This is a genomic window from Streptomyces griseoviridis, from assembly GCF_005222485.1.
GTDB classification, from domain to species: Bacteria; Actinomycetota; Actinomycetes; order Streptomycetales; family Streptomycetaceae; genus Streptomyces; species Streptomyces hintoniae.
Genome location: NZ_CP029078.1, coordinates 795147 through 852817 on the forward strand (window position 1 = coordinate 795147; position 57671 = coordinate 852817).

The 57671-nt window shown below is 74.3% G+C and carries 38 protein-coding genes (1 of these 38 only partly in view); 20 read left to right on the forward strand and 18 right to left on the reverse strand.

What is annotated here, in order from left to right; all coding sequences use genetic code 11:
• Nucleotides 1-272: 272 nt before the first annotated feature.
• Nucleotides 273-599 carry a hypothetical protein gene (locus DDJ31_RS03380; RefSeq protein ID WP_127181786.1) on the forward strand — a complete coding sequence of 109 codons (327 nt, stop codon included), beginning with the start codon at nucleotides 273-275 and terminating at the stop codon, nucleotides 597-599.
• 260 nt (nucleotides 600-859) lie between these two features.
• Nucleotides 860-1354, forward strand: a complete 495-nt coding sequence (locus tag DDJ31_RS03385) for an ATP-binding protein (RefSeq protein ID WP_127181785.1) — start codon at nucleotides 860-862, stop codon at nucleotides 1352-1354.
• 62 nt (nucleotides 1355-1416) lie between these two features.
• Here DDJ31_RS03385 and DDJ31_RS03390 read toward each other — a convergent pair whose 3' ends face one another.
• From DDJ31_RS03390 to DDJ31_RS03400, 3 genes are read right to left on the reverse strand one after another with little or no spacing between them, the layout of a single operon-like run.
• Nucleotides 1417-1872: an RpiB/LacA/LacB family sugar-phosphate isomerase gene (locus DDJ31_RS03390; RefSeq protein WP_127181784.1), complete on the reverse strand. Its 456-nt coding sequence runs from the start codon at nucleotides 1870-1872 to the stop codon at nucleotides 1417-1419.
• 20 nt (nucleotides 1873-1892) lie between these two features.
• Entirely contained in the window at nucleotides 1893-3131 is a 1239-nt protein-coding gene (locus tag DDJ31_RS03395; RefSeq protein ID WP_127181783.1) for an ROK family protein, read from the reverse strand.
• Nucleotides 3128-3829, reverse strand: a complete 702-nt coding sequence (locus tag DDJ31_RS03400; protein ID WP_127181782.1) for an alpha-ketoglutarate-dependent dioxygenase AlkB family protein — start codon at nucleotides 3827-3829, stop codon at nucleotides 3128-3130. The genes DDJ31_RS03395 and DDJ31_RS03400 overlap by 4 nt, the downstream gene beginning before the upstream one ends.
• A gap of 67 nt (nucleotides 3830-3896) precedes the next feature.
• Between DDJ31_RS03400 and DDJ31_RS03405 the strand changes: the two genes are divergently transcribed.
• The gene (locus DDJ31_RS03405) at nucleotides 3897-5033 is read left to right on the forward strand and encodes a methyltransferase (RefSeq protein ID WP_127181781.1); all 1137 of its coding nucleotides are present in this window, start codon (nucleotides 3897-3899) and stop codon (nucleotides 5031-5033) included.
• Nucleotides 5034-5051: 18 nt separating this feature from the next.
• Here the strand turns inward: DDJ31_RS03405 and DDJ31_RS03410 are convergent, their stop codons facing one another.
• Together DDJ31_RS03410 and DDJ31_RS03415 are read right to left on the reverse strand one after the other, a co-directional pair.
• A complete protein-coding gene (locus DDJ31_RS03410) occupies nucleotides 5052-5909 on the reverse strand; it encodes a class II fructose-bisphosphate aldolase (RefSeq protein WP_127181780.1) in 858 nt (285 codons plus the stop codon).
• A 27-nt stretch (nucleotides 5910-5936) separates the two neighbouring features.
• On the reverse strand, nucleotides 5937-6818 hold the full coding sequence (locus DDJ31_RS03415) for an SIS domain-containing protein (RefSeq protein WP_127181779.1): 882 nt from the start codon (nucleotides 6816-6818) through the stop codon (nucleotides 5937-5939).
• Nucleotides 6819-6943: 125 nt separating this feature from the next.
• Here DDJ31_RS03415 and DDJ31_RS03420 point away from each other — a divergent pair, with 125 nt between their 5' ends.
• The 4 genes from DDJ31_RS03420 (at nucleotide 6944) to DDJ31_RS03435 (ending at nucleotide 13352) form a co-directional block, all read left to right on the forward strand.
• Complete coding sequence (locus DDJ31_RS03420) at nucleotides 6944-7723, forward strand: DeoR/GlpR family DNA-binding transcription regulator (RefSeq protein WP_127182975.1); 780 nt, start codon at nucleotides 6944-6946, stop codon at nucleotides 7721-7723.
• A gap of 125 nt (nucleotides 7724-7848) precedes the next feature.
• The gene (locus DDJ31_RS03425) at nucleotides 7849-9687 is read left to right on the forward strand and encodes a glycoside hydrolase family 15 protein (RefSeq protein ID WP_127181778.1); all 1839 of its coding nucleotides are present in this window, start codon (nucleotides 7849-7851) and stop codon (nucleotides 9685-9687) included.
• Nucleotides 9688-9742: 55 nt separating this feature from the next.
• Entirely contained in the window at nucleotides 9743-11257 is a 1515-nt protein-coding gene (locus DDJ31_RS03430) for an amidohydrolase (RefSeq protein WP_127181777.1), read from the forward strand.
• Nucleotides 11258-11501: 244 nt separating this feature from the next.
• Nucleotides 11502-13352 (forward strand): isochorismatase family protein, encoded by a 1851-nt coding sequence (locus tag DDJ31_RS03435; RefSeq protein ID WP_127181776.1) that lies wholly within the window; start codon nucleotides 11502-11504, stop codon nucleotides 13350-13352.
• A 31-nt stretch (nucleotides 13353-13383) separates the two neighbouring features.
• Here the strand turns inward: DDJ31_RS03435 and DDJ31_RS03440 are convergent, their stop codons facing one another.
• Nucleotides 13384-14709 carry a lysine N(6)-hydroxylase/L-ornithine N(5)-oxygenase family protein gene (locus tag DDJ31_RS03440; protein ID WP_127181775.1) on the reverse strand — a complete coding sequence of 442 codons (1326 nt, stop codon included), beginning with the start codon at nucleotides 14707-14709 and terminating at the stop codon, nucleotides 13384-13386.
• An 83-nt stretch (nucleotides 14710-14792) separates the two neighbouring features.
• Between DDJ31_RS03440 and DDJ31_RS03445 the strand changes: the two genes are divergently transcribed.
• Together DDJ31_RS03445 and DDJ31_RS03450 are read left to right on the forward strand one after the other, a co-directional pair.
• Nucleotides 14793-15746 (forward strand): methionyl-tRNA formyltransferase, encoded by a 954-nt coding sequence (locus tag DDJ31_RS03445; protein ID WP_127181774.1) that lies wholly within the window; start codon nucleotides 14793-14795, stop codon nucleotides 15744-15746.
• Between the two features lie 184 nt (nucleotides 15747-15930).
• Nucleotides 15931-16947: an iron-siderophore ABC transporter substrate-binding protein gene (locus tag DDJ31_RS03450; protein ID WP_127181773.1), complete on the forward strand. Its 1017-nt coding sequence runs from the start codon at nucleotides 15931-15933 to the stop codon at nucleotides 16945-16947.
• 62 nt (nucleotides 16948-17009) lie between these two features.
• On the opposite strand, the gene DDJ31_RS03455 is transcribed toward DDJ31_RS03450, so the two are convergent.
• The 9 genes from DDJ31_RS03455 to DDJ31_RS03495 form a co-directional block, all read right to left on the reverse strand.
• Nucleotides 17010-20474 carry a non-ribosomal peptide synthetase gene (locus DDJ31_RS03455; RefSeq protein WP_206280739.1) on the reverse strand — a complete coding sequence of 1155 codons (3465 nt, stop codon included), beginning with the start codon at nucleotides 20472-20474 and terminating at the stop codon, nucleotides 17010-17012.
• Nucleotides 20475-20548: 74 nt separating this feature from the next.
• Nucleotides 20549-28441, reverse strand: a complete 7893-nt coding sequence (locus DDJ31_RS03460) for a non-ribosomal peptide synthetase (protein WP_127181772.1) — start codon at nucleotides 28439-28441, stop codon at nucleotides 20549-20551.
• Nucleotides 28438-32949, reverse strand: a complete 4512-nt coding sequence (locus tag DDJ31_RS03465) for a non-ribosomal peptide synthetase (protein WP_127181771.1) — start codon at nucleotides 32947-32949, stop codon at nucleotides 28438-28440. Before DDJ31_RS03465 ends, DDJ31_RS03460 begins: the two co-directional genes overlap by 4 nt.
• Entirely contained in the window at nucleotides 32946-36107 is a 3162-nt protein-coding gene (locus tag DDJ31_RS03470; RefSeq protein WP_127181770.1) for a non-ribosomal peptide synthetase, read from the reverse strand. The genes DDJ31_RS03465 and DDJ31_RS03470 overlap by 4 nt, the downstream gene beginning before the upstream one ends.
• On the reverse strand, nucleotides 36107-36325 hold the full coding sequence (locus DDJ31_RS03475; RefSeq protein ID WP_127181769.1) for an MbtH family protein: 219 nt from the start codon (nucleotides 36323-36325) through the stop codon (nucleotides 36107-36109). Before DDJ31_RS03475 ends, DDJ31_RS03470 begins: the two co-directional genes overlap by 1 nt.
• Before the next feature lie 3 nt (nucleotides 36326-36328).
• Nucleotides 36329-36781 carry an aspartate 1-decarboxylase gene (gene panD / locus DDJ31_RS03480; RefSeq protein ID WP_127182973.1) on the reverse strand — a complete coding sequence of 151 codons (453 nt, stop codon included), beginning with the start codon at nucleotides 36779-36781 and terminating at the stop codon, nucleotides 36329-36331.
• Nucleotides 36782-36822: 41 nt separating this feature from the next.
• The gene (locus tag DDJ31_RS03485; RefSeq protein ID WP_127181768.1) at nucleotides 36823-37635 is read right to left on the reverse strand and encodes an alpha/beta fold hydrolase; all 813 of its coding nucleotides are present in this window, start codon (nucleotides 37633-37635) and stop codon (nucleotides 36823-36825) included.
• 28 nt (nucleotides 37636-37663) lie between these two features.
• Nucleotides 37664-38956, reverse strand: a complete 1293-nt coding sequence (gene entS / locus DDJ31_RS03490) for an enterobactin transporter EntS (protein WP_127181767.1) — start codon at nucleotides 38954-38956, stop codon at nucleotides 37664-37666.
• A gap of 9 nt (nucleotides 38957-38965) precedes the next feature.
• A complete protein-coding gene (locus DDJ31_RS03495; RefSeq protein ID WP_240678297.1) occupies nucleotides 38966-40261 on the reverse strand; it encodes a salicylate synthase in 1296 nt (431 codons plus the stop codon).
• 300 nt (nucleotides 40262-40561) lie between these two features.
• Between DDJ31_RS03495 and DDJ31_RS03500 the strand changes: the two genes are divergently transcribed.
• From DDJ31_RS03500 to DDJ31_RS03510, 3 genes are read left to right on the forward strand one after another with little or no spacing between them, the layout of a single operon-like run.
• Complete coding sequence (locus tag DDJ31_RS03500) at nucleotides 40562-42193, forward strand: (2,3-dihydroxybenzoyl)adenylate synthase (RefSeq protein WP_127181765.1); 1632 nt, start codon at nucleotides 40562-40564, stop codon at nucleotides 42191-42193.
• Nucleotides 42183-43241 carry a FecCD family ABC transporter permease gene (locus tag DDJ31_RS03505; RefSeq protein WP_127181764.1) on the forward strand — a complete coding sequence of 353 codons (1059 nt, stop codon included), beginning with the start codon at nucleotides 42183-42185 and terminating at the stop codon, nucleotides 43239-43241. Before DDJ31_RS03500 ends, DDJ31_RS03505 begins: the two co-directional genes overlap by 11 nt.
• On the forward strand, nucleotides 43238-44299 hold the full coding sequence (locus DDJ31_RS03510; protein ID WP_127181763.1) for a FecCD family ABC transporter permease: 1062 nt from the start codon (nucleotides 43238-43240) through the stop codon (nucleotides 44297-44299). The genes DDJ31_RS03505 and DDJ31_RS03510 overlap by 4 nt, the downstream gene beginning before the upstream one ends.
• Nucleotides 44300-44326: 27 nt before the next feature.
• Here the strand turns inward: DDJ31_RS03510 and DDJ31_RS03515 are convergent, their stop codons facing one another.
• Together DDJ31_RS03515 and DDJ31_RS03520 are read right to left on the reverse strand one after the other, a co-directional pair.
• The gene (locus tag DDJ31_RS03515; RefSeq protein ID WP_127181762.1) at nucleotides 44327-45310 is read right to left on the reverse strand and encodes an alpha/beta fold hydrolase; all 984 of its coding nucleotides are present in this window, start codon (nucleotides 45308-45310) and stop codon (nucleotides 44327-44329) included.
• Nucleotides 45311-45644: 334 nt separating this feature from the next.
• Complete coding sequence (locus DDJ31_RS03520) at nucleotides 45645-46760, reverse strand: GNAT family N-acetyltransferase (protein WP_127181761.1); 1116 nt, start codon at nucleotides 46758-46760, stop codon at nucleotides 45645-45647.
• Nucleotides 46761-47316: 556 nt separating this feature from the next.
• On the opposite strand from DDJ31_RS03520, the gene DDJ31_RS03525 reads away from it, so the two are divergent.
• On the forward strand, nucleotides 47317-48309 hold the full coding sequence (locus tag DDJ31_RS03525) for a cytochrome c oxidase assembly protein (RefSeq protein ID WP_127181760.1): 993 nt from the start codon (nucleotides 47317-47319) through the stop codon (nucleotides 48307-48309).
• Here the strand turns inward: DDJ31_RS03525 and DDJ31_RS03530 are convergent.
• Entirely contained in the window at nucleotides 48306-49661 is a 1356-nt protein-coding gene (locus DDJ31_RS03530; protein ID WP_240678296.1) for a diacylglycerol/lipid kinase family protein, read from the reverse strand. The genes DDJ31_RS03525 and DDJ31_RS03530 overlap by 4 nt on opposite strands.
• 182 nt (nucleotides 49662-49843) lie before the next feature.
• Here DDJ31_RS03530 and DDJ31_RS03535 point away from each other — a divergent pair, with 182 nt between their 5' ends.
• The 7 genes from DDJ31_RS03535 to DDJ31_RS03565 all read left to right on the forward strand — a co-directional run.
• Entirely contained in the window at nucleotides 49844-51013 is a 1170-nt protein-coding gene (locus DDJ31_RS03535) for an NAD(P)/FAD-dependent oxidoreductase (RefSeq protein WP_127181759.1), read from the forward strand.
• Nucleotides 51010-51312 (forward strand): (2Fe-2S)-binding protein, encoded by a 303-nt coding sequence (locus DDJ31_RS03540; protein WP_127181758.1) that lies wholly within the window; start codon nucleotides 51010-51012, stop codon nucleotides 51310-51312. Before DDJ31_RS03535 ends, DDJ31_RS03540 begins: the two co-directional genes overlap by 4 nt.
• Nucleotides 51305-52957: an NAD(P)/FAD-dependent oxidoreductase gene (locus tag DDJ31_RS03545; RefSeq protein ID WP_127181757.1), complete on the forward strand. Its 1653-nt coding sequence runs from the start codon at nucleotides 51305-51307 to the stop codon at nucleotides 52955-52957. Before DDJ31_RS03540 ends, DDJ31_RS03545 begins: the two co-directional genes overlap by 8 nt.
• A 30-nt stretch (nucleotides 52958-52987) precedes the next feature.
• Nucleotides 52988-53893, forward strand: a complete 906-nt coding sequence (locus DDJ31_RS03550; protein ID WP_431028841.1) for a dihydrodipicolinate synthase family protein — start codon at nucleotides 52988-52990, stop codon at nucleotides 53891-53893.
• A gap of 281 nt (nucleotides 53894-54174) precedes the next feature.
• The gene (locus DDJ31_RS03555) at nucleotides 54175-55176 is read left to right on the forward strand and encodes a proline racemase family protein (RefSeq protein ID WP_127181756.1); all 1002 of its coding nucleotides are present in this window, start codon (nucleotides 54175-54177) and stop codon (nucleotides 55174-55176) included.
• 218 nt (nucleotides 55177-55394) lie between these two features.
• Complete coding sequence (locus DDJ31_RS03560; RefSeq protein ID WP_127181755.1) at nucleotides 55395-56090, forward strand: GntR family transcriptional regulator; 696 nt, start codon at nucleotides 55395-55397, stop codon at nucleotides 56088-56090.
• 372 nt (nucleotides 56091-56462) lie between these two features.
• A protein-coding gene (locus tag DDJ31_RS03565; RefSeq protein ID WP_127181754.1) for a chitinase crosses the window boundary here: on the forward strand, nucleotides 56463-57671 show its 5' portion. The gene runs 195 nt beyond the window's last position; 1209 of the gene's 1404 nt are visible here — the first part of the coding sequence; it begins with the start codon at nucleotides 56463-56465; its stop codon lies beyond the right edge, outside the window.

The following is a 57671-nucleotide window of genomic DNA, read 5'->3' on the forward strand; positions in this document are numbered from 1 at the left end:
CACCTTCTTCACGCTTCTCACCTGCATAAACACACCTTTGGGGGCTCAAAGGGGCGCCTGGGCGCAGGGTCGCGCCGGGTCCGGCGGGCGTCGTCGCGCGTGCGCTCCCGGGCGACCGGTGTGCGCGTGCGGTGCCCACTGGTGCCGACGGGCGGTCAGGGGGCAGACTGCACATCGGACGTTGACGCACACTGGACCATGTAGGGAGCCGGACCAGGGCCCGCAGGGATCGGGCCCGAGGCGGCGGCGAGGCGCGCGAGGGGGCGGACAGAATGGCGGAGCCTGAGTTCACGGCGAACGGGGTGCGCATAGAGCAGCGGCTGCGGTCGCTGACCCGGGCGGGACAGGTCCGGATCAACGACGGCAGGCTGGAGCTGCTCACCAGCTACGGCAGCGAGATCGACAGCGCGCCGGTGCAGGCGGTGCGGGCGTCCAAGCCCTGGTTCGCGCCCGACGGCCGGGCCCTGGCCGACCTCAACGGCAAGCGGTACCTACTGACCCTGGGCGACCACGATCCGGCGCCCGGCCAGCCGGGTCCGCCCGCCGCCGGGCGGTTCATCGAGGCCGTGCGCAGGGCGGCGGGGCGCAGGCGGGGCTGACCGGCGTCCACCGCACCGACGGAGTGACCACGGGGGCGCGAGTTGCGGAAGCTCGCGCCCTGCGTCACGCTGGTCTCACGTAACTCTGGGTTTACCGGCGATCACGCTGCGAACCAGCCCGCCGGACATGACAAGCGGGCGGCCATGGCCTGAGCCTCCCCGCATCCGTACTCCGTGTACCTCCGGATCTCTGAGGTCGTTCTCCCACCGCATCAAGTCGGGGAGTCGCAGCCGTGAGTCACTCAAGCAGACACTGCGCGGTGCAGCTTCAAGCACTGCCGCCGCGGATCGGCCAGGTCCGCAGAATCGTATCGGCGCAGTTGCGCTACTGGCATCTGGATCCGCTCATCGACCGCGCCGCGCTCGGCGTCACCGAGCTGCTGACCAACGTCCACCGGCACGCGGCGCCCGACAAGACCTGCACCGTGGAGATCGAGCTGGTGCTGAACCGGCTCACCGTCTCCGTGCGCGACCACGATCCCCGGCTCCCCGAGATGCGGGACGTCGACGCGTCGTCCACCAGCGGGCGCGGGCTCGCCATGGTGGCGGCCGTCAGCGAGAGCTGGGGGGTGCGCCCGGACGGCGTGTCGGGCAAGGTCGTCTGGTTCACGCTGCCGACCGCGCCCCTGACGGCTCCGCCCGCCCGCGCGCTGCGGCTCGCCGAGACACCGGCGCACCGGTTCACGGACCTCGACCACGCGCTCGACGGCCCCAGGTCGGGACACGCCCCCGCCCGGTCGGCCGTTGCCGGCTGACCGGGCGGTGACGTCCGCGTCCTCGACGCGGGCCTCGCCGGGCGGCGCAGAGGTCTTCGGGGTCAGCCCGTGGCGCGTGCCGCATCCGCGCGGCGCACCCGTGCCACGTTCGCCACGGTGGACTCCTTCTGGCTGGGCTCGCCCTCGAACCAGGCGTCGAGGATCTCCTTCAGCAGCGGCTCGGACGTCAGCCGCAGGCTGAGCGCCAGCACGTTCGCGTCGTTCCAGCGGCGCGCGCCGCCCGCCGTGTACGCGTCAGCGCACAGGGCCGCCCGGACGCCGGGCACCTTGTTGGCGGCGATGGAGGCGCCGGTGCCGGTCCAGCAGCACACCACCGCCTGGTCGGCGCGGCCTTCGGCGACGTCACGGGCGGCCGTCTCCGAGCAGACGGCCCACGCCGGGTCGTCGCCGGGCAGCAGCGCGCCGTGCGTGGTCACCTCGTGGCCCCGCTCGCGCAGTTCGTCGACGAGCGCGCGGGCCACGGTTTTGTCCATGTCGGAAGAGACGGAGATCCGCATGGCGGTGAGCCTACCCGGGCTCAGGCCAACGCCTCCAGCGGGTCGTCGAGCACCGGCTGCCAGGCCAACTCGGCAGCGCCGACAAGGCTGTTGTGGTCGAGGGAGCAGGCGAGGATGGGCACGCCGCCGCTCTGGCCCCACAGGCTGCGCTCCGCGACGACGGCGCGCAGCCGCTCGGGGTCGGCCTCCAGCAGGGTGCGGTGCAGGCCGCCGAGGATGATGCGGTCGGGGTTGAGGATGTTGACGAGTCCGGCGAGGCCGAGGCCGAGGCGGTCGATGAGGGTCTCGGCGGCGGTGCGGACGCCGAGGTCGTCGTAGCTGTCGCGGATCAGCTCGGCCGCGTGCCGGAGCAGGGAGATCTCGGGTCCCGGTGCCCGGCCCGCCGCGGTGAGCAGGGCCAGCGGGTCCGTCTCGACGTCGAGGCAGCCGCGGCCGCCGCAGTGGCAGGGGCGGCCCTCGGGGTTGACGGCGAGGTGCCCGACCTCCAGGGCGAGTCCCGAACTGCCGGTGTGCAGACGGCCGTCGAGGACCAGGGCGCCGCCCACGCCGCGGTGTCCCGTGGCCACGCAGAGCAGGTCGCGGGCGCCCCGTCCGGCGCCGTGCCGGTGTTCGGCGAGCGCCATCAGGTTGATGTCGTTGGCGGCGAAGGCGGGTCCGGTGATCCCGGCCGCGCGGACGCACTCGGCGAAGATCCGCCGCACCGGCACGCCCGGCTCCCAGGCGAGGTGGAGCGGGTTGAGGGCGAGCCCGTCGGGTTCGGCGACCGCGGACGGCACGGCGAGTCCGGCGCCGACGCAGCGCAGGCCGGTGGAGCGCAGCAGTTCGGCGCCCGCCTCCACGACCGAGCCGAGGACCTTCGCCGGGTCGGCGTCGCCGGTCTCGCAGCCGGGGGCGGTGGCGACGATCCGGCCGCCGAGGCCGACCAGCGCGGCCCGGAAGCCGTCGGCGTGCACCTGCGCGGCGAGGGCGACGGGGCCGTCGTCGGCGACCGAGAGCCGGTGCGAGGGCCGGCCCTGGGAGCCGGCCGGGGCGCCGGGGCGGGCGTCGACCCTGATCAGGCCGAGCGCCTCCAGTTCGGCGGCGACCGCGCCCGCCGTCGCCCGGGTCACCCCCAGTTCGGCGGTGAGCACGGCCCGGGTGGGCGCGCGGCCGGTGTGCACGAGCTCCAGCGCGGGCCCGAGCGCGCCGCGCCCCCGGTCCAACCGCGTTCTGGAAGTGGTCCCGTCCCCCGCCGTCCGGGGATGCGCGTTGCCGGTCATGAGGGCGAGTCTCCCATGATCCGTGCGGCGGGCGGCCCCTGCTCGGGCCCGAGGCCGCTGACCCGCAGGGTGACGTTGAGGCGTCCGGTCAGGCCGAGTTGCGGGGGCGCGGTGCCCTGGTGCACCCGGGGCACGCCGTGGAAGGCGAGGCGGGCGGGGCCGCCGAAGACGAACAGGTCGCCGCTGCGGAGTTCGACGTCGGTGTACGGCTTGCCGCGGCTCTCGGTGTTGCCGAAGCGGAAGACGCAGGTGTCGCCGAGGCTCAGGGAGACCACCGGCGCGAGCGAGCGTTCGTCGGCGTCGCGGTGCATGCCCATCCGGGCGTCGCCGTCGTAGAAGTTGATCAGCGCGATGTCGTAGCCGGGGTGCGCGGCGGCGGGCGGGCCGAGGGCGTCGGCCGCGGCCCGCCGGGCGAGCGTGTCGAGCCACGGCGGGAACGGTTTGACGGGGCCGCGGTCGCCGTCGGTGACGGTGCGGGCGTAGCCGTAGGGGTACCAGTGCCAGCCGAGGCAGACCTGGCGTGCGGTCATCGTGCCGCCGCCCGGGGTGCGCACGGTGCGCAGTCCCGCCGGTGGGCGTGCCCACTCCCGGCAGGCCGCGAGCAGCTCCCGCTGCTGCCCGGGGTCCAGCCAGTCCGGCACATGGACCGCGCCCGGCGTGACCTGGGCTCGGTCGCGTGGAAACAGCTCGGCGTCCATCACTCCATCCTGCCCGACCGGGCCTGAGCTGCGGCTCCGCTAGCCTTGACGCACGATGAACGACCGTATGACGACGCCATGGGGTGAGGAGCCGGGTCTGACCCGCTTCCCCGAGGACCCGCGTGACCAGTTGCGCGCCTGGGACGCCTCCGACGAGTACCTGCTCGGGCACCTCGCGGACGACAAGGTCCCGCTGACCGGGACGGTCGTGGTGGTCGGGGACCGCTGGGGCGCCCTGGTCACCGCGCTGGCCGCGCACGAGCCGGTGCAGATCACCGACTCCTATCTCACACAGGAGGCGACCCGGGCGAACCTGGCGCGGGCCGGGGTCCCGACCGGCACGGTCCGGCTGCTGACCACGCAGGACGAGCCGCCGGGCCGGGTGGACGTGCTGCTGGTGCGGGTGCCCAAGAGCCTGGCGCTCCTGGAGGACCAGTTGCGGCGGCTGGCGCCCGCGGTGCACGCGGACACGGTGGTCGTGGGCGCCGGCATGGTGAAGGAGATCCACACCTCGACGCTGCGGCTGTTCGAGCGGATCATCGGGCCGACCCGCACCTCGCTCGCGGTGAAGAAGGCCCGGCTGATCTTCAGCACGCCTGATCCGGCGCTGAAGCGGGCGGCGAATCCGTGGCCGTACCGCTACGCGCTGCCCGACGGGGTCGGGCCGGTCTCCGGGCACACGGTCGTCAACCACGCGGGGGTGTTCTGCGCGGACCGTCTCGACGTCGGCACCCGCTTCTTCCTCCAGCATCTGCCGACCGGGCCGGCGGGCCGCCGGGTCGTGGACCTGGGCTGCGGCAACGGCGTGGTGGGTACGGCGGTGGCGCTGGCCGATCCGACGGCCGAGGTGCTGTTCGTCGACGAGTCGTTCCAGGCGGTGGCGTCGGCGGAGGCCACGTACAAGGCGAACGGGGTGCCCGGCCACGCGGAGTTCCGGGTCGGCGACGGGCTGACCGGGGTGGCTGACGGCAGTGCCGACGTGGTGCTGAACAACCCGCCGTTCCACTCCCACCAGACCACCACCGACGCGACGGCGTGGCGGATGTTCACCGGGGCGCGGCGGGTGCTGCGGCCCGGCGGTGAGCTGTGGGTGGTCGGCAACCGGCACCTGGGCTACCACCTGAAGCTGCGCAAACTGTTCGGCCGGTGCGAACTCGTCGCCGGGGACCGGAAGTTCGTGGTGCTGAAGGCTGTCAGGCGGTAGCCGCTCGCCGCGGGCGGGTCAGGCGCGGGCGCGGAGCAGGGCGGTGATCCGCTCCGCCGTCCGCGCCATCGCCTCCCTGCCGACGCCGAGGTAGGCACGGGGGTCGACGGCGTCCGGCCGGTCGGCGAGCAGGTCGCGGACGGCGCCGGTCATCGCGACGTTGAGGGCGGTGCCGACGTTGACCTTGGTGATGCCGCCGGTGACGGCCGCGGTGAGTTCGTCGTCGGGCACGCCCGAGGAGCCGTGCAGGACGAGCGGTACGTCCAGAGCGGCGGCGAGGCGCTCGATCAGGCCGTGGTCGAGGACGGCGGTGCGGGTGATCATGGCGTGGCTGCTGCCGACGGCGACGGCGAGGGCGTCCACCCCGGAGTCCGCGACGAAGGCGCGTGCCTCGGCGGGGTCGGTGCGGGCGCCGGGGGCGTGGGCGTCCAGGGCGGGCTGTCCGGGCTTGCCGCCCACCTGGCCCAACTCGGCCTCGATCCACAGCCCTTCGGCGTGCGCCCAGTCGGCGGCGGCGCGGGTCGCGGCGAGGTTGTCGGCGTAGGGCAGATGGGCCGCGTCGTACATGACGGAGCTGAATCCGGCGTCCGGTGCCTGGCGCAGCAGGTCGTCGCTCTGGACGTGGTCCAGGTGCAACGCGACCGGTACGGCGGCCTGTTCGGCGACGGCGGCGGCAGCCCGGGCGAGCGGCAGCAGCCGTCCGTGGTGGAACTTGACCGCGTTCTCGCTGACTTGCAGGACGACGGGGGCTCCGGCGGCCTCGGCGCCCGCGACGACGGCCTCGGCGTGTTCCAGGGTGATGATGTTGAACGCGGGAACCGCGGCGCGGTCGGTGGCGGCGCGGGCGACCAGCTCGCCGGTGGTGACGAGGGGCACGGCTGTCTCCTTTTCGGGAAGGGCCGGTCAGGGGGCGAGGATCACCGAGCGGGTGAGGTGGCGGGGGCGGTCGGGGTCGAGTCCCTTGGCGGCGGCGACGGCGACCGCGAGGCGCTGGGCGCGGACGAGTTCGGCGAGCGGGTCGAGCCCTGAGGGCACCCAGAGGGCGCCGGTGGCGCGGACCTGTTCGGCGAGTCCCTCGGGGGCGTCGCCGAACATCCAGGTCGCGGTGCCGGTGGTGGAGATGCTGATCGGGCCGTGCCGGTACTCCATCGCCGGGTAGGTCTCGGTCCAGGCGAGCGCCGCCTCGCGCATCTTGAGGCCGGCCTCGTTGGCGAGGCCCACGGTCCAGCCGGCGCCGAGGAAGGAGAACTGGGCGCACTCGACGAGGCCGTCGGGCAGCGGGGTGGCCAGGGCGGTGCGGGCGTCGGCGACGACGGCGTCCGTGTGCAGCCCGAGGTGGGCGCGGAGCAGGGTCAGCGCGGTGGTCGCGAACCGGGTCTGGACGACGGAGCGTTCGTCGGCGAACTCCATGACGACGAGGTCGTCGGCGGCGGTCATGACGGGCGTGTGCGGGTCGGCGGTGATCGCGGTGGTGCGGGTGCGGCCCTTCAACTCGGCCAGCAGGTCGAGGACTTCGGTGGTGGTGCCGGAGCGGGTGAGGGCCACCACGCGGTCGTAGGCGCGGCCGCGCGGGAACTCCGAGGCGGCGAAGGCGTCGGTCTCGCCCTGGCCCGCGCCCTCGCGCAGGGCGGCGGCCGACTGCGCCATGAAGTACGAGGTGCCGCAGCCGACGATCGCCACCCGCTCCCCCGGCGCCGGGAGCGCCGCGGTGTGGGCCGCGGCCAGCTCCGCGGCGCGGGTCCAGCACTCGGGCTGGCTGATGAGTTCGTCCTCGACATGGGTCATGGCGTGTCCCTCCCAGATGGATGCTTGTTCTTGCAAGATATAGCTTTCTTTCGAACAGAATCAAGCATTCGATGGCGGGGCGGGTGCGCTAGGGTCGCCGGGAGAGCGAGGATCGGAGGGTGCGGATGTCGCGTGACGCCCGCTGGAACACGCTGCTGGAGCTGCTCGTCGAGCGCGGCCGGCTCGACGTCGAGGACGCCGCCGCCGAGCTGGGGGTCTCCGCCGCGACGATCCGCCGCGACCTCGACCAGCTCGCCGAGCAGCAGATGCTGGTGCGCACCCGGGGCGGCGCGGTGGTGCACGGGGTGTCGTACGAGCTGCCGCTGCGCTACAAGACCGCCCGGCACGCCTCCGAGAAGCAGCGCATCGCCAAGGCCGTCGCGGATCTCGTGACGCCCGGTGAGACGGTCGGGCTGACCGGCGGCACGACCACCACGGAGGTGGCGCGGGCGCTGGCCACCCGCGGCGACCTCGGCTCGGGCACCCCGGCGCTCACCGTCGTGACGAACGCGCTCAACATCGCCAACGAGCTGGCCGTGCGCCCCCAGTTCAAGATCGTGGTGACCGGCGGGGTGGCCCGCGCGCAGTCCTACGAGCTGATCGGGCCGCTCGCCGACGGGGTGCTCGGACAGATCACCCTCGATGTCGCCGTGCTCGGCGTGGTCGCCTTCGACCTGCTGGACGGGGCGACCGCGCACGACGAGACGGAGGCCGCCATCAACCGGCTGCTGTGCGAGCGGGCCGAGCGCGTGATCGTCGCGGCGGACTCCAGCAAGCTGGGGCAGCGGGCGTTCGCCCGGATCTGCCCGGCCGAGACCGTCGGCACCCTCGTCACGGACACGGCGGCGCCGCCGGAGACGGTACGGCGCTTCGAGGAGGCGGGGATCACGGTCGTGGTGGTCTGACCCCGGCCGCGGGGCGGTCGCCGTCCGCCGCGGCCCGGTCCGGACGGGCCGTGGGCGATCCGCGCGCCGCGCGTCCCGTTTCGGCCTAGGCTGGAGCCTGACGCGGGTCGGGCAGGGAGGCTGCGATGGGCGTGGACGCCGGTGACCGGGACGTCTCCGGGGCGGGACCGCGCTATCTGCCCATCTCCGACCACGGGCTGATCGGCGATCTGCGCAGCGTGGCCCTGGTCGGCATGAACGGCACCATCGACTGGTACTGCTGCTCGGCCTTCGACGCGCCCAGCATCTTCGCGGCGATCCTGGACGCGGAGCGCGGCGGCGCCTTCGAGCTGGCGGCGGCGGTGCCCGCGCACACCAAGCAGTTCTACTTCCCCGACACCAACGTCCTGATCACCCGATTCTTCACCGAGGACGGGGTCGGCGAGGTCCAGGACTTCATGCCGGTCGGCGGCGAGGCGGCCGACGCCGAGCGGCACCGGCTGATCCGGCGGGTGGTGTGCGTGCGCGGCACCATCCCCTTCCGGGCCCGCGTCGCCCCCCGCTTCGACTACGGCACCCGGCCGCACACCCTGCGCATGACGGGCGACACCGCGGTCTTCGACGCGGACGGCCTGGCCCTCGCGCTCACCGCGACCGTCCCGCTGAGCGCCGAAGGACCCGACGTGCGGGCCGAGTTCAAGCTCGCGGGCGGCGAGTCGGCGGTGTTCGCGCTGGACCGGCTCGACGCGGGCGTGACACCGCGCGCCTGCCCGCGGGCCGAGGCGGAGGCCCAGTTCGCCACCACCGTCGCCTACTGGCGGAGCTGGCTCTCGGCGTCCACGTACCGGGGCCGCTGGCGGGAGATGGTGCACCGCTCCGCGCTCACCCTCAAGCTGCTCACCTACGCGCCCACCGGGGCGATCGTGGCCGCGCCGACCACCAGCCTGCCCGAGCAGGTCGGCGGCGAGCGCAACTGGGACTACCGGTACCTGTGGGTGCGCGACGCGGCGTTCTGCGTCTACGCGCTGCTGCGGCTCGGATTCAGCGGCGAGGCCGAGGCGTTCATGAAGTTCGTGACCCGGCACATCAGCCCGGGTGACGGCAAGCAGTCGGGCCCCTTGCAGATCATGTACGGCATCGACGGCCGCACCGAGCTGCCCGAGACCGAACTCGCCCATCTGGAGGGCCACCTGGGCTCGGCCCCGGTGCGGATCGGCAACGCCGCCGCCGACCAGCTCCAACTGGACATCTACGGCGCCCTGATCGACTCGATCTACCTCTACGACAAATGGGCCGAGCCGATCTCCAGCGGCCAGTGGGACGACGTCTGCGCGCTGGTCGACTGGGTGTGCGCGCACTGGGACCAGCCGGACGAGGGCATCTGGGAGACCCGGGGCGGGCGCAAGAACTTCCTGTACTCGCGGCTGATGTGCTGGGTGGCGATCGAGCGGGCCGTCAGGATGGCCAACCGGCGTGGCCTGCCCGCCGATCTGAACCGCTGGAGCGGCTGCCGTGACGCGGTCTACCGGCGGATCATGTCGCACGGCTGGTCGCCGACCAGGCAGGCGTTCGTGCAGTACGAGGGCGGCGACGTGCTCGACGCGTCGGTCCTGATGATGCCGATGACGAAGTTCATCGCGCCCACCGACCCCAAGTGGCTCTCCACGCTCGACGCCCTCACCGAGGAACTCGTCTCCGACTCGCTGGTCTACCGCTACGACCCGGTGGCGAGCCCCGACGGGCTGCGCGGCGCCGAAGGCACCTTCTCCATCTGCTCGTTCTGGTACGTCGAGGCGATGGTGCTCTCCGGCCGGGTCGACGAGGCGCGGCTCGCGTTCGAGAAGATGCTCACCTACGCCAACCATCTCGGCCTGTACGCCGAGGAGATCAGCCGCACCGGTGAGCAACAGGGCAACTTCCCGCAGGCGTTCACCCATCTCGCGCTGATCAGCGCGGCCTTCCATCTGGATCGGGCCCTGGGCTGAGCCGTCGGGCGCGTAGCCTCGCACGAGGACCACGACGCTCACGACTGGAGCCGCCATGACGGGCCTCGACGGCACGCCCTCCCCCGCGACGGACGCCCCGCACACCCCCTTCACCCTGGCCGGGGTGCGGCTCGGCCCCGCGGGCCCGCTGGGCGCCCTGCGGATCGCGGACGGCCGGATAGCCGCCGTCTCGGACACCGGCGACGGCGACCTCGGCGGGCCCGTGCTCGACCTGGCGGGGCGCACCGTGCTGCCGGGGCTCTGGGACGCGCATGTGCACATGGCGCAGTGGGCCGGGAACCGGCGGCGGGTGGACGTCTCGGGGCTGGGGTCCGCGCGGGCGGTGGCCGAGGCGCTGCGCCCGCACGCCGGGGAGCAGTCCTCGGGCGAGGTGCTGCTCGGGCAGGGGTTCAGGGACGGACTGTGGCCCGACGCGCCCGACAAGGCGCTGCTCGACGCGGTCTGCCCCGCCCGGCCGGTCGCGCTGATCAGCGCCGATCTGCACGCGGTCTGGCTGAACTCGGCCGGGCTCGCGCTGGTCGGCAGGTCAGGGCATCCGACGGGGCTGCTGCGCGAGCACGAGTGCTTCGAGGTGATGCGGACGCTGCCCGAGGTGCCCGCCGACGTCCTGGACGGCTGGGTGGCCGAGGCGGCGCGGGACGCCGCGGCACGCGGGGTCACCGGGATCATCGACTTCCACTTCTCCGACAACCTCGCCGACTGGAGCCGTCGCGCCGCGGCGGCGCCGCTGGACCTGCGAGTGCGGGCCGCCGTCTATCCGTCGCGCCTCGACGCGGCCGTGGCGCGCGGGCTGCGCACCGGCGACGTGCTGCCGGGGACCGGCGGTCTGGTCCGGATGGGCCCGCTGAAGCTGTTCACGGACGGGTCCCTCAACACCCGCACCGCCCTGTGCTGCGAGCCCTATCCCGGACTGGAGGACACCGCGCAGGCGTACGGCGTCGAGGAGACGTCCTTGGACGAATTGGTGCGGCTGATGCGGCGGGCCGCCGCGCACGGCATCGAGCCCGCGGTGCACGCGATCGGGGACCGCGCGAACACGCTCGCCCTGGACGCGTTCGCGGCGGTGGGCTGCCGTGGCCGGATCGAGCACGCCCAGTTGCTCACCGCCGGGGACGTGCCGCGGTTCGCGGAGCTGGGGGTGACGGCCGGGGTGCAGCCGGCCCACGCGATCGACGACCGCGATGTGGCGGACCGGCACTGGGCGGGGCGCACCGGGCGTGCCTTCGCGTACGGTGATCTGCTCGCCGCCGGTGCCACCCTGGAGTTCGGCTCGGACGCGCCCGTCGCGCCGCTCGACCCGTGGGTGGGGATCGCGGCGGCGGTGCACAGGACCGGCGACGACCGGCCCGCTTGGCACCCCGAGCAGCGGGTGCCGGTGCGCTCCGCGCTGGCCGCGTCGGCGTGCGGCCGGTCGCTGATCCGGGTGGGCGACCCGGCGGACCTGGTGGTCGTCGACGTCGATCCGTCGGCCGCCGACGCGGGCACGCTCCGCGCGATGCCGGTGCACGGCACGCTCCTGGCCGGCCGGTGGACCCACGGACCGGGCTGACGGGCGCACCGCGCGGCCGGGCGGGCGGGCGGGCGGGCGGGGGCGATCTCACGTGTGCTGTCCCGATCTCATGTTTGCCGTCCGGATCTTCCGTTTCCCTGGAGGCGATAAGCATGCTTAGGTGAGGCTAACCTAAGCAGCACGCCCGACCGGGAGGCCGTGCCGTGGACGAGTCGTGCCACTCGCCGCCCTCGCGCCACCGGCCCCCGTGCTCCCCGGGCCATGAACGCGAGGGGACCCCACTGTGAGCACCGACGCATCCCGGCACACCACGCTCGACGGCCTGTTCCGTGCGCGCGCCGAGTCGCACCCCGAACGGATCGCGCTCGTCGACGCCGCCGCCGAGCGGCGCGCCGTGAGCTGGGGCGAGCTGGCCGAGCGGGTCGAGGTCCGCGCGGCCGAACTGGCCGCCGAACGGGTAGGCGGCCACCGGGTGGTCGTCCGGCTCCCGGGCTCCGCCGCGCTGTTCGAGGAGGTCCTCGCGCTCGGGCGGAGCGGCGCGGTGCCGGTGGTGGTGCCGCCGGGGGTGCCCGAACCGGTGGCCCGCTCGGTGCGCCGCTTCACCCGCGCCACCGGACCGTGCGACGACGGCGGCCTCGCCCTGCTCCAGTACGCGGGCGACGGGGTGGGGGCGCCCCGCCTGGTACCGCTCGACCAGGCGGGACTGACCCGCGCGGTGCGGGACCGGGCCGATGTCCTCGGCGTCGACGAGGACACCGTCCATCTCGTCGTCAGACCCGAACTAACCGTCGGGGTACCGGGGTTGCTCGACTGGCTGGCGGTGCTGTGCGCGGGCGGCCGGCTGGTCCTGGGCGGCGGGGACGACCCGGACGACGCGTTCGGGATCGTCGCGGCCGAGCGGGTGACGCACACCGCGCTGACCGCGCCGCCCACCGCCCGGTGGACCGCGGCGGCGGCCGTCACCGCCCACGACCTCACCGCGCTGCGGACCCTGGTGGTGAGCGGCGGCGGCCTCCCCGAGCCGGTGGCGCGGCGGGTGCTGCCCGCGCTCGGCTGCGCGCTGCGGCAGGTCTTCGGCACCGCCGAGGGGCTGATCGCCCGCACCCGGCGGGAGGACGGCACGGAGGCGGCCCTGACCGGGCGGACCCGGGCCGTCTCCGCCGACCACGAGCTGCGGGTCGTCGACCACCGGGACCGGGACGTCCCACCGGGCGCCGAGGGGCAGTTGCTCAGCCGCGGCCCCGACACGGTCCCCCGCTACTGGCGCTCCCCCGAGCACGACACCCGGCACTTCACGACCGACGGCTTCCACCGCACCGGGGCGGTCGCGAGGACGACGGACACCGGCCACCTGGTCGTCGTCCGGGGTCCTGAGCCGGCGGGCGGCCCGGCCGAGGCCGCCCGGGTGGTCCGCCGGCTCCCCGCGCCGCGCGGCCGGGCCACCCGGCCGCACCGTCCAGAAGGGCAGACCGAGATGCCGCCTCCGATGTTCCCGTACGTCATGCCCGCCCCCGCGATGCTGCCCGCCGACCGGACGGGGTGGACCCTCGACGCCGGCCGGGCCGCGCTGGTGGTCCTCAATCTGCAGAACCGGTTCGTGCGCGCCCTCGCACAGGAGGCCGCGCCGGTCGACGAACTCCTCGCCAACGCCTGCCGGTTGATCGACCGCGCGCGGGCCGCCGGGGTGCCGGTCATCCACTCGGTGCCGGCCGGGGTGCGGCGGGCCGGCGGGCGCGGTCCGGTGCCGTACGCCCGGCTTCTGGCCCCCTCGGCGGGCGAGGACGCCGAGGCGTTCGTGGCGCGGGTGGAGCCGCTGGCCGGCGACACCGTGCTCACGGCCCGCAAGTACAGCGCCTTCGCGCGGACCCGACTGGACGGCCGGTTACGGGAGTTGGAGCGCGACCAGGTGGTCGTCGTCGGGCTGCACGCCCGCGCGGGCGTGCTGATGACGGCCGCCGACGCCTGGGTGCGGGACCTGGAGGCGTTCGTGGTCGCCGACGCGGTGGCCGACGTGACGGCCGGCCATCACGAGTTCACGCTGGAGTGGGTGGCGGACACCTGCGGCGCGGTGACCGCGACGGACCGGGTGGCGGCGGCGTTCGACGCCGACCGGGCGGCGGCCGAGGCGGTCTGACGGGCCGCCACCCGCTCCAGGCGGCGCGTGGTCAGACGGCGGCCACGCGCCGGGACACCAGCGACCGGTGGATCTCGCCGGCCCGGATCGCGGTCGTCGACAGCAGCGACGAGGTCAGCCCGTGGGTGTGCTCGGTGCTGCCCTGGAGGTAGATCCCCGCGGTCACGTCGGGAGCGGTCTCCACCCGGTGGTCGCGGCTGACCCGCAGCGCGTCCCCGTCGTCGCGCAGACACACCTTGGCGGCCTCGCCGAGCAGCGTGCCGAGGTCGCGCGGCCGGTATCCGGTCGCGTGCACCAGCACGTCGGCGTCGAGGACCTGCTGCTCGCCGGTGGGCAGGAACTCGACGGCGATGCCCAGCGATCCGTCCGGGCGCCCCGCGACGTCCCTGATCCGGGAGACGTTGAGGAACCGCAGCCGCTCCCGGCCCGCGACCTTCTCCTGGTAGGCGGTGGCGTACAGGGCCTCGATCAACTCCATGTCGACGACCGAGTAGTTGGTGGAGCGGTGGTAGTCGAAGAGGGACTGCTTCACCTCGGAGGGCGCCCCGAAGTAGACGTCCACCGCCTCCGGGTCGAAGATCCGGTTGGCGAACGGGCTGTCGTCGGCAGGGGTGTAGCCGTACTTGGCGAACACCGCGCAGACCTCCGCGTCCGGGAAGGAGCGGTGCAGATAGTCGACGGTCTCCGCGGCGCTCTGCCCGGCGCCCAGGACGACCGCCCGGCGCACCGGGGCGCCGGAGGCGGTGAGTTCGGCGACCTTCGGCAGTAACTGGCTGTTGTGCCAGACACGTTCGGTGAGGTCGACGCCGGGCGGCACATGGGGTTCGAGGCCGACGGCCACGCTGATGTCGCGGGCCCGGTAGGTCACCGTCCGTCCTGGGCGTCCCGGGTCGCGGCAGACGACGTCGAAGTGGGCGATGGCACCGGAGTCGTCGCGCACCGGGTCGACGGCGGTCACCACGTGGTCGTAGGCGGTGAGGTGGCCGACGCGTTCGGCGGCCCACTCGAAGTACTCGTGGAACTCGACACGCAGCGGGAACAGCGTCTTCTGGTTCAGGAAGTCGATCAGCCGCCCGCGTTCACGCAGGAAGCACAGGAAGCTGAAGTCGCTGGCCGGATCGCGCAGGGTCACCAGGTCCTTCAGGAACGACACCTGCATGGTGGCGTCGTCGATCAGCATGCCCCGGTGCCAGCCGAAGCTCGACTGGCGTTCGAGAAAGAGGGCATTGAGTCGTTCGTCCGGTGGAAGCCGCGCGTTGTGCTCGTCGATCGCGATGGCCAGCGCCAGATTTGACGGTCCGAAACCTATTCCGAGGACGTCGTAGGTGGTGTCAGTTCCCTTGAGCGGTGACTTCACCGTGGCATCGCCTCCCTCAGGCAGCCACATGTTAGATAAGGTTAGCCTTACCTTGCAATGGAGCAGCCGGAGGGGAGAACCGCATGCGCGTCGCCATGTTCGGCTATCAGACCTGGGGCCATCGCACACTCCAGGCCCTGCTGGACTCGGACCACGAGGTCGTCCTCGTCGTCACGCACCCGAGGAGCGACCACGCCTACGAGAAGATCTGGGACGACAGCGTCGCCGAACTCGCCGAGAAGAACGACGTTCCCGTCCTCCTGCGCAACCGCCCCGACGACCCCGAACTCCTGGCCGCGCTACGGGAGTCGGCGCCGGACCTCATCGTCGCCAACAACTGGCGCACCTGGCTGCCGCCCGAGCTGTTCGACCTGCCCCCGCACGGCACGCTCAACATCCATGACTCACTGCTGCCGTCGTACGCGGGCTTCTCGCCGATCATCTGGGCGCTCATCAACAACGAGCCGCGGGTCGGGGTGACCGCGCACCGGATGAACGCCGAACTCGACGCCGGGGACATCCTGACGCAGCGCTCGGTGGCGGTGGGCCCGGCCGACACCGCGACCGACCTCTTCCACCGCACGGTCGACCTCATCACGCCGATCGTGCGCGAGTCGCTCGACCTGATCGCCTCCGGCCGGGACGCCGGGCAGTGGCAGCCGCAGGACCGGAGCAGGGCCAGCTTCTTCCACAAGCGGTCCGCCGAGGACAGCCGGATCGACTGGAGCTGGCCGGCGGAGCGTCTCGAACGGCTGGTGCGGGCCCAGTCGGACCCGTATCCGAACGCGTACGCCTTCCACCGGGGCGAGCGCCTCAGGATCGTGGCAGCCGGGGTCTCCGAGGGGCTGTACGGCGGCACTCCGGGCCGGATCTTCATCCGCGAGGGCGACGGCGTGGTCGTGGTGGCGGGACCGGAGGCGCACAGCGGCACCGGCCGGGGGCTGCTGGTCAGGCGGGTGCGCACCGAGGACGGTACCGAGCTGGCCGCCGCGGACTACTTCAGGACGATGGGCGGCTATCTCACGTCCCGCCCCTGAGCGAGACCGTGCCGATGGGGCGCCCCTCTTCCGAGGGGCGCCCAACTCGCCTGCTCTGAGGGGTGGTTGATGTCTCATCAACCACGACGAGGGATCGGAACGCATTGCTAAGGCAAGCCTAACCTTGCTTTACTGTCGGCCACACGCTTCCTCCCCGTACCTGGCGAAAAAGGGATGCACTGCCATGTCGAGACCGCTCCGCACGACCCTTCTCACCGTGACCCTGCTGGCCGGGCTGGCGGCCTGCGGTTCCGTCAAGGACGACTCCGACACCGGCTCCGCTGCCGAGTCCGCGACCACGGGCGGCTCCTCCGCGTTCCCCGTCACCATCACGCACAAGTTCGGTGACACGAAGCTCACTTCGCCGCCGAAGCGGGTCGTGGTGGTCGGCAACGGCGGCACCGACGACGTCGACGCGCTCTACGCCCTCGGCGTCACCCCGATCGCCGTCACCAAGGACTCCCTCAGCTCCCACGGGATCTACCCGTGGCTGAAGGACCGGATCGACACCCGCGAGACGAAGCTGATCGACACCCTGGGCGGCATCGACTTCGAGCAGATCGCCTCCCTCCAGCCCGATCTGATCCTCGCCACCTCGGACTTCACCCTCGACAAGGACTACAAGAAGCTCTCCGCGGTCGCCCCGACCATCGGCTACGCCACCGCCTGGGGCCGGCAGTCCTGGCAGGAGCACGTGCAGGTGGTCGGCAAGGCGGTCGGCAAAAAGGCGCGGGCCGAGAAGCTCATCAAGGACACCGAGGCCGGCATCGCCGCCGTCAGGACCGAGCACGCCGGGCTGGACGGCAGGACCTACAGCCTCTCCATCGGCAACACCCCGGCGAAGATCTACACCATCGCCTCCGAGACGGACTTCGCGGCCAAGCTGATGAGCGAACTCGGCCTCGGCCTGACCCCGTCGGTCAAGAACATCAAGACCGTCAACGGCAGCCCGACCGGCGAACTCTCCTTCGAGCAGCTCGACCGGCTCGACGCGGACCTGGTGGTCATCGCCTTCACCACCAAGGACCTCCAGAAGGCCTTCGAGGCGAGCACGCTGGTGAAGAACATGGCCGCGGTGAAGAAGGGCGACTACGTCGTCACCGACGTGGAGACGATCAGCCAGCTGCGCAGCCCCTCGGTGCTCGGCATCCCCTGGGCGCTGGACAACCTGGAGGCCGGCTTCGCCAAGCTCGACAACTGATCCCCCCACGGGCGACCGGCGGGCGGCGGGGCGCGTGGTGCGCCCCGCCGCCCGCGTGCCGCTCAGCTCCCGCCGAGCGCCGAGTCGACCTCGTCGGCCGACATCGCCTCGATCTCCAGCTGGATGGCGGCGACCTGTTCCAGCCGCCCCGGAGTCTCCTCCTCGGCGGCCAGCCGCTTGGCCATGCCGCCCGCGGTGAGGGTCGCGAACAGCGCCCGCACCGACACCTCGGAGGTGTCGAGCGCCGCACGCAGCCGGCTGACGATCACCGTGGCCAGCACGGAGTCGCCGCCCAGCGCGAAGAACCCGTCGTCGAGCCCCACCCGGTCGACGCCGAGCACCCGCGCCCAGGTGGCGGCCACCACCGTCTCCAACGCCGACCCCGGAGGCCGCTGTTCGGCCTCCTCACAGGGCCGCGCCTCCAACAGCGCGGCGACCGCGCGCCGGTCCAGCTTGCCGTTGGAGGTCAGCGGCAGCTCACGGGCGACGACGACCCGGGAGGGCACCATGTGCGGGGGCAGCACGGTCCGCGCCCACTCACGCACACCGTCCTCGGTGACAGCCTCGGCGGCGACCGCGACGGCCAGTTGGACGCCCCGCGCCCGGGTGAGCCCGGCCACCGCGCGCCGCACCGCGGGGTGCCCGGCGAGAGCCGCCTCCACCTCACCCAACTCGATCCGGAAACCGCGCAGTTTGACCTGGTGGTCACGGCGGCCGAGGAACTCGAGGGTGCCGTCGGGCCAGTACCTGGCCAGGTCCCCGGTGCGGTACCAGCGCACGCCCGCCGCCTCGGTGAACCTCTCGGCGGTGCGCTCCGGATCGCCCCGGTAGCCGAGCGCGACCCCCGCACCGCCGATCCACAGCTCGCCCGGCACCCAGTCGGGGCGGTCCCGGCCGTGGCCGTCGACGACCCGGCAGCGGACCCCGCGCAGCGGGGTGCCGTAGGGCACCGCCCGCCAGTGCGCCGGCACCTGGGCGTCGCGCACCTCGCAGACGGTGGAGTGGATGGCGGTCTCGGTGGTGCCGCCGAGACCGACGAACCGGCAGCCGGGCGCCCGCCTCGCGAGCCGGCCGGGCAGGTCGGTGCCCACCCAGTCACCGCCGAGCAACACCAGGCGCAGCGGCGCGAGTTCGCCCTCTGCTGTGGCGAGGAGCAGCGTGTCGAGCAGCGGGGGCGCGCAGTTGAGGACCGTGACGCGGTGGGCGCGCACCAGGTCGGCCCACTGCCCGGCCTCCCGCCGGTCGGCCTCGTCGACCAGCACGACGGCGCCGCCCGCGCTCAGCAGCCCGAACACGTCGTACACGGAGAGGTCGAAGTCGAGGGCGGAGACGGCGAGGCAGCGGTCGTCCGCGCCCACTCCGTACCGTTCGTCGAGGTCGTCGACGGTGTTCATGGCCGCCCGGTGGGGCACCTCGACGCCCTTGGGCTCGCCGGTGGAGCCGGAGGTGAACAGCACGTAGGCGGGCTGCTCCGGGTCGACCCGCAGGGGTGCGGGCAGCGGTTCGGCGCGCACCGCGTCGGCGACGGCGAGGGCGTCGACGCCGTCGAGGGGGCGACCGTCGGTCAGCGCCAGCCGGAAGCCGGCCGTGCGGCGGATGCGGTCGCGGCGGGCGGCGGGCTGGTCGACGCCGAGCGGGACGTAGGCGGCGCCCGCCGCGAGCACGCCGAGTACGGCCACGATCTGGTCCCGGCCCTTGGGCAGGCTGACCGCGACGGTGTCGCCGGGGCGGGTGCCGCGGGCGACGAGCGCACCGGCCGTGCGCAGCGCCAGCGCCGCCAACTCGCCGTAGCTCAGCGCGCCTTCGTCGCCCCACAGCAGGGCGGGCACGTCCGGCCGCTGGGCCGCGTGGGTGAAGAAGCCCTCGTGCAGCAGCCGTTGAGGGTGCGGGGTGCCGGTGGCGTTGACCGTCGCGCGCCGTGCCGTCTGCGCCTCGGGCAGCAGCGCGGGGACGGGCTGTTCCCACACCGTGTCGTCGGTGCCGAGCCGGGTGACGAGGCCGTGGAAGGCGGCGAACATGGCGTCGACGAGTGTGTCGGGGAACGCGTCCTCGCGGACGTCCCAGTTGACGAGGAGACCGCCGTCGACCTCGGTCACCTGTGCGTCGAGCAGCACCTGCGGGCCCTGCGAGACGATCCAGGCGGGTCGGCCGAAGGACCGGGTGACGCCCGTGTCGAACAGCTCGCCCAGGTTGAGGGCGCTGGTGAACACGACGGGCGCCAGGACCTGTTCACCGTGGTGGCGGGTGAGGTCGCGCAGCACCTCGACGCCCGAGTAGTCGGCGTGCGCCGCGTCGGTGTGCATCCGGTCCTGGAGGCGCCTGGCGTGCTCGGTGAAGGTCGCGCGCTCGGTGAGGTCGACGTCGAGGAGCACGGAGCTGGTGAAGTCGCCCACCAGCAGGTCTACATCGGGGTGGGAGCCCCTGCGGTCGAACATCGGGACGTTCAGCAGGAAGCGCTGCTGTCCGCTCCAGGCCGCGAGCACTTCGGCGAAGGCGGTCGCGACGGCCATGGCGGGGGTGAGCCCGTGCCGGTGGGCGCGGTCCGCGAGCCGCCGCTTCTCCTCGGGCGGCAGCCAGTGGTGGCGCCGGGTGACCCGGGTGGGGTCGGCGCGCTCGGCCTCGGGGACGAGCGGGAGTTCGGGCGCGGTGGGCAGCTCGGGCACCCGCCTCGCCCACCAGTCACGCGACTGCTCCCGGCTCAGGCGCCGCACCTCGCGGCGTTCGGCGAGGTACTCCGGGTAGCTGGTGCGGATCGCGGGCAGCGGTGTCTCGGGGTGGAGGTAGAGCGCGGCGAGGTCGGAGAGGAGCACCCGGTAGCTGAGCGCGTCGGCGGCCAGCATGTCGACGTCGACGTGCAGCCGGGTGGCGCCGCCGGGCAGCAGGGACAGCCGCACCCGGGACACCTCGCCCGCGGCGACGTCGAGGCGGGCGTGCGAGGCGGTGTGCCTGATCTCCTCCAGGCGGGCCGCGGCCGTCGTCGCGTCGAGGTCCCGCAGATCGTGGACGACCGTGGCGGGGTGGCCGGACGCGGGCAGGATCTGCTGTCTGCCGTCGTCGGTGAAGCGGGCGCGGAGCATGCCGTGCCGGGCGACGAGGGCGCGGACTGCGGTGTCCAGACGGTCCGGGTCGACGTCGGCGCCGTCGAACTCGACGTACAGGTGGGCGGCGACGGAGCCGAGGGTGGTGTCGTCGCCGCGGCCGATCCAGTACGCGTGCTGCATGACGGCGAGCGGGAACGGTTCGCCGGGGTCGGCGGTCGGGGGCCGCGGGGCGGGCGGCGGCGGGGGCGCGGGGCTCGCGGCCTCCAGGAGCGCGCGCCAGGCGCGCAGGGTGGGGTCCTTGGCGAGTTCGGCGAAGCTGACGCGGACGCCCTGCTTGCGCCAGCCGCCGGCGATCCTCATCAGGGTGATCGAGTCGAGGCCCCAGGCGATGAGGCTGTCGTCGGCGCCCGGTGGTCCGTCGTCCGCGCGCAGCGCGTCGGTGACCGAGCGCATCAGGTCGTCCGGGGTCGGGGGGTGCTGCGTCACCGGTTCCTCCGCTGCCAGGGGTGGGGTCCTTCAGGGGGTGTCATCTCGGGTGTCCCTCGGACGTCTCGGGGGCCTCAGAGGCCGTCGTCGTCGAAGGCGTCGTTCTCGAAGTCGTCGATGTCCTCCTGGGTCAGCTCGACCAGGGGGAGGTCGGACGGGGTGAGTCCGGCGGCCGGGGTGGCGTCGGCGTGCCGGGCGAGTCCGCGCAGGGCGTGGTCCCAGAGGGCGAGCAGCCGGTCGGCCTCGGCGGGCGCGAGGAAGGTCTCGGGCCATCCGGCGGCGAGGTGCAGCCGGGCGGCGCCCGCCTCCTCGACGGCGACCGCGTTGATCTCCAGGCCGAGGGCGGCGGGCCTGCCGGGGTCCGGCGGCACGCGCAACACCGGTGCCTCGGGGGCGAGTTCCCACGGCTGGGCGGCGGACTCCGAGGCGGTGAACCGGCCCAGGTAGTTGAAGCCGATCTGGGGCTGGGGAAGTTTCTCCAGGGCGGGCGCGGTGTCGGGGTTGAGGTGGCGCAGCAGGCCGTAGCCGAGGCCGTGGTCGGGTGCGGCGCGCAGTTGCTCCTTGACGCGTTTGAGGGCGAGTCCCGCGGCGGGGCCGCCGGCCAGCGCCTCGTCGAGGTCGAGGGGGCCCGGGTCGATGCCGACCGGGTGGCCGACGGTGGTGGACAGATCGACGCCGTCGGCGCCGACGGCGTCCTCGACGCGCCCGTGTCCCTCCACGCCGACCAGCAGCGACCGGCCCGGTTCGGCCCGCTCCGCGCGCCAGCCGGCGACGGCGAGCGCGAGCGCGGTGAGCAGGACGTCGGGTGCGGTGGCGCGGTAGGCGGCGGGGAGGGTGGTGAGCAGGGCGGCGGTGGTGTCCTCGGGGAGGACGAGGGTGTGCTCCCGTACGGTGCGCGCCGGGCCGAGCGGGCGGTCGAGGAGCGGCGGCGCCGACAGCAACACCTCTGTCCACCAGGGGAGTTCGCGTACGCGTTCGGGCTTGGTGGCTTCCTCGGTGAGCAGTCGGCTCCAGGTGCGGAACGAGGTGCCCGACCGGTCGCGGGTGGGAGTCGAGCCGTCCTGGGCGGTGCGCCAGGTCTCGGCCAGGTCGGTGCCGATGATCCGCCAGGAGACGCCGTCGACGACGAGGTGGTGGGCGATCAGCAGGAGCCTGCCGGGACGGTCGCCCGCGGGGCGGAACCAGACGGCGCGCAGCATCCGTCCGGCGCGCGGGTCGAGCCGGGACGCGGCCTCGGCGAGCCCGGCCCGTACGTCGGTACCGGTCGCGACGGTGAGCAGGTCGTCGACGGGGACGCTGCCGCGCGGGGGCACGTCGAGGCGGCCGTCCCCGGTCAGCCGGGCGCGCAGCATGTCGTGGCGGTCGACGACGGCGGCGAGCACGGTGCGGAGCGTGTCGTGGGTGAGGCCGGGCGGGGTGACGAGCAGGGCGGCCTGGGCGAGGCCGCCCCAGGAGCCGTCGGGGCCCGCCGTCCAGCGCATCACCGGGGTGAGGTCGAGGGTGCCGGTGGGTTCGTCGGCGGGTCCTGGCGCGGCCTCGGCCGCGTCGGCGGCCGCCGCGGCGAGTCCCGCGGGGGTGGGGGTCTGGAAGATCTGCCGGGGGCTGAGCGCGAGGCCCTCCTTCCGCGCGAGGGTCACCAGCCGGATGGAGACGATGCTGTCGCCGCCGAGGGCGAAGAAGTTGTCGTCGACGTCGACGGAGGTGAGGCCGAGTACGGTGGCGAACAGCGCGGTCAGGCGGCGTTCGCGGTCGTCGGCGGGCTCCCTGGTCGCGGTGGCGGGGGCGGCGGCCCGGGGGGCGGGCAGGTTCTTGCGGTCGACCTTGCCCGACGGCATGAGCGGGAACGCGTCCAGCGGGGTGAGGGTGCGCGGGACCATGTGCTCGGGGACCCGTTCGGCGAGCCAGTCGCGCACCTCGGCCGGTGGCGGTGGATCGCCCGCGGCGACGAGGTAGCCCGCCAACTGCCGTACGCCGGGCGCCTCTTCCCTGATCACCACGACGGCCCTGCGCACGCCCGGGTGCTGTTCGAGGACGGCCTCGATCTCCTCCAGCTCGACGCGCATTCCGCGGATCTTCACCTGGTTGTCGGCGCGGCCGAGGAACTCCAGGGTGCCGTCGCGCTGCCAGCTCACCAGGTCGCCGGTGCGGTAGAGGCGCCCGCCCGGCGGCCCGAAGGGGTCGGCGATCCAGTGGTCGGCGGTGCGCCGCGGGTCGTTGACGTAGCCGCGGCCGAGGTAGACGCCGCCCGCGTACAGCTCGCCCGGTACCCCGACCGGGGTCGGCCGCAGCCGTTCGTCGAGGACGTAGAGGCGGGTGTTGGTGTTGGGGCGGCCGATGGAGACGGCGCTGCGGATCGCGCCGGTGCGGTAGACGACGTGGCTGACGCCGATGGTGGCCTCGGCGGGCCCGTAGCCGTGGTACATGATCGCCGGGCTGACGGCGCGGAAGCGGGCGAACAGCTCGGGGGTGAGGACCTCGCCGCCGCACCAGACGTGCCGCAGCGAGGCGGCCCGCTCGGCGAACCCGTCCTGTTCCAGGAGCAGATCGAGCATGGAGGAGACCAGGTAGGTGAAGGTCACCCGGTGCCGGGCGACGGTGTCGAGGAGGTAGTCGACGTCCCGTTCGCCGCCGGGTTCGGCGATCACCAGCCGGCCGCCGTGCACCAGCGGCAGGAAGATCTCGTTGATGGAGATGTCGAAGCCGAGCGGCGCCTTGAACAGCGCGGCGTCGTCGGTGCCGAAGCCGAGCAGGCCGCGCTGCCACAACAGGCGGTGGGCGATGGCCCGGTGGCGGATCATCGCGCCCTTGGGGACGCCGGTGGAGCCCGAGGTGTGGATGACGTAGGCGAGCCCTTCCGGGTCGACCTCGACGCCGGGGTTCCCGGCGCTCGGGACCGGGCCGTCGAGGTCGACGGCGACGACCGGCGGCGCGTCGTCGCCGGGTACCGCGTCGTCGCCCGCGCGGGTCAGGACGGCGGTGAGGCCGGCGTGGGCGCACACCTCGGCGATCCGGCGGGCGGGCCAGGACGGTTCGAGGGGGACGAAGGCGCCGCCCGCCTTGAGGACGGCGAGCAGGGCGACGACCATCTCCACGGACCGTTCGAGATGGATGCCGACCCTGGTCTCGGGTCCGACGCCGAGCGAAGTGAGCCTGTGGGACAGGGCGTTGGCGCGGGCGTTCAGCTCGGCGTAGGTGAGGGCGCGGCCGTCCTCGGTGCCGTACTCGACGGCGGTGAGCCCGGGGGTGAGGGCCGCCTGCTCCTCGAACAGGGCGGTGAGGGTGGTGACGGGCATGGGGTGCGCGGTGTCGTTCCACTCCCCCAGCAGGGTGCGGCGTTCGCCGGGGGTGAGGAGGTCGGCGTCGGCCACCGGGCGGTCGGGGTGGCGGGCCAGGTCGGTGACGAGGCGGACCCAGCGGTCGGCCATCTCCCGTGCGGTGTCCGGGTCGTAGAGGTCGAGACTGTGGACCAGGGCGCCGGTGACGCCGCCGGAGCCGGCGCGCTCGAACAGATGCAGGGCGAGGTCCGTCTTGGCGGTGTGGAAGGGCACCCGTCGCTCGCTGAGTTCAAGTCCGGCGAAGTCCCGGGTGTCGGGCGGGGCCTGCTGGTGGGCGATCATCACCTGGAACAGCGGGTGGCGTCCCGTCGAGCGGGTCGGGGCGAGCGCGTCGACCAACTGCTCGAAGGGCAGCTCCTGGTGGGCGTAGGCGTCCAGGTCGGCTTCCCTGACCCGGGTGAGCAGCTCGCGGAAGGTCGGGGCGCCGGACAGGTCGGTGCGCAGCACCAGGGTGTTGACGAACAGGCCGATCAGGTCGTCGAGTCGGGCGTCGTGGCGGCCCGCGACCGGGGTGCCGAGCGGAATGTCGTCGCCGCCGCCGAGCCGCCCGAGGAGGACGGCGAGGGCGGACTGGAGCGCCATGAAGACGGTGCCGCCCGTCTCGGCCGCCAGCCGGGCGAGCGCCGCGTGGACGTCCGCGTCGAGGGTGAGGTCGACGGCCCCGGCGCGGTGGCTCGCGACGGCCGGTCGCGGCCGGTCGACGGGCAGTTGCAGCTCCTCCGGCAGCCCTGCCAACGCGGCTTTCCAGTAAGCGAGTTGGTCGTCCAGGTCGTCGAGGGCGCGCTGCCGCCAGAGGGTGTGGTCGGCGTACTGCACGGGCAGCGGGGCCCAGTCGGGCGGGGTGCCGTCCCTGCGGGCCAGGTAGGCCCGCTCCAGGTCGGCGAGGAGCGGTTCGGCGGACCAGCCGTCGGTGGCGATGTGGTGGACGAGCAGCAGCAGGACGTGGTCGTCGGGGGCGAGGGCGTAGAGGGTGGCGCGTACCGGGATCTCGGTGTCCAGGGCGAACGGGCGGGCGGCGGCCTCGGCGAGGAGGGCGTCGAGGTTCCCGGGCCCGGTGGCCACCACGGTGAACGGCACGGCGGCGAGGGCGGCGGGCAGCACGGACTGGCGCGGGGTGCCGTCGTCGTCGGGGAAGAGGGTGCGCAGTGCCTCGTGCCTGGCCACCACGTCGTCGAGCGCCGCGTGCAGGGCCGTCCGGTCGAGCGGTCCGGTCAGCCGCAGGGCGGTGGGGAGGTTGTAGGTCGGGGCCGGGCCTTCGAGGCGGTACAGGAACCAGAGCCTGGCCTGCGCCGATGAGAGCGGCAGCGACTTGGGGCGGTCGGCGGGGACGAGGGCGGGGCGGCGGTCGGCCGGGGTGGCGAGGAGCGGGGCGAGGGCCGCGGCGGTCGGGGTGTCGAAGACAGCGCGCAGCGGGACGTCGGCGCCGAGTTCGGCGCGGATGCGGGCGACCAGGCGGGTGGCGAGGACGGAGTGGCCGCCGAGCGCGAAGAACTCGTCGTGGACGCCGACGGACGGCAGTCCGAGCAGGTCGGCGATGAGCGCGCAGAGGCGGGCCTCGGCGTCGGTGCGGGGCGCGGTCGGGGTGGTGAGGTCCGCGAGGTCGGGCGCGGGCAGGGCGGCCCGGTCGAGTTTGCCGCTGGGGGTGAGCGGCAGCGCGTCCAGGACGACCACGGCGGCCGGCAGGAGCGGGTCGGGGAGGATGGCCTTGAGGTCGCGCCGCACCTGGAGCGGTGCCAGTGCGGCGCCGGGCAGCGGGACGACATACGTCACCAACCGCCGCTCCCCCGGCTCATCCTGACGTACTGTCACCGCCGCCTGCGAGACGCCGGGCAGGGACGCGGCGGCGGCCTCGGTCTCGGCGGGTTCGACGCGGACGCCGCGGATCTTGACCTGGTCGTCGGTGCGGCCGAGGAACTCCAGCGCGCCGCCCGGCCGCCGGCGCACCAGGTCGCCGGTGCGGTAGAGGCGGCTGCCCGCAGGGCCGTAGGGGTCGGCGACGAAGCGGGTGGCGGTCAGGGCGGGGCGGGAGAGGTAGCCGCGGGCGAGTTGGGCGCCGGCCAGGTACAGCTCTCCCGGGGTGCCCGGCGGGACGGGGCGCAGCGACGCGTCGAGGACGAGGGTGCGGGTGTTCCACACCGGGCGGCCGATGGGGACGGAGCCGCCGGCAGAGCTGGTGCCTTCGGCGCAGGACCAGGCGGTGACGTCCACCGCGGCCTCGGTGGGTCCGTACAGGTTGTGCAGGGCGGTGCCGGGCAGCAGGGCGAGGCAGCGGTCGGCGAGGTCGGTGGGCAGGGCCTCGCCGCTGCACAGCACCCGGTCGAGGACGCCGCGGACCTGTTCGGCGGCCGGGTCGTCGAGGAAGGCGCGCAGCATCGACGGGACGAAGTGGGCGGTGGTGACGCGGTGTTCGCGGATGACTTCGGCGAGGTGGGCCGGGTCGCGGTGGCCGCCGGGGCGGGCGAGCACCAGGGCGGCGCCGGTGATCAGCGGCCAGAAGAACTCCCAGACCGAGACGTCGAATCCGGCGGGCGTCTTCTGCAACACCCGCTCGCCCGGCCCGAGTCCGTAGGTGTCCTGCATCCAGAGCAGCCGGTTGACGATCGCGGCGTGGTCGACGACGACGCCCTTGGGGCGGCCGGTGGAGCCCGAGGTGTGGATGACGTAGGCGGGGTGCGCGGGGCGCAGCGGCAGCGTCCGCTCCGCGTCGGTGAGTTCGGCGGCGGGCAGGGCGGCGAGCCGGTCGCGGGTGCGCGGGTCGTCGAGGAGCAGGGTCGGCGCCGGGTGCGCGGGCAGGGCGCCCGTGGTGGTGACGACGAGTGCGGGAGCGGCGTCCTCGATCAGGAACGCGAGGCGTTCGGCGGGGTACCCGGTGTCCAGGGGGACGTAGGCGGCGCCCGCCTTGAGGACCGCGAGGAGCGCCACCACCAGGTCGGGGCCGCGGTCGAGGGCTACGCCCACGAGGCTTTCGGGGCCCGCTCCGCGGGCGATCAGCAGGCGGGCGAGCCGGTTGGCGCGGGCGTGCAGGGCCGCGTGGTCGAGCCGGGTGCCGTCGGCGACGAGGGCAGGCGCGTCGGGGGTGCGGCGGGCCTGCTGGTCGAGGAGGGCGGTGAGGGTGGTGGCGGGGACCGGGTGCGCGGTGTCGTTCCAGTCCGCGAGGACCTGGCGCTCCTCCCTGCCGGTCATCAACGGGAGTTGGGAGAGCGGGAGTTCGGGGTCCGTGAGGGCGTTCGCGAGAAGGGTCTCCAGGTGGCCGAGCAGACGGTCGACGGTGTCCGCGGTGAAGAGTTCGCTGCGGTAGGTGGCCTCGACGCGCAGCCCGCCGCCGGTGAGGAACGCCTCGAGCGACAGGTCGAACTGGGTGGTGTCGTTGTGGACGGTCTCCCACCGTGCGCTCACCCCGGGCAGTCGCGGCCCTTCGAGTCCCTGGGTGAGGAAGAGGAGCATGACGTCGAACCAGACGGCGCGGCCCGGGTGGCGCCGCGGCCTCAGCCGCTCCACCAGCCGGTCGAACGGCATGTCCTGGTGGGCGTAGCCGTCGGTGCACAGCTGCCGTACCCGCTCGACGAGTTCGCCGAACCCGGGGTCGCCTTCGAGGTCGGCGCGGAGAGCGAGGGTGTTGCCGAAGTTCCCGATCAGCTGTTCCAGGCCGGGCAGGTCGCGGCTCATGACGGCCGAGCCGACCGGGATGTCGGTGGCGCCCGTGACCCGGTGCAGCAGGGCGGCGAGGCCCGCGAGGAGCACCATGAAGGGGGTGGCGCCGGTGCCCCGGGCGAAGGCGGTGAGCCGGTCGGTGACCTCGGGCGCGAAGGTGTGCGAGCGCCGGTCGCCGCGGGCGGTGGGGTGGGCCGTGCGGGGCGCGTCGAGGGGCAGGGCGAGCGGGGCGGGCGGCGGGACGAGGACCGTGCGCCAGTGGTCGAGGTGGTCGGCGAGCCGTTCGTCGGTCCAGGTGGCGCGCTGCCAGTGCGCGAAGTCGGCGTACTGGACGGGCAGCGGTTCGAGGTCGGCGGGGGTGCCGGTGACAGCGGCCCGGTAGAGGGCGCTCAGGTCGCCGGAGAGGGCGTTGAACGTGCCGCCGTCCCAAGCAATGTGATGGACCGTCAGTACGAGGGTGTGGTCGTCGTCGGCGCGGCGGATCAGCAGGGTGCGCAGCGGGTGGTCGGCGGCGAGGTCGAAGGGGGTCGCGGACGCGGTCCTGGCGAGCGCGTCGGCGCGGCTGTCCTGCGCGTCCGCCGCCAGGGTGCCGAGGTCGGCCGTGGTGAACTCCAGCTCCGCGGTGGCGTCGACGACCTGCTCGGGGGTGCCGTCGGGGGCGACGGGGAAGCGGGTGCGGAGCACCTCGTGCCGGTCGAGCAGGCCCCGCAGTGCGGTGCGCAGTGCGGCCGGGTCCAGCGGGCCGCGGAGCCGGACGGCGAGGCACACGTTGTAGGCGGGGCTGTCCGGGTCGAGTTGCTGGAGCAGCCACATCCGGGACTGGGCGAAGGACAGCGGCAGCCGGCCGGCGTCGGCGGGCCTGCGCGGGATCCGCTCCGCGTGGGCCCCGGGGTCGGCCAGGCCCGCCGACCGGAGCCTGCGGCGCAGCAGTTCGCGCTTGCGGGCGGCGAGGTCGCCGGGAGCGGCGTGGGTCTCCGTCACAGGGCTCCGCCTTTCAGCAGCGGTTCGAGTGCGGCCGTCCAGAGTCCGGCCAGGTGCTGGATCTCCGCCTCGGTGAAGAGGCGGTCGGGCCACTGCCAGCAGAGGCTGAGTCCGCCGTCGGTGAGCACGGCGTCGACGACGAGCGGGTAGGGGACCGGCGTCCCGGGGTCGGCGCCGCTGCCCATGGCGCCGGTCTCGGGGGCGCTGGTGAAGACGGCACTGTCCCGGCGTTCGCCCGCGGTCATCCGGCCGAGGTAGTTGAACTCGATCTGCGGCTCTGGGAGTCGGGCCAGGACGGCGGCCGTCCGGGGGTTGAGGTGGCGCAGCAGGCCGTGGCCGATGCCCTTGTCGGGGAGGGCGGCGAGCTGGTCGGCGACGCGGCGGACCTGGTCGGTCGCGGGTCCTCGGCCGGGGTCGAGGCGGACGGGGAAGACGCTGGTGAACCAGCCGAGGGTGGTGGACAGGTCGGCGCCCGGCAGGAGTCCTTCCTCCCGGCCGTGTCCTTCGAGGGCGATGAGGACCGTGCCGTCGGTGCCGGGTCCCGGCCGGCCGAGGGCGCGCCGCCACTCGGGGACGGCGAGGGCGAGGGCGGTGAGCAGGGTCTCCTGGACGGGTCCCGCGAGGTCGGCGGTGAGGGTCGTCCAGTGTCTGCGGAGGGTCTGGCGGGTGTCGACGGCGGGGTCGAGCCGGTCGGCGCCGAGGGTCGGCTCGGGGCGGTCCGACACCCCTTGCCAGAAGGCGAGTTCGGCGGTGCGCCGGGGTTTGGTCGCCTCCGCTCGCAGCGCCTGGGCCCACTCCTTGAAGGAGGTGCCCGGCGGGGAGAGGGGGTTCTGCTCCCAGGCGGCGGCGAGGTCGGCGACCAGGACGCCCCAGGACGCGGCGTCGGTGATGAGGTGGTGCAGGACCACCAGCAGCCGTCCCTCGCGTCCCGCGCCGCAGTCGAACCACAGGAACCTGGCGAGGTCCCCGGTCGCGGGGTCCAGTTCGGCCACCAGCTCGTCGAACGCCTCGGGCACCAGGGCGCCCACGGCCGGGTGGTCGAGCCGTCCGGCGTCGACGCGGCGGACCTGGTCGGCGGCGCGCGCGGTGCCGGCGGGTGCGGCGCGCAGCCGCCAACTCCCGTCGCTGTCCTGGCCGAAGGTGGCGCGCAGCAGGTCGTGCCGGTCGATGACGGACTGGACGGTGCGGTGCAGCCCTTCGAGGTCGAGGCCCTCGGGGGTGCGCAGGAACCGCGCCTGGCTGAGCCCGCGGAAGGGGCCGCCGCGCCCGGTGAGCCAGGCGAGCATCGGGGTGAGCGGGATGTCGCCGGTCCCGGCGTCCGGGTCGGCGGTGCGGCGGGGCGCGGCGCGGCCCGCGACGGCGGCGAGCGCGGCCACCGTCGGATGTTCGAAGACGTCTCTCGGGGAGAGGGCGAGACCGGCCGCGCGGGCGCGCCCGACCAGCCGCATGGAGACGATGCTGTCGCCGCCGAGGGCGAAGAAGCTGTCGTGGACGCCGACCGTCTCCAGGCCGAGCACCTGCGCGAAGAGGGCGGCGAGCCGCTCCTCGGCGGGGCCGCGCGGTGGCTGGGCGGCGGGGCCCGCGGTGCGCGGGGGCGGCGGGAGGGCGGCGGTGTCGAGCTTGCCGTTGAGGGTGAGCGGGAAGGCGTCGACGGTGACGAACGCCGACGGCACCATGTAGTCGGGCAGGACGGCGGCGACGTCGCGGCGCAGCAGGTCGGCCGTCTCCTCGGCGTCCGGCGCGGCCGGTGCCTTCACCAGGTAGGCGACCAGCCGCCGGACGCCTGGCGTGTCCTCGCGGACGACGACGGCGGCCCGTTCGACCAGGGCGTGGTCCAGCAGGACGGTCTCGATCTCGCCGGGTTCGACGCGGTAGCCGCGGATCTTCACCTGGTCGTCGACGCGGCCGAGGCACTCCACGAGGCCGTCCTCGGTCCAGCGGGCGATGTCGCCTGTGCGGTACATGCGGGCGCCGGGGTGCCGGGCGAACGGGTCGGCGACGAACCGGCCGGCGGTGGCGCCCGGCCTGCCGAGGTAGCCGCGGGCGAGGCCGGCGCCGGCGATGTACAGCTCGCCGTCGACGCCGGTCGGTACCGGGTTGAGGTGGCTGTCGAGGATGTAGAGGGTGGCGCCGCCGACCGGCCGGCCGATCGCGGGGCGGTCGCTGAGCGCGAGGTCGCAGTCGGCGGAGTCGACGGTGCACTCGGTGGGCCCGTACAGATTGTGCGCGCTGAGCCCCTCGGTGGCGCGCAGGGTGCGCCACAGGTCGGGCGGCACGGCCTCGCCGCCGACCCCGATGACCTTCAACTCGGCCTGCCAGTCGCCGCCTTGGGCGACGAGTTCGGCGAGCAGGGACGGCGAGAGTTCGATGAACTCGATGGCGTGCTCGGCGAGGAAGGCGCGCAGGGCGGCGGGGTCGCGGCGTACGTCGTCGGGCACCAGGTGCAGTTCGTGGCCGGCGAACATCCACAGCATCGGCTGCCAGGACGCGTCGAACGCGGTCGGCCAGGCGTGCCCGATCCGCAGCGGCCGTCCGCCGACGGCGGCGGACGCGGGGGTGTGCAGGGCCGCGTGGTGGGCGGCGAAGAGGTTGGTGATGGCGCGCTGCGGGACGAGGACCGCCTTGGGGCGTCCGGTGGAGCCGGACGTGTAGATGACGTGGGCGGGGTGCTCGGGGTGCGCGGGGGCGAGCCGGTCGGCGTCGGTGAGGTCGTGGCCGTCGGCCCGCGCGGCGCGCTCGCGGACGGCGGGGTCGTCGAGCCGTACCAGCGGGACACCGGCCAGGGTGGCGGCGCCCGGCGCGGTCTCCTCGACGGCGAGCAGGGCCACCGGGCGGGCGTCCGCGAGCATCCCGGCGGTCCGCTCGGCGGGCCAGGCGGGGTCGAGGGGGAGGTAGGCGGCGCCCGCCTTCTGCACGGCGAGCAGCGCGGTGAGGGTCTGCGGGGCGGGCGGCAGCGACAGCGCGACGATCCGCTCGGGTCCCGCGCCGAGGGCGACCAGGAGGCGGGCGAGCCGGTTGGCCCGAAAGTTCAGCTCGGCGAAGGTGAGCCGCTCCCCCGCCCCGACCACCGCGACGGCGTCCGGGGTGGCGGCGGCCTGCGCCTGGAGGATCTCGGGCAGGGTGCCGGGCCCGGCGGGCGGCTGCGGCCCGGCGCCGCGTGCGAGCAGCCGGGCCCGTTCGGCGGGGGCGAGCACGTCCAGTGCGGCGAGCGGCAGTCCCGGGTCGGCGACGACGGCGCGCAGCAGCCGCTCGAAGCGTTCGGCGAGCCGGGCCACGGCGGGGCGGTCGTAGCAGTCGGGCCGGAACTCGAGGACGACGCCGAGCCGCCTCTCGGCGAGCACCGCGAGGGTCAGCGGGTAGTGGGTGGCGCCCGACCCCTCGACGCCGGTGATCCGCAGCCCGGCGCGGGCCTCGGCCTCGGCGACGGACGCCTCGTCGATCGGGTAGTTCTCGAAGACCAGCAGGGTGTCGAAGAGGTCGCCCGCGCCCGCCAGCCGCTGGATCTCGGTCAGCCCCAGATGCTGATGGTCCATCAGGTCGGCTTGTTCGTGCTGGAGTCGGCGCAGATAGGCGCCGGCCGGTTCGGCGGGCGGTACCGCGACGCGGACCGGCACGGTGTTGATGAACAGACCGATCATGGCCTCGGCACCGGCGAGTTCGGCGGGCCGTCCGGCGACGGTGGCGCCGAAGACGACGTCGTCGCGGCCGGTGAGGCGGGCGAGCAGCAGCGCCCACAGCCCCTGCACGACGGTGTTCACGGTGACACCGAGGCCCCGGCCCAACTCCTGCACCCGCGCCGTGAGTTCTTCGGAGAGGCGCAGGGTGTGCAGCTCGGGTCGGACCGGCAGGAGTCCGCGGCCGGTCGGTGCGAGCAGGGTGGGCGCCACCCCGGCGAGGGCCGCGCGCCAGGCCCGTCCCGAGGCGTCCCGGTCGCGGGAGGCCAGCCAGGCGAGGAAGTCGCGGTAGGGGCGGACGGCGGGCAGCGGCCGGGCCGTGGCGGGGTCGAGCAGGCCCGCGTAGAGCTGGAGGAGTTCGCGGATCAGCAGCGGCACCGACCAGCCGTCCAGCAGGAGATGGTGGTTGGTGAGGATCAGCTGGTGCCGGTCGCCGCCCCGGTCGACGAGGGTGAGGCGCAGCAGCGGCGGGTCGGTGAGGTCGAAGCGGGCGGTGGAGTCGGCGGCGGCCAGGGCGGCCACCGTCGCGTCGTCGGCGGCCTCGGTCCGCTTCCAGGCGACGGGGACCTGCTTCAGGACCACCTGGACGGGCTCGTCGAGGTCCTCGTGGAGGAAGGCGCCGCGCAGGTTGGCGTGCCGGGCGAAGAGTTCCTCGGCCGCGGTGCGCAGCAGGCCGGGGTGGAGCGGTCCCTCGATCTCCACCAGGGTCTGCATGGTGTAGACGTCCTGGGCGCCCTCGTCGAACAGGGCGTGGAACAGCAGCCCCTGCTGGAGCGGGGAGAGCGGCAGTACGTCCTCGACCAGGGAACCGTCGTCCCCGGGCACCTCGCTCATCGGCTCCTCCACCTCGCCTTGACGTTGTCGAGCTGCGCCGCGCTGAGGGTCACGAGGGGTGCGGCGGTCGCGGTGAACTCCTCGGCCGGGGGCCCGGCTCGGTCCGGCAGGGCGGCGGCGAGCCCTTCGGGGGTGCGGCGGGTGAACACGTCCCTGGGGGTGAGGGCGAGTCCCGCCCTGCGGGCCCGGTCGGCGAGCCGGACGGAGACGATGCTGTCGCCGCCGAGGGCGAAGAAGTCGTCGTGGACACCGACCTGTTCGAGGCCGAGCACCTCGCCGAAGAGTCCGCACAACGCCTTCTCCGGTGCGGTGCGCGGCGGGGCGTACCGGCTCGCTCCTGTGAAGTCGGGTGCGGGCAGGGCGCGTCGGTCGAGTTTGCCGCTCGGGGTGAGCGGCAGGGCGTCGAGCGGGACGACGGCGGACGGCACGAGGTGGGCGGGCAACCGCGCGGCGAGGGCCCGCCGCAGGGCGAGGGGGTCGAGGTCGGCGGCGGGTTCCGGGACGACGTAGGCGACGAGTCTGCTCGGTCCCGGTCCTTCGTCCCGGGCGACGACCGCCGCCCGCGCGACGCCCGGCAGGGCGCGGGCCGCCGCCTCGGTCTCGGCGGGCTCCACCCGTACGCCCCTGATCTTGACCTGGTCGTCGGCCCGGCCGAGGAACTCGACGGTGCCGTCGGCGCGTTGCCTGGCGAGGTCGCCGGTGCGGTAGAGGCGGGCGCCCGGCGGTCCGAACGGGTCGGCGACGAACCGTTCGGCGGTGTGCCCGGGTCGGCCGAGGTAGCCGCGGGCCAGGCCGTCGCCCGCGAGGTACAGCTCGCCGGTCGCGCCGACGGGGGCGGGCGCGAGGAACGGGTCGAGGACGTGGACGCGGGTGCTGGCGACGGGCCGGCCGAGGGCGGGCGTGCCGTCGTAGACGTGGGCGAGGCTGTCGCCCGCGGCCTCGGAGCAGCCGTAGAGGTTGACGAGACGGGAGCCGGGCCACCGCCGGGTGAGGGCGTCGGCGAGCGGCGCGGTGAGGGCTTCGCCGCTGGAGATCCAGGTGCGGACGGTGCCGAAGGCGTCCGGCGGGGACGATGCGAGGAGGCCGGCGTAGAGGCTGGGGACGGCGGTGACGACGGTGGCGCGGTGGGTGTCGGCGAGGGCCGCGAGGGCGCGGGGGTCGCCGGTCGCGTCGTCGTCGGCGAGGGCCAGGGTGTCGCCGCTGACCAGCGCGCCGAGGAGTTCGGTGAGTCCGTCGATGAAGCTGACCGGGCTCTTGGCGAGCCGGACGCCGGGTGTGCCGTCGTCCTGGAGGGTCCGGCCCCACAGCAGCCGGTTGGCGAGGGCGCGTTGGGTGCCGAGGACGCCCTTCGGGCGGCCGGTGGAGCCGGAGGTGAAGATCAGGTAGGCGGTGTTGTCGGGCGACACGGGCGGGCGGGGCCCGCGCCGCTCGGCGGACGCGTCCGGGGGGCACACGGTGTCCGGGGCGATGCCCAGTTCCGCGGCGGCGGCGGGTGCGCAGATCACCAGGCGGGGTGCGGCGTCGCCGAGCATCAGGGCGATGCGCTCGGCGGGGTAGGCCGGGTCGACGGGCAGGCAGGCGGCGCCGGCCTTGGCCACCGCGACGAGGGCGGTGACGAGGTCGGGGCCGCGCGGCAGGGCGACGGCGACGACGGTCTCGGGGCCGGCTCCGCGTGCGGTGAGGGCGGCGGCCAACCGGTCTGCGCGGGCGTCGAGTTGGGCGTAGGTGAGGGTGGTGTCGCGGTACCGGACGGCGGGTGCGTCCGGGGTGCGGGCGGCCTGTTCCTCGATGAGGGCGCGGACCGCGGGGTGGAAGGCCGCGCGGGCGGCGGGCGGGGCGGGCGGTTCCTGGGTGCCGAGCCGGGCGACCGGGAGTCCGGGGCGGTGGACAAAGTCGTCGATCAGGGAGCCCAGTTGGGCCGCGAGGGCGGTGACGGTGGCCGCGTCGAGGGCGCTCGGCCGGTGGCTGAGGGTGAGGGTGAGGCGGGGTCCCGGCAGGGCGGTGAGGGTCAGCGGGTAGTGGGTGGCGTCCCGGACGGAGACGTCCGTCATGCGGGGGCCTTCGAGGGCGCGGGCGATGCCGTCGTCGTCGATGGGGTAGCTCTCGAAGACGAGGAGGGTGTCGAAGAGGACGCCGTGTCCCGCGGCGCGCTGGACGTCGGCGAGGCCCAGGTGCCGGTGGTCGAGGAGCGCGGACTGCTCGTCCTGGACGCGGGTGAGCAGGTCGGCGAGGGGTTCGCCCGGCCGCAGCCGCACCCGGACCGGGAGGGTGTTGATGAACAGGCCGATCATCGACTCGATGCCGGGGAGGTCGGCGTCGCGGCCGGAGACGGTGGCGCCGAGGACGACGTCCATGCGGCCGGTGAAGCGGCCGAGCAGCACGGCCCAGAGCCCTTGGAGGACGCTGCTGACGGTCAGTCCGTGGGTGCGGGCGGCGGCGGTGAGGGCGGCCGTCTCGTCCTCGGGCAGCTCCACCACGAGGCGTTCGGGCCGTCCCGCCGGCAGGTCGCGGGCGGCGGGCGCGATCAGTGACGGTTCGTCAAGTCCGGTGAGTGCGGCGGCCCATGCCTCCCGGGCGGCGTCGCGGTCCTGGCGGGCGAGCCAGGCCAGGTAGTCGCGGTAGGGCCGGACGCGGGGCAGGGCGGAGGCGTCGCCGCCCGAGGTGTAGAGCTGGAACAGCTCGCGCACCAGGACGGGCGCCGACCAGCCGTCCCACAGCAGATGGTGGGAGGAGAGCAGCAGCCGGTGGTCGTGGGCGCCGAAGGCGATCAGGTGGAAGCGGAGCAGCGGAGGCCTGGCGAGGTCGAAGGGCGTGTCGAGGTCGTCGGCGAGCAGCCGCTCGAAGGCCGCTTCGCGTTCCAGTTCAGGCAGGGCGCCGAGGTCGGTGGTGTGCCAGGGGGTGCGGACCTCGGTGCGGACGACCTGGACCGGGCGGCCCGAGCGCTGGGTGCGGAATCCGGCGCGCAGGGTGGCGTGCCGGGCTACCAGCGCTTCGGCCGCGGTCCGCATCCGGTCGCCGTCGAGCGGGCCTTCGAGGCGCGCGATGAGCTGACCGGTGTAGACGTCGGGGGCGTGGTCGTCGTAGCGGGCGTGGAAGACCATGCCCTCCTGGGTCGGCGACAGCGGGAGGACGTCCGCCACCCCGGGGCGGCCCGCCATCACGCCCCGGTCCCGCGCATCGCCTCGGCGAGGCCGCGCGGGCGCATGTCCGTCCAGTTCCGCTCGATGTGATCGAGGCAGGCGGCCCGGGTGTCGGGGCCGTGGACGTCGTTCCAGCCGGCCGGGACGGGCGCGAAGTCCGGCCACAGCGAGTACTGGCCCTCGTCGTTGACCAGCACGCGGAAGACGCCGTTCTCGTCGTCGAAGGGGTTGGCCATGGCTCAGTTCCTCTCCTGGTGCGGCGAAGTGGCGGGTGCGGTCCGGGTGACGGCTCCGGAGCGCTGGTCGGGCTCGCCCGGCGCGGGTTCGGCCGGGTCGGTGCCGAGGGCGACGACCCGGTTGGCCTTGTCGACGTGCACGACCCGGGGCCGGTGGGCGGCCCGTTCGTCCTCGTCGAGGGCGGCGAAGGACATGACGATGACGAGGTGTCCCGGGTGGACGAGGTGGGCGGCGGCGCCGTTGACGCCGATGACGCCGCTGCCGCGTTCGCCGGTGATGGCGTAGGTGGTGAGCCGGGCGCCGTTGTCGATGTCGACGACCTGGACCCGCTCGCCCTCGACGATGTCGGCGGCGTCCATGAGGTCCTGGTCGATGGTCAGGGACCCGACGTAGTGCAGGTCGGCCTGGGTCACGGTGGCCCGGTGGATCTTGCCGTTGAGCAGGGTGCGCTGCACGAGTACCCCCTGAGTAGACACTTAGGTGAGGCTAACCTAAGTCACTGCCGTGTGGTGTGGAAGAACTCCAGGAGCATCCGGTTCACTTCGTCCGGGCGTTCCAGGTAGCCGTAGTGACCGCAGTCCTCGATCTCCCGGTAGACGGCGCCCGGGATCGCCTCGGCCACCTCGCGGGACAGCCGCGGCGGCAGCGTGACGTCGTCCGCGAAACCGATCACAAGACAGGGCGAGGTGATCGCCCGGTAGGCGGCCAACCGCCCTTCCGGCGGGCGCAGTTCGAGCTGGGCCCGGATTCCGGGCCCGGTGGGCGACGGCGCGAACGTGAACAGTTCGAGCCAGTCCTGGACGCGCTGTTCGTCGTCGAGCGTGGCCGGGGAGAGGTTCTCCAGCGCCCGCACCCACGCCGCGTAGCCGGGCGGCAGCGCCACCCCGCTGTCGTACAGGGCGCGTTCGGCGGCCGAGACGGCGGCGCGCAACGGGTCGGTGCGGCCGCGGGTCGCCAGCAGGACGCCCTGGACGACCAGTTCGGGCCGCGCCAGCATCAACTCCTGCACGACGTAGGCGCCCATCGAGACGCCGACGAACCGGCACGGGCCGAGGCCGAGACGCGCGACGAGCCCGGCGGTGTCGGCGACCAGGTCGTCGACGGTGAACCCGTCGGCGCACTCGTCGGTGGGCGGGACGCCCCGGTTGTCGAAGGTGACGACCCGGTGTCCCGCCGCCACCAGGGCCGGCACCTGGTGGAGGTGCCAGGCCCGGCCGGTGGCGCCCTGGCCCATCACCAGGACCACGGGGTCGCCGTCGCCCTGGACGTCGTAGTGCAGCCGGATGCCGTTGACGAGCGCGCTCGGCACGGGCGCCTCCCTCCCCGGGGTCGGTCGGTCAGTCGGCGGTCTTCGAGGGCCGCGCGGGCGCGTCGGCGTCCTGCTGCCGGTCCGAGGGCCCGTGCAGGGTGGCCCTGCGCAGTCCCGGCACGGCGAGCGCGACCGTCGCGACCCCGGCCAGACAGACCGCGCCGCCGAGCACCACGGCACCGGCCGAGGAGCCGAGGGCGCGGGCGACCAGGCCCGCCTCCAGGTTGCCGACGGAGGGTCCGGCGGTGGCCTGGGCGAGCCAGAGGCTGCCGACCCGGCCCTGGAGCCGGTCCGGCGTGTAGTGCTGGAGCAGCGCGCGGCGCAGGATCTCCGACGCCGTGTCACCGAGCCCCGCCAGGGCGAGGAAGGCGAGGGCGAGCCAGAGGCTCGGGCTGAGGCCGAAGCAGGTGATGGCCACGCCCCAGACCGCGACCGCGCCGATCAGGGCCCGCCCGGTGTGGTGCACGCGGCCGGTCCAGCCGCTGGTCAGCGCGCCGAAGAAGGAGCCGACGGCGGGCGCGGTGTAGAGCAGCCCGACGGTGGAGGGACCGCCGCCGAAGTGTTCGGTGCCCAGTTCGGGGAAGAGGGCGTACGGCATCGCGAAGACCACCGCGCACACGTCGATCAGCAGCAGTCCCGCGACCACCTGGTTGCCGCGCAGGAACCGCAGCCCCTCCGCCATCGCCTTCAGCGGATGCTGCCCCTCGGTGCCCGCCGCCGGGGGCATCTTGGGCAGCGGCGCGAGGAGGGCGAGCCCGACGACGTAGATGGCCGCGTCGATCGCGAAGCACCAGGCGAGTCCGGGCCCCGCCGCGATCACCCCGGCGAGCGAGGGACCCACCATGCCGCCGAGCTGCGCGGTCAGGGTGAGCAGCGCGCCCGCGGCGGCGAGCTGGCCCGGGGCCACCAGGGTGGGGGTGGCGGCCATCATCGCCGGGCCGCCGAGCCCGCTGGTGCCGCCCGCGAGGACGGCCGCCACGAACACGAACCACTCCTTCGGGTCAGGCAGGGCCGCGTTCACCGCGAGCCCGGTGACCACCACCGCGGTCACCGACCGGGTGACGAGCACGACCCGGCGCCGGTCGACCCGGTCGGCGAGCAGCCCGCCGGTGACCAGGCCGACCAGCAGGGACATCCCGAGCACCGCGCTCATCAGGCCGACCTGGACGGACGATCCGGTCAGTTCGTAGATCTGGAGGCTCGCCGCCACCGAGGTGAGATGGGTGCCCAGCATGGAGATCGCCTGGGTGGCGAAGACCAGCCGGAAGTCCCTGCCCGACCTGAGCGGGGTGACATCGACGACCACTTCTCCCAGCCGCATGCCGACCCCCTAGGCCCGGCCGGACGGCGTGGCGGGCGGCTCCGGCTGCGCGGGGACCACGTAGGGGGCGACGCTGCGCAGTTTCTCGCAGGTCTCCTCCAGTTCCCGGGCCGGGGTGGATCCCGCGAGGATGCCGGCGCCCGCGCGCAGCCAGGCCCTGCCGTCCTCCTCGAAGACGCTGCGCAGCACCAGGGCCGCGTCCAGCGCGCCGTCGCCGTCCACCTGGAGGACGGCGCCGCTGTAGATGCCGCGGTGTCCTTCCTCCAGCCGGGTGATGCAGTCGTAGGCGGGGAGTTTGGGGATGCCGGAGGCGGTGACCGCGGGGAAGACCGCGCGCAGCACGTCCCAGGCGGTGGCGCCGTCGGCCAGCAGGCCGTGCACGCTGGAGCCCAGGTGCTGCACGCTGCCGCGCTGGCGCACGCTGAGCAGGTCGCGCACCGAGACGGTGCCCGGTCCGCAGACGGCCGCCATCTCCTCCTCGGCGAGTTTCACGGACAGCACGTGTTCGGAGATCTCCTTGGGATCGGCGAGGAGTTCGGCGCGCAGCCGCTCGTCCTCGGCGCCGCCGAAGCCGCGGGCGCGCGTTCCGGCGAGCGGCTGGGTGACGACCCGGCCGTCCGCGCTCACCTCGGCGACGGTCTCGGGGCTGAACCCGGCGACCCGTCGGCCGGCGAGGTCCAACAGGAAGGAGCGGGCGGGGGTGTTGTGGGTGCGGCCGTGAACATAGGTGGCGACGAAGTCGACGGGGAAGGGCACCGGGACGGAGCGGGAGAGGATGACCTTCTGCAGGCCGGTGCCCGACCTGATCTCCTCGACGGCGGCGGCCACCATCCCCGGGTAGCGCCCGGAGGGGTCGGCGACCTCGATCGGCCGGGGGTCGACGGGGGTGGGGGTGACGGGTTTGCCGAGCAGTTCCAGCACCGCGTCCAGGGTCTCCTGGTCGGCGCTGCGGACCTCGGCGCTCTCCTGACGGAACCTCACCTCGGTGTGCGGGACGACGAGATGGAGCAGATCGGCGTCGCCCGCGCGGTCGGGACGGTCGGTGTAGAGGTGGGAGAACTCGAAGGCCATCCAGCCGTAGGCGCTCCAGCCCTCGGCGGGCGTCTCGGCGAGCCGCTCCCCGACCTGGCGCAGTGGGTGCGGCCCGAGCGGGTCCGCGGTCTGTTCGGCGAGCCATCTGCGCCGGATGCCGGAGCGGTCGACGACGACCTCGCCCAGCGCTCCTCCGGCGAAGCGGAAGTCGCCCTCTCGTTCGTAGACGACGTACTGGTCGAACAATCCCGACTCCGCCAGTCTCGCGGCCAACAGGAGCGGTTCTCCCGGTAGTTCCGTCTCCGCGCTCCGATAACGCAGCAACGAACAACCTCCCTGGACTTAGGTTAACCTAACCTAATCGGGACTGACCCTAGCTTCGAGACGGAGGCCCGTCCAGGGCCGGTCTGGATCACTTCGGGAACCGGCTCTCGCTCCGGCGCTCCGACGGACGGCCCCGCAACCGCGATCACCTGCGCGATCGTGCGCGACTTCCGGTCCGGCGGGTCCTCCGGGCTTGACCGTGATCGGAGATTAGGCAAGCCTTTCCTAAACAGCAGGCGGGAGTGGGGCATGCTCGACGGGTGGGTTCCCTGGCCGGAGCCGTTCGCGCGGCGCTATCGCGACGCCGGGTACTGGGAGGGCCGGCCACTGGACCGGCTGCTGCGGGACCGGGCGCGGGCCGACCCGGACAGGACCGCGCTCGTCGACGCCGCGGGCGACCGCTGGACGTACGCCGAACTCGACCGGCGCGCGGACCGCACGGCCGCCGGACTGCGCGGGATCGGCATCGCGGCCGGCGACCGCGTCATCGTCCAACTCCCCAACACCGACGCCTTCGTGGTGCTGTTCTTCGCGCTGCTGCGGGCCGGCGCGGTACCGGTGCTGACGCTGCCCGCGCACCGCGAGAGCGAGATCACGCACGTCGCGAAGGTGTCCGGGGCCGTCGCCTACGCCGTCCCCGACGTCCTCGACGGCTTCGACCACCGCGCCCTCGCCCGCGCCGTCCGCGCCGCGGTGCCGTCGATCGCGCACGTCCTGGTGGCCGGTGACGCGGCCGAGTTCACCGCGCTCGCCGACCTCGACGCCGAGCCGCGGCCCCTGCCCGCACCCGACCCGGGTGACGTGGCGCTGCTCCTGCTGTCGGGCGGCACCACGGGCAAGCCGAAGCTGATCCCGCGCACCCACGACGACTACACCTACAACGCCCGCGCCAGCGCCGAGATCTGCGGCTTCGACCAGGACACCGTCTATCTGGTGGTGCTGCCGACCGCGCACAACTTCGCCCTCGCCTGCCCGGGGCTGCTCGGCACCCTGCTGGTCGGCGGCACGGTGGTCCTCTCCCCCACCCCGAGCCCCGAGGACGCCTTCGCGCTGATCGAGCGCGAGAAGGTCACCGCGACCGCCGTGGTCCCGCCGATCGCCCTGCTCTGGCTGGAGGCGGTGGAGTGGGAGGAGGCCGACCTGTCCTCGCTCGCCCTGCTCCAGGTCGGCGGCTCCAAACTGGGCGCGGAACCGGCCGCCCGCGTCGCACCCGCCCTCGGCTGCACCCTCCAGCAGGTCTTCGGCATGGCCGAGGGACTCCTCAACTACACCCGCCTGGACGACACCGCCGACCTCGTCACCGGCACCCAGGGCCGGCCGCTCAGCCCCGACGACGAGATCCGGGTCGTCGACGAGGACGGCCACGACGTGCCACCGGGCGAGCGGGGCGAACTGCTCACCCGCGGCCCCTACACCCTGCGCGGCTACTACCGGGCACCCGGCCACAACGCCCGCACCTTCAGCGACGACGGCTTCTACCGCACCGGCGACCTGGTGCGCGTGCTGCCCTCCGGGCACCTGGTCGTCGAGGGCCGGGTCAAGGACCAGATCAACCGGGGCGGCGACAAGATCTCCGCCGAGGAGCTGGAGAACCACCTCCTCGCCCACCCCGCCGTGCACGACGCGGCCGTCATCGGCATGCCCGACGCGACGATGGGCGAACGCACCTGCGCCTACCTCGTGCCGCGCGGCCAGCAGCCGCCCACCCAGCGCGAGTTGGCCGGATTCCTCACCGCACGCGGGGTCGCCGGGTACAAACTCCCCGACCGGGTCGAGGTGGTGGAGGTGTTCCCCCGCACCTCGGTCGGCAAGACGGACAAGAAGGAGCTCGGCCGCAGGATCGCCGAGCGGCTGCGCACGGAGGACGGCGGTGTCAACTAAGGTCGCCACGGCGGCTCATGACGGGGACGAGACGGACCGGGGTGCGAGCCGCCGGACCTCGACCAGGACCCTCGCGGTGCTCGGCGCGCTGCTCCTGCTGGGCGTGGCCGTCGCGTTGAGCCTGGCCGTCGGCTCCCGTTCGCTCGCCCTGCCGACGGTGCTGCACGCCCTGCTGCACGACGACGGCTCGACGGCGGGTTCGGTGATCTGGGACGTCCGGGTGCCCCGCACCCTCGCCGGGATCGCCGCGGGCGCCGCCCTCGGCGTCGCCGGCGCCCTCATCCAGGCCCTCACCCGCAACCCGCTGGCCGACCCGGGGCTGCTCGGCGTCAACGCCGGCGCGGCCACCGGCGTCGTCCTGTCCCTGACCGTGCTGGGCGTCTCCAGCCTCTGGGCGTCGGTGTGGTTCGCGATGGCGGGCGCGGTGATCGCGGGACTCCTCGCCTACTCGCTCGCCTCCGGCGGACGCGGCGGCGCCACCCCCGAACGGCTCGCGCTGGGCGGCGCGGTGATCGCCGCCGTCTTCACCGGCGTCAGCCAGACCCTGATGCTGCTCGACGCCCAGGTCCTCGACCAACTGCGGTTCTGGAGCGTCGGATCGCTGGCCCGCGCCGACGGCGACACCCTCACCACCGTCGGCCCGTTCATCGGCGCCGGGCTGCTGCTGGCGCTCGCGCTGGTCCGCCCGCTCAACGCGCTCGCCCTCGGCGACGACGCCGCCCGCGCCCTCGGCGCCGACCTGAACCGCACCCGCGTCCTCGGGCTGCTCGCCGTCACGACGCTGTGCGGCGCGGCCACTTCGGCGGTCGGCCCGCTGGTCTTCGTCGGCCTCGCGGTGCCGCACATGGCCCGCATGATCGCCGGCGCCGACCAGCGCTGGACCCTGCCGCTCTCCCTGCTGCTCGCCCCCTCGCTGCTGCTGTTCGCCGACGTCCTCGGCCGGGTCGTGGTGCGCCCCGACGAACTCGACGCGGGAGTGGTGACGGCGGTCGTCGGCGCCCCCGTCTTCATCGCCCTGGTCCGCCACCGCCGGGTGGTGTCCTCATGATCGCCCCGGCGGGTGTGTCCTCCCGCACCCATGTGGTGCGCAGCCCCTCGCGGCGGCTGTCGCTGCGGGTGGACCTCCGGACGCTGACGGTCTGTCTCGTGGTCCTCGCGGCCACCGTCGCCATCGGCGTACTCGCCCTGGGCACCGGGGAGTTCACCGTCTCCCCGGCCGACGTGGTGCGCACCCTGCTCGGCAACGGCAGCGCACGCACCGACTTCGTCGTCAACCAGCTGCGGCTGCCCAGGCTGCTCACCGGCATCCTGGTCGGTGCCGCGCTCGGGGTGAGCGGGGCCCTCTTCCAGAGCCTGTCGCGCAATCCGCTGGGCAGCCCCGACATCGTCGGCTTCACCTACGGCTCCGCCACCGGCGGCCTGTTGGTGGTGCTGGTCCTCGGCGGCACCGGCGGGCAGATCGCCTTCGGCGCGGTCGGCGGCGGACTGGCCACCGCGTTCCTGGTGTACGTGCTGGCGTGGCGGCACGGCGTCCACGGCTACCGGCTGGTGCTGGTCGGCATCGGGGTCAGCGCCCTGCTCCAGGGCGTCAACGCCTACCTGCTCGCCAAGGCCCGCTTCACGCAGGCCGCGCAGGCGATGGTCTGGCTCAACGGCAGCCTGAACGGCCGCGACTGGGGCGACGTCCGCCCGGCCGCCGTCGGGCTCGTGGTGGTGCTGCCGCTGGTGGTGCTGGCCGCGGGCCGGCTGCGCGTCCTGGAGATGGGCGACGACGTGGCGGGCGGGCTCGGGGTGTCCGTGCAGCGCACCCGCCTGGTGATCCTCGTCCTGGCGACGGCCGCGTGCGCGGTGGCGACGGCCGCGGCGGGCCCGGTGCCGTTCGTGGCGCTGATCGCGCCGCAACTGGCCCGCCGTCTCACCCGCGCGCCCGGACCCAACCTCGCGGCGGCGACCTGCGCCGGCGCCCTGCTGGTGGTCACCGCCGACTTCGTCTCCCAACGCGTCCCCGGCACGGCCCAGTTGCCGGTGGGGGTGGTGACGGCGGTGGTCGGCGGCGTCTACCTGGGGCTGCTGCTGCGCGGACAGCGCCGGGCGGGCCGGGTCTGAACGCCGGCCGCGCACGGCGCGGTCGGGTCAGGCGTCGAGGGAGCGGAGCCAGTCGATCAGGTGGCGGTTGGTCTCGTCGGGGCGCTCCTGCTGGAGCCAGTGGCCGCAGCCGTCCAGGAGGTGCGAGGCGGTGAGGCCGGGAAGGGTCCTCGGGTACGCCTCGATCGCGTCGGCGAGCCAGGTGGTGGAGGCGTCGCGGCTGCCGCCGAGGAACAGCGACGGCTGGTGGACGGGGGCGCCGTGGTGGTCGGCCAGGTCGGCCCAGTCCCGGTCCATGTTGCGGTAGCGGTTGAGTGCGCCCGTCACTCCACTGCGTTCGAACTCGGCCGCGTAGACGTCGAGTTCGGCCTCGGTGAGCCAGTGCGGCAGCCGCCCCTCGGGGAACCTCTCACGCAGCGTGCCGCCCCGGGTCACGAAGTGCGGGTCGGGGGCGCCGGGTTCGGGCATGGTGTCGGCGGACAGCGCCGCGTAGAAGCCGCCGAGCCAGCCCCGTACATCGGGTTCGATCTCCGCCTCGGCGCGGCCGGGCTGCTGGAAGTAGGAGACGTAGAACTCCTCCGGGCCACCCATCGCGGCGAACACCTCGCTCGGCTTCGGGCCGCCGGGCGGGGTGTACGGGACGCTCAGCAGGCCGACGGCGCGGAACACGTCGGGGCGCAGCAGCGCGGAGGTCGCGGCGATGGTCGCGCCCCAGTCGTGGCCGACGATCACGGCGGACGACTCACCGAGGGCCTCCACGACGGCGACGTTGTCGGCGACCAGGTCGCGCAGCCCGTACGCGTCCACCGCACCGGGCTTGGAGGAGCGCCCGTAGCCACGTACGTCGAGGGCCGCCGCGCGGTAGCCGGCGGCGGCCAGCGCGGGCAGCTGGCGGCGCCAGGAGTACCAGGACTCAGGGAACCCGTGCACGAGCAGCACGAGCGGCCCCTCGCCCTGCTCCACCAGGTGGGTGCGGCCGGCCGGCGAGGGCACCAGGCGGTGCGTGCGGTCGGCGTCGGATGTCTGCGGCATGGGGTTCCTCCGGTGCGGGCGCGGTCGCGGGCCTGATCTGCCGTCGAGCGGCCCGGTCACGCGGGCCGGGGCGGCCGTCGGGCAGCCTGGTCGCGGGGACCAGGTTCCGCTGTCGATCATCCGGTCCCACCCGCGCGCGACACGACATCCGTTGCCGTTCCGGCAAAACCGCCCGGCCGCCGGCCGCCGGCCGCGTGGTCAGGGCCTCAGGAGGCCAGGACGCCAGGACGCCAGGTCATCAGGGTGTCCGGACGCCGGGACGCCAGGTCATCAGGGTGTCCGGACGCCGGGACGCCGGGTCATCAGGACGTCAGGACGTCAGGACGTCAGGGCGTCAGGGCGTCCCGTGGTCCGCTCCCCCGGGGGTGAGGGGGTGGGAGGTGCGCAGGGTGCCGACGGTCTTCAGCAGGCGGTCGGCGGGTTCGCGGAGCGCCGGGTGGGCGTTGACCGTGTTGCGCAGGCCGCGCACCGGTCCGCGCCACAGCCGGTGCGCGGCGGAGACGGGGTGCGGGCGGCTCACGAACCCCTCGCCGACCCGCAGCTCACGGGTCTTGAGCCAGTCCTTGTACTCCTTGTCGCCGCGCCCGAGGTCCATCGTCGTCACCCCGTGCCGGCCGGCCGCCTCGGCGGTCCGCAGATGCATCATCAGGCCCGGCGAGTAGTAGTGCAGCTCCGGGTCGTACGCGGTGAACCAGGCCGCGAGGACGGTGCGCGAGCGGGGCCCGAAGTGCGCGGCGACCGGCCGGTCGCCCGCGTAGAGCACGGACAGGACGCCGGTGAAGTGCTCCTCGCGGACCTCGAAGAGGTCGTCGACCAGGTCGACTATCCAGGGCCTGGCGAACCGGTCCATCCGGCCCGTCCTGCGGTACTGGGCGGACTTCCAGCGCATCAGGGTGCGCAGCATCCGCGGGTCCCGCTCGTCGAAGACGAACCGGAACGCGCCGATGTCGCGCCCGAGCCTGCGCTCCTTCTTCAGCGTCGTCTTGGCGAGCCCCGGGTAGGCGCCGCGCAGCCACTGCGGGTATCCGCTCTCGTCCGGCTTGAGGTCGACGACCGGGGAGGCGAACCGTCCCGTCACCTGAGGCGCGAACGGTCTCTGCTCCTCGACGAGATGGTCGAACTCGAACAGCGAGAGCCCGCAGGCGCGCAGCAGTTCCCGCGCGTCCCAGGTGACGCCCGGCCGGTGCACCAGGGCCTGGCAGTCCGACAGGCCGAGCCCGATGGCCCGGCCGACCCCCAACGCGTTCCGCTCGTAGGGCAGGAACCCGACCGGTTCGCCGTCCGCGCGCAGCACGGCGAACCGGGCGCCGGCGCGGTGCCGTGCGACCCCGCTCGCGAACTCCGGTGCCAGAAAGGGGTTGGCGTACTCGGGCGACTCGTCCATCGCCCGGTGCCACGCGTCCCGTAACGCGTCGCTCAGTTCGTCGAATCGGTGGATCGTCACGTCCACGTCAGTTCAGCCGCCCTTCCCAAGGCTCCGCGAGGAACACGCCGGCCGCGGCACCGGCCGACGGGGCGTGTGGACCCCTGCTCATGGATCGCATCGGCGACCACTCCCCCCGTGACGCACCGGCCGGCTCGCTCCGTGCCGCCGCCGCTCCCCCTGCGCGGCCGGGCGTGGGCCGCCGGGCCGGGATCAAACGTGGCGAAACAGCACGCACGTTGTCAAGAGTGCCAGTTCGCGTGCTCCGCCGGGGGCGGGACGGCCCGATCCGCCCCCGCCGTCCGGCTCGGTGAGAAGGAGGTAGGGAATCGGTATGACGGCGTGGGCGTAACGTCCGGGTGGTCGTGACCGCGGGGGCGGAGGGGCCGCCGCCGTGGTCATGCCGGTCGCCGTGCGGTCCGCCGCCGGGCCGGTCCCGTCGGGACCGTCACTGTCGTCCCGTCCGCCGCCGGGGCCCGGTCCCGTCAGGACCGTCACCGTCGTCCCGTCGCTGCCGCGTCCGCCGCCGGCGGTCTCGTCGTGGTCGTCGTGTTCATCGTGTTCGTGGAGGTGTGTGGGGGTCATGGGGAGTCTGCCGGAACTCACCGCGGGCCGGCTCCTCTCGACCTGGCAGGTGGACCTGCCCGCCCTGCTCCTGGTCGGGTTCCTGGGCGGTCTGTACGGCTGGGGCGTGCTGCGGCTGCGGCGCCGGGGCGAGCGGTGGCCGGTGGCGCGTGGCGTGGCGTTCGCGGTGGCGGGTCTCGGCACGCTGGTGGTGGCGACGATGTCGGCGCTCGCCGTGTACGACCGGGTGCTGTTCTGGCCCGCGGCCCTCCAGAACATCCTGCTCGACCTGGTCGCGCCGCTCGGCCTCGCGCTGGGCGACCCGCTGCGGCTGGCCCTGCGCGCGCTGCCAGCCCCGCACGCGGGACGGCTGCGGCGGGCGATGACCGGGCGGCTGGTGGGCCTGCTCACCTTCCCGCTGGTCAGTACGGCCCTGGTCCTCGCGACCGAACTGGCGATCTACTTCACGCCGTACTTCGCGACGGCGCTGCGCGTCGGCCCGCTGCACGAGCTGATGTATCTGCACCTGCTGCTGGCCGGCTCCCTCTTCGTGGTCCCGGTCCTCACCCGTGAGCAGGCGCTGCCCGCCTGGTGCGGCCATCCGGTGCGGGCGGCGCTGGTCTTCCTCGACGGGATCGTCGACGCCGTCCCCGGCATCGTCGTCCTCACCCACGGCACGCTGATCGCGGGCGCCTGGTACGGCCGCCACCGTCCGGTCTGGTCGCCGGATGTCCGGCACGACCAGCAGGTCGGCGGGGGCGCGATGATCAGCGTCGCGGAACTGGTCGCGCTGCCCTTCCTGCTGGCCGTCCTCGCCCAGTGGTCCCGCGCGGAGCGGGCCGGGACGGCGGCCCTCGACCGCCGTCTCGACCGGGAGCTGATCCCGGCGACGCCCTCCCGGCCGCCTCTCCAGGGGGAGGCGGACCGGGTGCGGCCGTGGTGGGAGACGGAGGACGGCGAGGTCGCCCGACGGCTGCGGCGGGAGGGACAGGGGCCGCCCGGGTACCCCTAGGGCTGCCGCTCGCGGGGGTGGCGGGTCGGGACGGCCGTGCGGCTCACGGCCGCCGCCAGCTTGCGCAGCCGCCGCCAGTCCATGCGGGGCGGCAGGTCGGGGACGCCGGGGCGCTCGCGGGGGACGCGGACGCGCAGGGCCCGGCGCACGATCCGGCAGCGGACGGGCGCCTGCAAGGTGATGGCCTCGCCGTCGAGGCCCACCTCCAGGGTCGGTTCGTCGGCCTCGATCACCACCTCGGGCGCGGACAGCTTGCCGAAGCCCTGCGGCTGCGGGTCGAGGAGCAGTTCGGCGGCGTCCACCGCGCTGTCGACCTTGAGGGCGAGGACCCCGAGGGTTCCCGAGTTCAGCCGCTCGCGGCGGCCGAAGCCGAGGGGGTCGTCGGTCCGGTACGGGTTGTTGCTGACGAGCACGGCCTGCGGGTCGGCGAAGGTGGTGTCGCCCGCCCTGACCGTGAGGCGGGGTCCGACCTGCCGTGACAGCAGGTCGGGCAGGAGTTCGAGCGCGGTGCCCACCTTGGAGTCCCGGTACCCGGGGCTCTGCACGACCGCGCCGTACGCCCCGAAGGACGCGTTGTTGACGAACGGGCGGTCGTCGGCGAACCCGAGGTCGACGCGGATCTCGACGCCGTCGGTGAGGGCGTCCAGGCAGGCGGCGGGGTCGTCGCGGTCGAGACCGAGGTCCATCGCGAAGTGGTTGCGGGTGCCCGCCGAGATGACCAGGAACGGCAGGCCGTGCTCCGCGGCCACCGCGGCGACCAGCGCCTGCGTGCCGTCGCCGCCGGCCACCCCGAGCAGGTCGGCGCCGTCCGCGACCGCCTCCCGGGCGAGTGCCTCGACGTCCTGGTGCTGCTCCGGGTCGAGCAGGACGACCGTCGCGCCGAGCCGCTCCGCCTTCTCCCGCACCCCGAACTTCTCCACCTTGCCGCCTCCCGAACGCGGGTTGAGCAGCAGGAACGGGCGCTTGGGGGCGGGCGTGCGGTACTCCTTGACGCGGATGCGGCGCAACCCCGTGGTGCGCAGCGCGTACCGGCCGCTGGCGACCGCCGCGCACCACAGCGCCGCGGACAGCAGCAGCACCCAGAGCAGATGGGCGCTCGCGAACAGGACGATGACGCCGACCGGCGCCAGGACAGCGAGGAGGGTCGCCCCCACCCGGGCCACACCCCGGCGCGAGAGCACCCACCACAGGGCGACGGCGGTCAGGGCGAGGCCCACCACGCCGACCGCGAGCAGCAGGACGCCCATCAGGCCGCCGTAGAGGAGAGGCAGCAGGGCCGCGAGCGCGGCCGATGCGAGCGCGCCGCGCGCGGCCCACGCCTGGAGGTGATGCGACCGCTCGGCAGCCGTCACGGAATACACAGGCTCCTCCACCTCGGGAAACGACGAACACGTCGGCACACGCCTGACCCCCGGTCGGGCGACGGGGAGCCTCAAGTTCTCACGTGCCGGCGTCCGAGCACCAACTACCCCCGCGCTCGTCACCTAGTCGCGCGCCCTTCCCACCCTTCAGCGGTATGTGACATGGTACTGCCGTGGCCAATCGACTGACCTGCGATGTCGTGGTGGTCGGGGCGGGCATGGTGGGCGCGGCCTGCGCCCTGTACGCGGCCCGTTCCGGCCTGGACGTGCTGGTGGTCGACCGGGGTCCGGTCGCCGGGGGCACCACAGGCGCGGGCGAGGGCAATCTGCTCGTCTCCGACAAGGAGCCCGGCCCCGAACTCGAACTCGCGCTGCTGTCCGCCCGGTTGTGGACGGAGCTGGCCACCGAGGGTGACCTCGGTCCGGCCTTGGAGTACGAACCGAAGGGCGGTGTCGTCGTCGCCTCCGAGCCGTCGGCGCTCACCGCGCTGGAGGGGTTCGCCGCCGGGCAGCGGGCGGCCGGGGTCGACGCGGTCGCCGTCTCCCCCGAGCGGCTGCGGGAGCTGGAGCCCCGGCTGTCCCGTGCCGTCGCCGGGGGTGTGCTGTATCCGCAGGACGCCCAGGTCATGCCGACGCTGGCCGCCGCGCACGTCCTGCGGGCCTCGGGCGCCCGCGTGGAGACCGGCCGCACGGTGACCGGGGTGCTGCGCGGCCGGGACGGCGCCGTACGGGGCGTGGTCGGTGACCGGGGCGAGATCCACGCACCGGCCGTGGTGAACGCGGCGGGCACCTGGGGCGGGGCGCTCGCCGCTCTCGCCGGCGTCCACCTGCCCGTGCTGCCGCGCCGCGGCTTCGTCCTGGTCACCGAGCCGCTGCCCCGTCTCGTCCACCACAAGGTCTACGCCGCCGACTATGTCGCCGACGTCGCCAGCGCCTCGGCCGCCCTCCAGACCTCACCCGTCGTCGAGGGGACCGCGGCGGGACCGATCCTGATCGGCGCCAGCCGCGAACGCGTCGGCTTCGACCGGTCGTTCTCGCTGCCCGTGGTCCGCGCGCTCGCGTCCGGCGCGACCCGGCTGTTCCCCTTCCTCGAACAGGTCCGCGCCCTGCGGACCTATCTCGGCTTCCGCCCCTACCTCCCCGACCACCTGCCGGCCGTCGGACCCGACCCGCGCGTGCCGGGGCTGTTCCACGCCTGCGGCCACGAGGGCGCGGGCATCGGCCTCGCGACCGGCACCGGGCAGCTGATCGCGCAGGCGCTCACCTCACGGACGCCCGATCTGGACCTGACGCCGTTCCGCCCCGACCGTTTTCCCGCCGTCACCTCCGAGGAGTCCCGGTGAACTCCCCTCTCCGCCTGGCCGACGCCCACCCCGGCCCGAGTTTCGCCGTCACCTTCGACGGCCGCGAGATCCGGGCCCTGCCCGGCCAGACGGTGGCCGCCGCGCTGTGGGCGGCGGGCGTCACCTCGTGGCGCACCACCCGCGACCAGGGCAGGCCGCGCGGGGTGTTCTGCGGGATCGGCGTGTGCTTCGACTGCCTGGTGACCGTCAACGACCGCCCCAACCAACGGGCTTGTCTGCTGCCGGTCGAACCGGGCGACACCATCCGCAGCCAGGCGGGGACCGGCCACGATGGCTGACCGCCCGCACCTCGTGGTGATCGGCGCGGGCCCCGCCGGGCTGGCCGCCGCGCTGACCGCCGCCCGGCACGGTGTCCGCGTCACCCTCGTCGACGCGGCGGCTCAGGCGGGCGGCCAGTTCTACCGCATGCCCGCCGCCCCGCTGGGCACCCGCCGCCCCCGTGCCCTGCACCACAAATGGCGCTCCTGGGAGCGGCTCAGCGGCGACCTGGACCGGCACCTCGCGACCGGCCGCGTCCGGCATCTCGCGGACCACCATGTGTGGTGCGTGGAGCGGGAGGCGACGGAGCCAGGACCGGCCGAACGGAAGGCCACGGGACCCGGGCCCGTCGTGCGCGGCGAGCGGCCCCGGTCGCCATCGCGGGCGGGACGGTCCGGGGTGGCGGGTGGACCCGTCGGCGCCTTCACCGTGCACGCGCTCCTCGGTCCCCGCCAGGAGCGGGGCGTCGCGATCCGGGCCGACGCCGTGCTGCTCGCCACCGGCGGTTACGAGAAGGTGCTGCCGTTCCCCGGCTGGACGCTGCCCGGGGTGCTCAGCGCGGGCGGTGCGCAGGCCATGCTCAAGGGCGGGCTCGTGCTGCCGGGGCGCAGGGTCGTCGTCGCCGGGACGGGACCGCTGCTGCTGCCGGTGGCGACCGGCCTCGCGGCGGCCGGCGCGCGGGTCGTGGCGCTGGTGGAGTCCGCCGACCCCCGCGCCCTCGCCCGCGCGCCCGGCGCCTTGGCCGCCCGCCCGGACAAGCTCGCCGAGGGCGCGCGGTACGCGGCCCGCCTGCTGCGCCACCGCGTCCCCTTCCTCGTCCGGCACACGGTGGTCGAGGCCCACGGCGGCGACCGGCTCGACGGCGTGACCGTCGCCGCCCTCGGTCCCGACGGCCGGGTCGTTCCGGGCGGTGCGCGGCGCCTGGACTGCGACACCCTGGCCGTCGGCCACGGCCTGCTGCCCCACACCGATCTCGCCGGGACGCTGGGCTGCGGCCTCGACGGCGTCGCGGTCCGGGTCGACGACGAACAGCGCACCGACGTGCCCGGCGTCTGGGCCGCGGGCGAGGCCACCGGGGTCGGCGGCGCCGATCTCGCCCTCGCCGAGGGCCGGATCGCCGGCCGGTCCGCCGCCGCCCGACTGACCGGCCGCGCACCCGAGCCACGGAGCCGGGCGGCGGCGGCCTGTCGCGCCCGCGCGGCCCTGCGGGCGTTCGCCGCCGGCCTCGACTCCGTCTGCGCACCGCCCGCCGGATGGGCTGAGCGCGTCACCGACGAGACGGTCGTCTGCCGCTGCGAGGAGGTCACGGCGGGCACCGTCCGCGCGGCCGTCACCGACCTCGGCGCGGGCGACCTGCGCACGGTGAAGCTGCTCACCAGGGCCGGGATGGGCTGGTGTCAGGGGCGAATGTGCGAGCCCGCCGTCGCCGGTCTGACCGGATGCCCCGCGACCACGGTCCGCCGCCCGTTCGCCCGGCCCGTCCCGCTCGGCGTCCTCGCGGGCCGGGAGGAGCGGGACAACGGCGAGGACAGCGCCGTCCGGACCGACGGCCGCGCCGCCAGCGCAACCGCGGCCGACACCGGCACCGGCACCGGCACCGGCACCGAGGCCGATCGGTGCGAGTCCTCGAAGGATCGACGACAGGCCGACACCGACCGTCAGTGAAATGTCACACCCTATCCAGAGGGGTTCACCATGAGCACCGTGACCGATCCGCAGCACCGCCCCTGGCGCGGCGTCCTCGTCGCCACCGCCCTCCCGCTCCGCGACGACCACTCCGTCGACCACGACCGGTACGCCGAACACTGCGCCTGGCTGGTCGCCAACGGCTGCGACGGCGTCGTCCCGAACGGCTCCCTCGGCGAGTACCAGGTCCTCACCCCCGAGGAGCGGACCAAGGTCGTCGAGACCGCCGTCGCGACGGTCGGCGGCTCCCGCGTGATGCCCGGTGTCGCCGCCTACGGCTCGGCGGAGGCCAGGCGCTGGGCCGAGCGGGCCCGGGACGCGGGCTGCGCCTCCGTGATGCTGCTGCCGCCCAACGCCTACCGCGCCGACGACCGCTCCGTCCTCGCCCACTACGCCGAGGTCGCGAAGGCCGGGCTGCCGATCGTGGCCTACAACAACCCCATCGACACCAAGGTCGACCTGGTGCCCGAACTCCTGGCGAAACTGCACGGCGAGGGGTACATCAGGGCGGTCAAGGAGTTCTCCGGGGACGTCCGCCGCGCCTACCGGCTGGCCGAACTCGCCCCGGATCTCGATCTGTTGGTGGGCGCCGACGACGTCCTGCTGGAACTCGCGGTCGCCGGTGCCAAGGGGTGGGTGGCCGGGTACCCGAACGCCCTGCCCCGGGCCTCGGTCGAGCTGTACCGGGCCGCCGCCGCGGGTGATCTGGACACCGCGCTGCCCCTCTACCGCGCGCTGCACCCGCTGCTCCGCTGGGACTCCAAGGTCGAGTTCGTCCAGGCCATCAAGTTGTCCATGGACATCGTGGGGCGGCACGGCGGGCCCTGCCGTCCGCCGCGCGTTACGCTGCTGCCCGACCAGGAGGCGGCTGTCCGCGCGGCCACCGAGAAGGCCGTCGCGGCGGGCCTCGCCTAGAGCGCCGGCCCCGGCTCCCGTCCCGGCCCCGACGCCCACTCCGGTCCGGGCCCCAACTCCGTTCTGGCGGCTTCGACTTCGGGCTCGGTGCCGGTCCCGGTTCCCTCCCCCTTGCCGGCTTCGACTTCGGGCTCGGTGCCGGTCCCGGCTCCCTCTCCGCTGCCGGACTCGGGATCGGTGCGGGCGTCGGCGTGGGCTCCGGTTCCCGCTTCCGGTCCCGCGTCCGCGTCCGGTTCCGCTTCCGAGGGGCCCGCCCTCACCGCAGAGGAAAGAGGAGATCCATGCGCAGCACCCTCGTCCTGCACGCCGTCGACTCGCACACCGAGGGCATGCCCACCCGCGTGATCACCGGCGGGATCGGCACGATTCCCGGCGCGACGATGAACGAGCGGCGCCTGTACTTCCGCGACCACCGCGACGACGTCAAGCAGTTGCTGATGAACGAGCCGCGCGGGCACTCCGCCATGAGCGGCGCGATCCTCCAGCCGCCGACCCGGCCCGACTGCGACTGGGGCGTCGTCTACATCGAGGTGTCCGGCTACCTCCCGATGTGCGGCCACGGCACGATCGGCGTGGCGACCGTGCTGGTGGAGACCGGGATGGTCGAGGTCGTCGAGCCGGTGACCACGATCCGGCTCGACACCCCCGCCGGGGTCGTCGTCGCCGAGGTCGCGGTGGAGGACGGTGCCGCGAGGAACGTGACCCTGCGGAACGTGCCGTCGTTCTCCGTCGCCCTGGACCGCGAGGCCACGCTGCCCGACGGGCGGACGGTCACCTACGACCTCGCGTACGGCGGCAACTTCTACGCCATCCTGCCGCTGGACGCGTTCGGCCTGCCCTTCGACCGCTCCCGCAAGGACGACATCCTCGCGGCCGGGCTCTCCCTGATGGAGGCCGTCAACGCGGAGGAGGAGCCCGTCCACCCCGAGGACCCGAGCATCAGGGGCTGTCACCACGTCCACCTGCTGGCGCCCGGCGCGACGGCCAGGCACTCCCGGCACGCGATGGCCATCCACCCCGGCTGGTTCGACCGCTCCCCGTGCGGAACCGGGACCAGCGCGCGCATGGCCCAGCTGCACGCCCGCGGTGAACTCCCCCTGCGCACCGAGTTCGTGAACGAGTCGTTCATCGGCACCCGGTTCACAGGGCGCCTCCTGGAGACCACCGAGGTCGCCGGACGGCCCGCCGTCCTGCCCAGCTTCACCGGGCGCGCCTGGATCACCGGAACCGCCCAGTACCTCCTCGACCCCACCGACCCCTTCCCCGCGGGCTTCGTGCTCTGACGCCCGCGCCGACCGCGGGGAGCGACAACAACTCCGCTCCTGGCACCACCCCCACCACCCGGCCGAGAGGCCCGTGGCTCCCGTAGATACTGGTGCCGCGTGACATGCCGTTCCCCTCGCTCCGTTCCGCTCATCCCCCGCCGTCACCTCTTGAATTCGATCGCTCCCGTCCGTGCCGCCTCCCGGCCGCCCGCACGGCCCGCCCTAGGAGACACCCCATGCCCGCCCAGCCCAGCGGTTCGCCGGCCGCCGCCGCTCCCGCGCTGCCCGTCCTCGGCGGGAAGCGGAGCAGCTATCGCGAGCGGGTCGCCGACGCCCTGCGGGCCGCGCTGATCGCCGGCGAACTGCGGGCGGGCGAGGTGTACTCGGCGCCGACCCTCGCCTCCCGCTTCGGCGTCTCGGCGACGCCGGTGCGCGAGGCCATGCTCGATCTGGCCAAGGAGGGCCTGGTCGACGCCGTTCCCAACAAGGGCTTCCGAGTCACCGAGGTCTCCGAGAAGCAGCTCGACGAGTACACGCACGTCCGGGCGCTCATCGAGATCCCCACGACCGTCGAACTGGCCAGGACCGCGTCGCCGGTCTCCCTGGAGGCGCTGCGCCCGGCCGCCCGGGAGATCGTCACCGCCGCGGCCGCCGGTGACCTGATCGCCTATGTCGAGGCCGACACCCGCTTCCATCTCGGGCTGCTCGCCCTCTCCGGAAACGCCCACCTGGTGGAAGTCGTCGCCGATCTGCGCGGGCGCTCCCGCCTCTACGGTCTGACCGCCCTGGTCGAGGCGGGCCGCCTGACCGCGTCGGCCCAGGAACACCTCGACCTTCTCGACGCCCTCGTCGCCCGCGACGAGCGGGCCGTGCGCGAGATCATGACCCGGCACATCGGACACGTCAGGGGAATGTGGGCGTCACACGGCTGAGGCTCTGCGAGCGCGGCCGGCACTGCGGGCGCAGCCGGCACTGCGGGCGCTCAGGCCGGGGCGGGAGTCGCGCGCCCGGCGGACGCCGCGAGCCCAGCGGAACTCCTGGGCGCGTTCCTCCACGAGCGGGGCTCGCGCGCCGAGGCGGCGGCCGATCGCCGAAGTCCCGCCCGCCGTCGCCCCTCAGTCTCGACCGCACGCAACTCCCCCCACTTCTCTCAATACTTACTTCACCTCTTGACGCAAGTGGTCCATACCTTTAGGTTCACCGCTCAGCCGGACCGCTCAGCCGCACCTCACGAACGGGCCCCGCCTTCACAGGATGAACGCGGGCGCGCGCGTCCCACCCCCCACGAAAGGCCGTTCCCCACCATGGCCAGACTCCTCCCCCGCACCGCCCTCCCGGCCCTCGCCGTAGCCGCACTCACCCTCTCGGCCGGCCTCCTCACCACGACCCCCGCCGCCTCCGCCGTCGACGCCGGCACCTCCCCCGCCGTCGCGGCGGCCACCGGTTCGATCACCGGCCTTGCGGGCAAGTGCCTCGACGTCGCGGGCGCGAGCAGCGCCGACGGCACCGCCGTCCAGCTCTACGACTGCAACGGATCGGCCGCCCAGCAGTGGACCGTCTCCACCGACGGGACCCTCCGCGCCCTCGGCAAGTGCCTTGACGTCACCGGCGGTTCGACCGCCGACGGCGCCAAGGCGCAGCTGTGGACCTGTACCGGCGCCGCCAACCAGAAGTGGACCGTCACGGCAGCCCACGACATCGTCAACCCCCAGGCGGACAAGTGCCTCGACGCCACCGGCAACTCCTCGGCCAACGGCACCCGGGCCCAGATCTGGACCTGCACCGGGGGCGCCAACCAGAAGTGGACGGCGCCCGCGGCCGGTGGCACCGCGCCTTCCGCTCCCATGGCCGTGGCGCCGTACCTCTACAACGGCTGGGGCAGCCCGCCGAATCCGGGCACCGTGACCGCGGCCACCGGCGTGAAGTGGTTCACGCTCGCGTTCGTCCTCAGCAACGGGTACTGCAACCCGCAGTGGGACGGCAGCAGGCCGCTGACCGGAGGTGTCGACCAGCAGACGGTCACCGCGGTGCGCGCGGGCGGCGGTGACGTCATCCCGTCGTTCGGCGGGTACAGCGGCAACAAGCTGGAGAGTTCGTGCGGCAGCGCCGGTGAACTGGCCGCCGCCTACCAGAAGGTGATCAACGCCTACGGCCTCAAGGCGATCGACATCGACCTGGAGGCCGACGCCTACAGCAACCCGACCGTGCAGCAGCGCACGGTGGACGCGTTGAAGACCGTGAAGGCCGCCAACCCCGGCCTCAAGGTGTACATCACGATCGGCACCGGCCAGAGCGGCCCCGACACCGGGCTGATCAAGCGAGCCGCCGCCTCCGGTCTCCCGGTGGACGCGTGGGCCATCATGCCGTTCGACTTCGGTGGCGCCGGGCAGAACATGGGCACGCTGACGCTGCGGGCCGCCGAGGGTCTCAGGACGGCGCTGAAGGCCGCGTACGGCTACAGCGACGACCAGGCCTACCGGGTCATGGGCATCTCGTCGATGAACGGGATCACC

What these genes read in the sequence shown, in the direction of transcription:
- DDJ31_RS03380 (WP_127181786.1), top strand. Translation starts at nt 273, where the DNA reads ATGGCGGAGCCTGAGTTCACGGCGAACGGGGTGCGCATAGAGCAGCGG.
- DDJ31_RS03515 (WP_127181762.1), bottom strand. Translation starts at nt 45,310, where the DNA reads ATGCCGCAGACATCCGACGCCGACCGCACGCACCGCCTGGTGCCCTCG.
- DDJ31_RS03425 (WP_127181778.1), top strand. Translation starts at nt 7,849, where the DNA reads ATGGGCGTGGACGCCGGTGACCGGGACGTCTCCGGGGCGGGACCGCGC.
- DDJ31_RS03470 (WP_127181770.1), bottom strand. Translation starts at nt 36,107, where the DNA reads ATGGCGGGCCGCCCCGGGGTGGCGGACGTCCTCCCGCTGTCGCCGACC.
- DDJ31_RS03420 (WP_127182975.1), top strand. Translation starts at nt 6,944, where the DNA reads ATGTCGCGTGACGCCCGCTGGAACACGCTGCTGGAGCTGCTCGTCGAG.
- DDJ31_RS03405 (WP_127181781.1), top strand. Translation starts at nt 3,897, where the DNA reads ATGACGACGCCATGGGGTGAGGAGCCGGGTCTGACCCGCTTCCCCGAG.
- DDJ31_RS03415 (WP_127181779.1), bottom strand. Translation starts at nt 6,818, where the DNA reads ATGACCCATGTCGAGGACGAACTCATCAGCCAGCCCGAGTGCTGGACC.
- DDJ31_RS03465 (WP_127181771.1), bottom strand. Translation starts at nt 32,949, where the DNA reads ATGAGCGAGGTGCCCGGGGACGACGGTTCCCTGGTCGAGGACGTACTG.
- DDJ31_RS03445 (WP_127181774.1), top strand. Translation starts at nt 14,793, where the DNA reads ATGCGCGTCGCCATGTTCGGCTATCAGACCTGGGGCCATCGCACACTC.
- entS (WP_127181767.1), bottom strand. Translation starts at nt 38,956, where the DNA reads ATGCGGCTGGGAGAAGTGGTCGTCGATGTCACCCCGCTCAGGTCGGGC.
- DDJ31_RS03500 (WP_127181765.1), top strand. Translation starts at nt 40,562, where the DNA reads ATGCTCGACGGGTGGGTTCCCTGGCCGGAGCCGTTCGCGCGGCGCTAT.
- DDJ31_RS03450 (WP_127181773.1), top strand. Translation starts at nt 15,931, where the DNA reads ATGTCGAGACCGCTCCGCACGACCCTTCTCACCGTGACCCTGCTGGCC.
- DDJ31_RS03545 (WP_127181757.1), top strand. Translation starts at nt 51,305, where the DNA reads ATGGCTGACCGCCCGCACCTCGTGGTGATCGGCGCGGGCCCCGCCGGG.
- DDJ31_RS03430 (WP_127181777.1), top strand. Translation starts at nt 9,743, where the DNA reads ATGACGGGCCTCGACGGCACGCCCTCCCCCGCGACGGACGCCCCGCAC.
- DDJ31_RS03475 (WP_127181769.1), bottom strand. Translation starts at nt 36,325, where the DNA reads ATGGCCAACCCCTTCGACGACGAGAACGGCGTCTTCCGCGTGCTGGTC.
- DDJ31_RS03390 (WP_127181784.1), bottom strand. Translation starts at nt 1,872, where the DNA reads ATGCGGATCTCCGTCTCTTCCGACATGGACAAAACCGTGGCCCGCGCG.
- DDJ31_RS03400 (WP_127181782.1), bottom strand. Translation starts at nt 3,829, where the DNA reads ATGGACGCCGAGCTGTTTCCACGCGACCGAGCCCAGGTCACGCCGGGC.
- DDJ31_RS03525 (WP_127181760.1), top strand. Translation starts at nt 47,317, where the DNA reads ATGGGGAGTCTGCCGGAACTCACCGCGGGCCGGCTCCTCTCGACCTGG.
- DDJ31_RS03560 (WP_127181755.1), top strand. Translation starts at nt 55,395, where the DNA reads ATGCCCGCCCAGCCCAGCGGTTCGCCGGCCGCCGCCGCTCCCGCGCTG.
- DDJ31_RS03395 (WP_127181783.1), bottom strand. Translation starts at nt 3,131, where the DNA reads ATGACCGGCAACGCGCATCCCCGGACGGCGGGGGACGGGACCACTTCC.
- DDJ31_RS03555 (WP_127181756.1), top strand. Translation starts at nt 54,175, where the DNA reads ATGCGCAGCACCCTCGTCCTGCACGCCGTCGACTCGCACACCGAGGGC.
- DDJ31_RS03550 (WP_431028841.1), top strand. Translation starts at nt 52,988, where the DNA reads ATGAGCACCGTGACCGATCCGCAGCACCGCCCCTGGCGCGGCGTCCTC.
- DDJ31_RS03510 (WP_127181763.1), top strand. Translation starts at nt 43,238, where the DNA reads ATGATCGCCCCGGCGGGTGTGTCCTCCCGCACCCATGTGGTGCGCAGC.